At 55.4% G+C, this 57671-nt stretch carries 51 protein-coding genes (1 of these 51 running past the window's edge); 14 read left to right on the forward strand and 37 right to left on the reverse strand.

What is annotated here, in order from left to right; genetic code table 11:
• From gltB to pilM, 8 genes are all read right to left on the reverse strand, one after another.
• Nucleotides 1-2093 carry the 5' portion of a glutamate synthase large subunit gene (gltB, locus tag QT230_RS04935; RefSeq protein ID WP_308320474.1) on the reverse strand. Its footprint begins 2350 nt before the window's first position, so only the first 2093 of its 4443 coding nucleotides appear in the window; it begins with the start codon at nucleotides 2091-2093; its stop codon lies beyond the left edge, outside the window.
• 526 nt (nucleotides 2094-2619) lie between these two features.
• Complete coding sequence (gene aroB, locus QT230_RS04940) at nucleotides 2620-3738, reverse strand: 3-dehydroquinate synthase (RefSeq protein WP_308320475.1); 1119 nt, start codon at nucleotides 3736-3738, stop codon at nucleotides 2620-2622.
• Nucleotides 3735-4313 carry a shikimate kinase AroK gene (gene aroK, locus QT230_RS04945; protein ID WP_308320476.1) on the reverse strand — a complete coding sequence of 193 codons (579 nt, stop codon included), beginning with the start codon at nucleotides 4311-4313 and terminating at the stop codon, nucleotides 3735-3737. Before aroK ends, aroB begins: the two co-directional genes overlap by 4 nt.
• A complete protein-coding gene (gene pilQ / locus QT230_RS04950; protein ID WP_308320477.1) occupies nucleotides 4313-6352 on the reverse strand; it encodes a type IV pilus secretin PilQ in 2040 nt (679 codons plus the stop codon). Before pilQ ends, aroK begins: the two co-directional genes overlap by 1 nt.
• A gap of 13 nt (nucleotides 6353-6365) precedes the next feature.
• Nucleotides 6366-6881, reverse strand: a complete 516-nt coding sequence (locus QT230_RS04955; RefSeq protein ID WP_308320478.1) for a pilus assembly protein PilP — start codon at nucleotides 6879-6881, stop codon at nucleotides 6366-6368.
• Nucleotides 6882-6925: 44 nt separating this feature from the next.
• Nucleotides 6926-7585 carry a type 4a pilus biogenesis protein PilO gene (locus tag QT230_RS04960; protein ID WP_308320479.1) on the reverse strand — a complete coding sequence of 220 codons (660 nt, stop codon included), beginning with the start codon at nucleotides 7583-7585 and terminating at the stop codon, nucleotides 6926-6928.
• A complete protein-coding gene (locus QT230_RS04965) occupies nucleotides 7582-8148 on the reverse strand; it encodes a PilN domain-containing protein (protein WP_308320480.1) in 567 nt (188 codons plus the stop codon). Before QT230_RS04965 ends, QT230_RS04960 begins: the two co-directional genes overlap by 4 nt.
• Complete coding sequence (pilM, locus tag QT230_RS04970; RefSeq protein ID WP_308320481.1) at nucleotides 8145-9206, reverse strand: type IV pilus assembly protein PilM; 1062 nt, start codon at nucleotides 9204-9206, stop codon at nucleotides 8145-8147. Before pilM ends, QT230_RS04965 begins: the two co-directional genes overlap by 4 nt.
• Nucleotides 9207-9395: 189 nt before the next feature.
• Between pilM and QT230_RS04975 the strand changes: the two genes are divergently transcribed.
• A complete protein-coding gene (locus tag QT230_RS04975; protein WP_308320482.1) occupies nucleotides 9396-11921 on the forward strand; it encodes a PBP1A family penicillin-binding protein in 2526 nt (841 codons plus the stop codon).
• 116 nt (nucleotides 11922-12037) lie between these two features.
• Here QT230_RS04975 and QT230_RS04980 read toward each other — a convergent pair whose 3' ends face one another.
• Genes QT230_RS04980 through QT230_RS04990 form a run of 3 tightly spaced genes read right to left on the reverse strand, consistent with a single transcriptional unit; the run spans nucleotide 12038 to nucleotide 15602 of the window.
• Nucleotides 12038-14056 (reverse strand): TRAP transporter permease, encoded by a 2019-nt coding sequence (locus QT230_RS04980; RefSeq protein WP_308320483.1) that lies wholly within the window; start codon nucleotides 14054-14056, stop codon nucleotides 12038-12040.
• A 32-nt stretch (nucleotides 14057-14088) separates the two neighbouring features.
• Nucleotides 14089-14601, reverse strand: a complete 513-nt coding sequence (locus QT230_RS04985) for a DUF1850 domain-containing protein (protein WP_308320484.1) — start codon at nucleotides 14599-14601, stop codon at nucleotides 14089-14091.
• A gap of 41 nt (nucleotides 14602-14642) precedes the next feature.
• Nucleotides 14643-15602, reverse strand: a complete 960-nt coding sequence (locus tag QT230_RS04990; RefSeq protein WP_308320485.1) for a TAXI family TRAP transporter solute-binding subunit — start codon at nucleotides 15600-15602, stop codon at nucleotides 14643-14645.
• A gap of 407 nt (nucleotides 15603-16009) precedes the next feature.
• On the opposite strand from QT230_RS04990, the gene csiR reads away from it, so the two are divergent.
• The 4 genes from csiR to gabT all read left to right on the forward strand — a co-directional run bounded on the left by csiR (nucleotide 16010) and on the right by gabT (nucleotide 20613).
• Nucleotides 16010-16729, forward strand: a complete 720-nt coding sequence (csiR, locus tag QT230_RS04995) for a DNA-binding transcriptional regulator CsiR (protein ID WP_308320486.1) — start codon at nucleotides 16010-16012, stop codon at nucleotides 16727-16729.
• Between the two features lie 103 nt (nucleotides 16730-16832).
• A complete protein-coding gene (locus QT230_RS05000; RefSeq protein WP_308320487.1) occupies nucleotides 16833-18011 on the forward strand; it encodes an acyl-CoA dehydrogenase in 1179 nt (392 codons plus the stop codon).
• A gap of 42 nt (nucleotides 18012-18053) precedes the next feature.
• Nucleotides 18054-19268 (forward strand): CaiB/BaiF CoA-transferase family protein, encoded by a 1215-nt coding sequence (locus QT230_RS05005; protein WP_308320488.1) that lies wholly within the window; start codon nucleotides 18054-18056, stop codon nucleotides 19266-19268.
• A 67-nt stretch (nucleotides 19269-19335) separates the two neighbouring features.
• On the forward strand, nucleotides 19336-20613 hold the full coding sequence (gene gabT, locus QT230_RS05010) for a 4-aminobutyrate--2-oxoglutarate transaminase (protein ID WP_308320489.1): 1278 nt from the start codon (nucleotides 19336-19338) through the stop codon (nucleotides 20611-20613).
• 62 nt (nucleotides 20614-20675) lie between these two features.
• Here the strand turns inward: gabT and QT230_RS05015 are convergent, their stop codons facing one another.
• The 8 genes from QT230_RS05015 to QT230_RS05050 form a co-directional block, all read right to left on the reverse strand.
• Nucleotides 20676-21980: a TRAP transporter large permease subunit gene (locus tag QT230_RS05015; RefSeq protein ID WP_308320490.1), complete on the reverse strand. Its 1305-nt coding sequence runs from the start codon at nucleotides 21978-21980 to the stop codon at nucleotides 20676-20678.
• 24 nt (nucleotides 21981-22004) lie between these two features.
• On the reverse strand, nucleotides 22005-22517 hold the full coding sequence (locus tag QT230_RS05020; RefSeq protein WP_308320491.1) for a TRAP transporter small permease subunit: 513 nt from the start codon (nucleotides 22515-22517) through the stop codon (nucleotides 22005-22007).
• A complete protein-coding gene (locus QT230_RS05025) occupies nucleotides 22514-23533 on the reverse strand; it encodes a TRAP transporter substrate-binding protein (RefSeq protein ID WP_308320492.1) in 1020 nt (339 codons plus the stop codon). Before QT230_RS05025 ends, QT230_RS05020 begins: the two co-directional genes overlap by 4 nt.
• Nucleotides 23534-23774: 241 nt before the next feature.
• Nucleotides 23775-24026, reverse strand: coding sequence for a YkoF family thiamine/hydroxymethylpyrimidine-binding protein (locus QT230_RS05030; RefSeq protein WP_308320493.1), 252 nt, complete (start codon nucleotides 24024-24026; stop codon nucleotides 23775-23777).
• Between the two features lie 9 nt (nucleotides 24027-24035).
• Nucleotides 24036-24863: an alpha/beta hydrolase gene (locus QT230_RS05035; protein ID WP_308320494.1), complete on the reverse strand. Its 828-nt coding sequence runs from the start codon at nucleotides 24861-24863 to the stop codon at nucleotides 24036-24038.
• 109 nt (nucleotides 24864-24972) lie between these two features.
• Nucleotides 24973-26019, reverse strand: a complete 1047-nt coding sequence (gene dinB / locus QT230_RS05040; RefSeq protein WP_308320495.1) for a DNA polymerase IV — start codon at nucleotides 26017-26019, stop codon at nucleotides 24973-24975.
• 44 nt (nucleotides 26020-26063) lie between these two features.
• Nucleotides 26064-27527 carry a protein adenylyltransferase SelO family protein gene (locus QT230_RS05045; protein ID WP_308320496.1) on the reverse strand — a complete coding sequence of 488 codons (1464 nt, stop codon included), beginning with the start codon at nucleotides 27525-27527 and terminating at the stop codon, nucleotides 26064-26066.
• Nucleotides 27528-27591: 64 nt separating this feature from the next.
• Entirely contained in the window at nucleotides 27592-28458 is an 867-nt protein-coding gene (locus tag QT230_RS05050) for an NAD-dependent protein deacetylase (RefSeq protein ID WP_308320497.1), read from the reverse strand.
• Nucleotides 28459-28564: 106 nt separating this feature from the next.
• Between QT230_RS05050 and QT230_RS05055 the strand changes: the two genes are divergently transcribed.
• Together QT230_RS05055 and QT230_RS05060 are read left to right on the forward strand one after the other, a co-directional pair.
• A complete protein-coding gene (locus QT230_RS05055) occupies nucleotides 28565-29737 on the forward strand; it encodes a UbiH/UbiF/VisC/COQ6 family ubiquinone biosynthesis hydroxylase (RefSeq protein WP_308320498.1) in 1173 nt (390 codons plus the stop codon).
• Between the two features lie 76 nt (nucleotides 29738-29813).
• Nucleotides 29814-31010 (forward strand): homoserine O-acetyltransferase, encoded by a 1197-nt coding sequence (locus tag QT230_RS05060; protein ID WP_308320499.1) that lies wholly within the window; start codon nucleotides 29814-29816, stop codon nucleotides 31008-31010.
• A 69-nt stretch (nucleotides 31011-31079) separates the two neighbouring features.
• On the opposite strand, the gene QT230_RS05065 is transcribed toward QT230_RS05060, so the two are convergent.
• Nucleotides 31080-31394, reverse strand: coding sequence for a HigA family addiction module antitoxin (locus QT230_RS05065; protein ID WP_308320500.1), 315 nt, complete (start codon nucleotides 31392-31394; stop codon nucleotides 31080-31082).
• A 128-nt stretch (nucleotides 31395-31522) separates the two neighbouring features.
• Nucleotides 31523-32176 carry a DsbA family oxidoreductase gene (locus tag QT230_RS05075; RefSeq protein WP_308320501.1) on the reverse strand — a complete coding sequence of 218 codons (654 nt, stop codon included), beginning with the start codon at nucleotides 32174-32176 and terminating at the stop codon, nucleotides 31523-31525.
• 99 nt (nucleotides 32177-32275) lie between these two features.
• On the opposite strand from QT230_RS05075, the gene vapB reads away from it, so the two are divergent.
• The 3 genes from vapB to QT230_RS05090 are packed head-to-tail and all read left to right on the forward strand — an operon-like array spanning nucleotide 32276 to nucleotide 33357.
• The gene (vapB, locus tag QT230_RS05080; RefSeq protein WP_308320502.1) at nucleotides 32276-32506 is read left to right on the forward strand and encodes a type II toxin-antitoxin system VapB family antitoxin; all 231 of its coding nucleotides are present in this window, start codon (nucleotides 32276-32278) and stop codon (nucleotides 32504-32506) included.
• Nucleotides 32506-32904, forward strand: a complete 399-nt coding sequence (vapC, locus tag QT230_RS05085; RefSeq protein ID WP_308320503.1) for a tRNA(fMet)-specific endonuclease VapC — start codon at nucleotides 32506-32508, stop codon at nucleotides 32902-32904. The genes vapB and vapC overlap by 1 nt, the downstream gene beginning before the upstream one ends.
• A 33-nt stretch (nucleotides 32905-32937) precedes the next feature.
• Nucleotides 32938-33357, forward strand: coding sequence for a hypothetical protein (locus QT230_RS05090; RefSeq protein ID WP_308320504.1), 420 nt, complete (start codon nucleotides 32938-32940; stop codon nucleotides 33355-33357).
• A gap of 41 nt (nucleotides 33358-33398) precedes the next feature.
• On the opposite strand, the gene QT230_RS05095 is transcribed toward QT230_RS05090, so the two are convergent.
• The 16 genes from QT230_RS05095 to QT230_RS05170 all read right to left on the reverse strand — a co-directional run bounded on the left by QT230_RS05095 (nucleotide 33399) and on the right by QT230_RS05170 (nucleotide 52312).
• Nucleotides 33399-34361 (reverse strand): ribonuclease Z, encoded by a 963-nt coding sequence (locus QT230_RS05095; RefSeq protein WP_308320505.1) that lies wholly within the window; start codon nucleotides 34359-34361, stop codon nucleotides 33399-33401.
• 249 nt (nucleotides 34362-34610) lie between these two features.
• Nucleotides 34611-35231: a LysE family translocator gene (locus tag QT230_RS05100; protein ID WP_308320506.1), complete on the reverse strand. Its 621-nt coding sequence runs from the start codon at nucleotides 35229-35231 to the stop codon at nucleotides 34611-34613.
• Nucleotides 35232-35333: 102 nt separating this feature from the next.
• On the reverse strand, nucleotides 35334-36227 hold the full coding sequence (locus QT230_RS05105) for a hypothetical protein (protein ID WP_308320507.1): 894 nt from the start codon (nucleotides 36225-36227) through the stop codon (nucleotides 35334-35336).
• A gap of 122 nt (nucleotides 36228-36349) precedes the next feature.
• Nucleotides 36350-37045 carry a hypothetical protein gene (locus QT230_RS05110; RefSeq protein WP_308320508.1) on the reverse strand — a complete coding sequence of 232 codons (696 nt, stop codon included), beginning with the start codon at nucleotides 37043-37045 and terminating at the stop codon, nucleotides 36350-36352.
• Nucleotides 37046-37148: 103 nt separating this feature from the next.
• Nucleotides 37149-37343: a hypothetical protein gene (locus QT230_RS05115; RefSeq protein ID WP_308320509.1), complete on the reverse strand. Its 195-nt coding sequence runs from the start codon at nucleotides 37341-37343 to the stop codon at nucleotides 37149-37151.
• Nucleotides 37344-37457: 114 nt separating this feature from the next.
• A complete protein-coding gene (locus QT230_RS05120) occupies nucleotides 37458-37766 on the reverse strand; it encodes a hypothetical protein (protein WP_308320510.1) in 309 nt (102 codons plus the stop codon).
• 110 nt (nucleotides 37767-37876) lie between these two features.
• Nucleotides 37877-38461, reverse strand: coding sequence for a hypothetical protein (locus QT230_RS05125; RefSeq protein ID WP_308320511.1), 585 nt, complete (start codon nucleotides 38459-38461; stop codon nucleotides 37877-37879).
• Nucleotides 38462-38623: 162 nt separating this feature from the next.
• A complete protein-coding gene (locus tag QT230_RS05130; protein ID WP_374694443.1) occupies nucleotides 38624-41329 on the reverse strand; it encodes a TrlF family AAA-like ATPase in 2706 nt (901 codons plus the stop codon).
• A gap of 370 nt (nucleotides 41330-41699) precedes the next feature.
• Nucleotides 41700-42851: an IS91 family transposase gene (locus tag QT230_RS05135; RefSeq protein ID WP_308320513.1), complete on the reverse strand. Its 1152-nt coding sequence runs from the start codon at nucleotides 42849-42851 to the stop codon at nucleotides 41700-41702.
• A complete protein-coding gene (locus QT230_RS05140; protein ID WP_308320514.1) occupies nucleotides 42844-43701 on the reverse strand; it encodes a site-specific integrase in 858 nt (285 codons plus the stop codon). Before QT230_RS05140 ends, QT230_RS05135 begins: the two co-directional genes overlap by 8 nt.
• Nucleotides 43702-44087: 386 nt before the next feature.
• Complete coding sequence (locus QT230_RS05145) at nucleotides 44088-44957, reverse strand: hypothetical protein (protein ID WP_308320515.1); 870 nt, start codon at nucleotides 44955-44957, stop codon at nucleotides 44088-44090.
• A complete protein-coding gene (locus QT230_RS05150) occupies nucleotides 44954-46207 on the reverse strand; it encodes a hypothetical protein (RefSeq protein WP_308320516.1) in 1254 nt (417 codons plus the stop codon). The genes QT230_RS05145 and QT230_RS05150 overlap by 4 nt, the downstream gene beginning before the upstream one ends.
• Nucleotides 46204-46839: a hypothetical protein gene (locus QT230_RS05155; RefSeq protein WP_308320517.1), complete on the reverse strand. Its 636-nt coding sequence runs from the start codon at nucleotides 46837-46839 to the stop codon at nucleotides 46204-46206. Before QT230_RS05155 ends, QT230_RS05150 begins: the two co-directional genes overlap by 4 nt.
• Nucleotides 46836-50501, reverse strand: a complete 3666-nt coding sequence (locus QT230_RS05160) for an ATP-binding protein (RefSeq protein WP_308320518.1) — start codon at nucleotides 50499-50501, stop codon at nucleotides 46836-46838. Before QT230_RS05160 ends, QT230_RS05155 begins: the two co-directional genes overlap by 4 nt.
• Nucleotides 50502-50601: 100 nt before the next feature.
• Nucleotides 50602-51624, reverse strand: a complete 1023-nt coding sequence (locus tag QT230_RS05165) for a histone deacetylase family protein (RefSeq protein WP_308320519.1) — start codon at nucleotides 51622-51624, stop codon at nucleotides 50602-50604.
• On the reverse strand, nucleotides 51602-52312 hold the full coding sequence (locus QT230_RS05170) for a GntR family transcriptional regulator (protein ID WP_308320520.1): 711 nt from the start codon (nucleotides 52310-52312) through the stop codon (nucleotides 51602-51604). The genes QT230_RS05165 and QT230_RS05170 overlap by 23 nt, the downstream gene beginning before the upstream one ends.
• Before the next feature lie 210 nt (nucleotides 52313-52522).
• Here QT230_RS05170 and QT230_RS05175 point away from each other — a divergent pair, with 210 nt between their 5' ends.
• From QT230_RS05175 to QT230_RS05190, 4 genes are all read left to right on the forward strand, one after another.
• Nucleotides 52523-54079: an ABC transporter substrate-binding protein gene (locus QT230_RS05175; RefSeq protein ID WP_308320521.1), complete on the forward strand. Its 1557-nt coding sequence runs from the start codon at nucleotides 52523-52525 to the stop codon at nucleotides 54077-54079.
• 107 nt (nucleotides 54080-54186) lie between these two features.
• Complete coding sequence (locus QT230_RS05180) at nucleotides 54187-55167, forward strand: ABC transporter permease (RefSeq protein ID WP_308320522.1); 981 nt, start codon at nucleotides 54187-54189, stop codon at nucleotides 55165-55167.
• Nucleotides 55164-55997, forward strand: coding sequence for an ABC transporter permease (locus QT230_RS05185; protein ID WP_007111564.1), 834 nt, complete (start codon nucleotides 55164-55166; stop codon nucleotides 55995-55997). Before QT230_RS05180 ends, QT230_RS05185 begins: the two co-directional genes overlap by 4 nt.
• A 27-nt stretch (nucleotides 55998-56024) precedes the next feature.
• The gene (locus QT230_RS05190; protein WP_308320523.1) at nucleotides 56025-57656 is read left to right on the forward strand and encodes an ABC transporter ATP-binding protein; all 1632 of its coding nucleotides are present in this window, start codon (nucleotides 56025-56027) and stop codon (nucleotides 57654-57656) included.
• Nucleotides 57657-57671: the final 15 nt, after the last annotated feature.

The following is a 57671-nucleotide window of genomic DNA, read 5'->3' on the forward strand; positions in this document are numbered from 1 at the left end:
TCACGGCCATCCGCCGGGTTACCGGTCAGTTCGCCGGTGCGGTGCATATCCGCCATCACTTGGTAAGCAAGCCACGGATACACCGCCGTAGCACCCACCCCAAACAGTACCGCCATTTGGTGGGCGTCCCTGGCGTAGCCGGTTTCCACCACGATATTGGCATTGGGACGTAGCGCCAAACGGCCTAAGTGAGAGTGCACGGCACCCACCGCCAAGGCGGCTTGAATGGGAATCAGCCCTTTAGCCAGCTCGGCATCGGTCAACACCAGAATGACTTTACCGGCGCGCACTTGGGCTTCGGCCTCTTCACACAGCGCTTTGAGCGCCTGGTGCAGACTCTGTTGCTCAGGGTCGTAGCCCAGCGACAGCGTATAACTGGCGAAGGCCGGGTCGTCCTGGCTCACCAGCGCGGTAAATTTGCGCGGTGACAATACCGGCGTGGTTAAAATCAAACGGTGAGCGTGCTCAGGCGTGGCTTTAAAAACATTCAGCTCCGCGCCGCAGCAGGTTTCCAGCGACATCACGATTGCTTCGCGCAGCGGATCAATTGCCGGGTTGGTAACCTGGGCGAATTTCTGACGGAAATAGTCGGTCAGCAGACGCGGACGGCTCGACAACACCGCCATGGGCGTATCGTCGCCCATTGAACCAACGGCTTCCTGGCCGCTCTCTGCCAGCGGGCGCAGCACCTGGTCGCGCTCTTCAAAGCTAATCTGGAACATCTTCTGTTGCACGTTCAGCGCATTGCTGTCCATGTTTTGAAAACGCGCCAGCTCGGTGAGCGCCGACTCCAAATAGTTGGCTTCCTGCTTTAACCAACGCTTGTAGGGGTAGGCAGATTTCAGCCGTTCATCGATATCGCTGGTGTGCAGTACTTCGCCGGTCTGGGTATCCACGGCGAGCATTTGTCCAGGGCCAACGCGGCCTTTGGCGACCACGTCTTCCGGCTTATAGCCGTAGGTGCCGATTTCCGACGCCAGGGTGATATAGCCATTCTTGGTAATTACCCAGCGCGCCGGGCGCAGGCCGTTACGGTCAAGCATACATACCGCTTGGCGGCCGTCGGTCATGACCACGCCTGCGGGACCGTCCCATGGCTCCATATGCATGGAGTTGTATTCGTAGAAGGCGCGCAGCTCGGCGTCCATGGTTTCGACGTTCTGCCAAGCGGGCGGCACCATCATACGCACCGCACGGTGCAGCTCCATGCCACCGGTAAGCAGCACTTCCAGCATATTATCCATGCTGGAGGAGTCGGAGCCGGTGGTATTGACGATCTCGTCCAGCTCGGCGATATCCGGCAGGCGCTCGTTCACAAAGTTGGCCTTGCGCGAATTTGCCCAGCCGCGGTTGGCCTCAATGGTGTTGATCTCGCCGTTATGCGCCAACAGGCGGAACGGCTGCGCCAGTGGCCAACGGGGCGCGGTATTGGTCGAGAAGCGCTGATGGAAAACACAAATGGCGGTTTCCAGGCGCGGATCATTCAAGTCCTGATAAAACGCCGGTAGATCTTCCGGCATCACCAAGCCTTTATAGGAGACCACTTCTGACGACAGCGAGGCAACGTAGAAATCCTCTTCGCCACGCAGCGCCTGCTCCGCACGGCGGCGGGCCATAAATAGGTCAACATCGAAGTGCTCACCCTGGCCAGGCTGCACAAACAACTGACGAATGCGCGGCAGACAGTCGAGTGCCATCGGGCCACAAACGCTGGAATCAGTCGGCACATCGCGCCAGCCCAGTACATTGAGGCCACGCGCTTCTAGCGCTTGAGTAAGCGTATCGCGGGCATGCGCCTCACGGGCGTCGTCGTTGGGCAGGAACACAACGCCAACGGCAAAGCGCTCACCTAGATCAGCATCAAACGCCTCTTTGGCCAGCTCCTGCATAAACGGCGTGGGCATTTTAAGGAGCAAACCACAGCCGTCACCGGTTTTTCCGTCGGCAGCGATGCCGCCCCGGTGGGTCATGCAGGTCAAAGATTCAATGGCAGTTTTCAGCAAGTCGTGGCTAGCCTGGCCTTCCATATGGGCAATCAGGCCAAAACCACAGTTATCGCGAAACTCGCCAGGCTGGTGAAGACCTCTATTCATGGGCGTGCCTCTACTAGTCAGCGTATTTTTTTAGCAGCGTTCTTATGGTATAAAGGACGGTTTTGCTTTTTTTATAGTGCTAATAACCTGCCCAGAATGGGGTGCTTCCCACGTTCGCTGCCGCAACAAAATGGCCGGTCAGCATAGCGATTGGTGGCCACTTTGCGCAATCTCTTGGCACCTGCAACGCTAGAGAAACTCTTTTCAAATCCTGTATTTGCATTCTCATTCAAGAAAAAAACGCATATACTTCAAACACTTGTAATTATATAAAACGCTATTTTAACGCTTTATATTTTCCATTAAACTTTAGTCTAAATAGGGCTTACTCACCCATGCCGATAGCGCATAAGGCATACGGATTATATAAAACAGCGTTCGACAAAGGGGCTCACGATAGTCGTGGAACAAATAAAAAACCGCCCTATGGAAACCTCTCTACAAGGAGCAATCCATTGGGCGGGTAGGATATAGCTGACTAGGTTTTGAAATGGCCAGTTTTTGAAATAACTAGCTGGTGAAAGGATTACTTTGCCACTTGGCGGCGCGGGTAATCATCCAGCAGCGTGCGAAGGATATCAACGGGCGTGGCATCGCTGACGCAGGCATCACCCAGGGCGTTCAACAGCACCAGACGCAGACGGGCATCGATATTTTTCTTATCCAGCCGCATACGGCTTAAAAAGTCATCGCTGGACATATTCGCCGGTGCGGCCAGTGGTAGCTCGGCGCTCTCTATCACCGCCAGGCTCCGTGCAAGTGCCGCATCGTCGATCCAACCCAAGCGCTGGGAGAGCGTCGCTGCCATCGCCATCCCTGCACCCACTGCTTCACCGTGTAGCCAGTTACCGTAGCCTTGGTGCGCCTCTATGGCGTGACCGAACGTATGGCCCAGATTAAGCAGCGCCCGGACGCCCTGCTCGGTTTCATCTTCAGCGACAATATCAGCTTTGATTTGGCAACTGCGCGCAATCGCTTCGGCGACTACCTCAGGCTCAACGTTGAGTAGCCCGGCCATATTGGCTTCTAACCAGCTTAAAAACGCTTCATCACGGATAAGGCCGTACTTAATCACCTCGGCAAGCCCGGCAGACAGCTCACGGCGGGGCAGGCTCTTGAGCGTATCGATATCCACCAGCACGGCTTTGGGTTGCCAGAAAGCGCCGATCATATTTTTACCCAGCGGATGGTTAACGCCGGTTTTTCCCCCTACCGACGAATCCACCTGGGAAAGCAGCGTGGTAGGCACCTGGATAAACGCCACGCCGCGCTGATAAGAAGCAGCGGCATAGCCGACCATATCGCCAATTACCCCACCGCCCAAAGCGATCAGGGTGCAGCGGCGGTTAAAACCAGCCTCGAGCAGCGCGTCCCAGATACGGCTGACCTGCTCAATGGTTTTATACTGTTCGCCGTCGGGTAGCACGACGGTGCGCACATCCAAGTCACTTGGCAGGCTGGCGCAGAGCTTTTCCAAGTACAGCGGCGCGATGGTCTCGTTGGTCACCACCATCACTTGCTGACCGGCCAAGTAAGGTGTTAATGCATCAGCACGACCTATCAGCCCGGTACCGATATGGATCGGGTAGCTGCGCTCATCTAAGGCTACTTCAAGCGTACGTTGCGCGCTCAGTGTCGAGGTCATGGCGATACCTTATGGTTAAGCGGTCCAGCCGACGGCGAGGAGGGTTCGAGCGGGTCTACCAGCCGATGCACCCGGCGCAGGATTTCATTGACCACTGCTCGAGGGCTACGGCGGTCAGTGCGCACGGCAATATCCGAGGTGGCGCGATAGAGCGGGTCGCGCTGGGCGAACATATCGTTGAGTACCTGCTCGCGGTTGGCGCACTGTAACAGTGGCCGATTACGATCTTTCGCCGTACGCCTGAGCTGCTGGTCAACGGTGGTCAGCAGATACACCACCGTGCCGCGCTCGCGCAGGGCTCGGCGATTCTCTTCACGCAGCACCGCGCCACCGCCGGTAGCGACCACGACGGAAGAAAGCCGGGTCAACTCATCAATCATATGAATTTCCCGTAGCCGAAACCCCTGTTCGCCCTCGACATCGAAAATCCACGGGATATCAGCCCCGCAGCGGTCTTGGATGGCGTGGTCACTGTCGTAAAACGGACGCGCAAGCTCGGCCGCCAATAGGCGACCAATGGTGCTTTTGCCAGCCCCCATGGGACCTATGAGAAATAAATTGGGTAAATCCTGCATCAGCGAACCGTTAAGCCATCGTCTAGGAGTCGTGGAGTAATAAAGACTAACAACTCTACCTTTTCATTGCTCTCTTCGGTATAGCGAAACAGTCTACCGAGCAAAGGAATATCACCCAAAAGTGGTGTTTTGGCGATTTGGCGCAGCTCTTCGGTGGTCAAAATTCCGCCTAACACCACCGTTTGGCCGTTATCTACCAGCACTTGGGTTTCAATTGTATTGGTATCAATCGGCGGTTCACCGCCAAACTCCGATTCACGAAAACTGTCATTTTTAATCACCAGATCCATAATAATACGGTTATCTGGAGTGATCTGCGGGGTGACCTCCAACGAAAGTACGGCCTCTTTGAACTCGGTATCCGGATTGTCGTTGCCATCGACACTCTGGAAGGCGCGTTCTTCACCCTGGCTAATTTTGGCGGTACGTTGATTGGCAGTAATAATCCTAGGCTGAGAAATGGTCTGGCTTTTCCCTTCGCTCTCCAGTGCGCGCAACTCCAGATCCAGCAGGATATCGCCGGATAAATAGCCAAAGCTAAAACCGGTGCCAGGCCCCGTGGCAGCGCCTAGATCCACCGCCAGGCCCCCTTGCGCCCGGTTAATGCCATCGGGGTTGATATCGCGCCGACTGAAGGTACCGTCTTCCCCCTCTTGAAAGCCACGGGTGCTCGACATACCCCAGTTAACCCCCAGTTCGCGGGATGCGGTGTCCCGAGCGATGACAATGCGCGCCTCGATTTGTACCTGGCGGACGGCGACATCCAGGCGATTTATGGTGCGTACGATATCGCGCACCTGGTCGGCGGTATCCTGCAGCAGCAGCGTGTTGGTGCGGTTATCGACGCTGACTCGGCCCCGCTCGGTCAGTAGCCCAAAGCCATCCGCCTCGCCACCGCGCAGTAGCTGGGCTAAATCTTCGGCCCGGGAATACTTGATCTCAATAAACTCGGTGACTAGCGGCGAGAGCGTTTCAAGCTGATTGCGCGCCTCTAGCTCCTGGCGCTCTAAATCGGCCAGTTCACTGGCAGGGGCTACGACAATCACATTACCCTGCTCACGACTCGACAACCCCTGGCTTTGCAGAATTAGCGCCAACGCCTGATCCCAGGGGACTTCGTTTAAATTGAGCGTCACCCGCCCCGTTACGCTGTCGCTCGCCACCAGATTCAGCCCGGTAAATTCGGCCAGCGTGGCCAGCACCGTGCGAACTTCGATATCCTGAAAATTAAGGCTCAACCGCTCGCCGTTAAACCGCTCCCCCATCGCCTGGGAAGGCTGGGATTCCTGGCTAGCAGGCTGGACTTCTACCGTCAGCGTGCGGCCACTTTGCGAGGAGATCATCGCATAAGCGCCCTGGGTGGCAATGGCCAGTTGAGTGTCACGCTGGTTGGCACGAGGCGTAATCCGAGTAATCGGCGTAGCAAAATCGGTTACATCGTAGATTTGATTGAGCGCGTCGGGAATAGATACATCGTGTAGCTTAACCATGACTTGCTCGGCTCCATCCTCACTCACTTCCGCCGCTACCCCCTCTCGATCAAAGGTGACCACTAACCGACCGGCGCCCTCTGCGCCACGGCGAAAATCGATATTTTCAATCTGAGGCCCTTCGTCAGCTTCCAGCGCGGCAGGCGCGTTACCCGAAGTTGCAGCAAACGTGATTCTTAGTCTGTCATCCAAAACCTGTGAGGAAAATTCGCGCGCATCGTGAAGGTTTACCACTAACCGCGTTCGACCATTGCCCTCTAAAGCGGTGATTTGCTCGACACCACTGGCATCAATATTGATACGCCGACGGGCTAACCCGTTTTGGGTATCGGGTAAATCCAGCGTGACTCGCGGAGGGGCATCTAGCCGGTAGCTGCGTAACTCGGGCACGCCGCCAGTGAAGCGAAGGTCGACGTTTACCTCGCCATTGTCGGCTTGCTGCATCTCGATATCCGTCAGCACCGACGCTGCCGCCAACGAAGGCACCCATGCAGTCAACAGTGCTGCCATGAACATCAATAGAGTGTTTCGCCAAGCTGTCACTACCATGAGCATTATCCGCTTACTCGTTGCTTTCGTTGATGACGAGCGACACTCGCCGCTCCTGCCACCCTTCGCTTTGGGTGTACACACGCTCGCTAACACGAATTTCTTGGCCGTTTATGTGCTCAACACGCCCATAGGCGGTGCCCATATAGTTGCCCTCTTTAACGCTGGTCACGTTGCCATCTGGCGTGGCAATCATTGCGACCTGACGCTCTCCCATGCGCATCGTACCGACCAAGCGCAGCTCTTGCAGCGGAAAACGTTCGAGCGACTCTGGTGTGCGCTGCTGATCAGGCGCCAAGGCGCTGCCACCACGATTAGCAATGCCTTGTGCAGTCGGTTCAGGAGGCAAAAAGGGGCTACGACCATCGCTGTATAAATAGGCTAAGTTGTGGCTTTCTGGCAGTTCAAAGGCAATAACCGGCGGCTGCCCGACGGGCGACTGGCGAATATCCGCCAACGTGCGCTCAAGCTGATCTAATTCAGTCTCGGCACACCCGGACAGAACAATCGCCAAAACTATGATGGGCATCGCCGATAAGACCCTCAATGCGAGTAGCTTTGCGAACCAGTGTTTCATAATGCTTCCGCCCCATCCCCAGGAAACTGATCGCCTTGCTCAACATAGCGATAGGTGCGCGCGAATAGCGACAGGCGCAGCGTGTCCCCGCGCTCTTCATTAGGCTCCAGCGTAAAATCGTGCTGGGTCACCATGCGTGGCAGCGAGGCGATATCGGCAATAAAGCTGGCCAGTTGGTGGTAACCGCCGCGCACCTGAATATCCAACGGCTGCTCGACATAATGGGCCTGAGTGATCGTTGGACTTAGCCGAATCGTTTCAATGGTCAGGTGATTATCGATGGCGGCGCCACTAATACTGTCGAGCAGCGATGGTATTTCCGCACCGGTTGGGAGCATGGAACGCAACCGCGCCATTTGCCCTTCCAATGTAGCCAACTGCTCGCGCATTTCGGGCAGGAAAGCGGCTTCGGAAGCCCTACTGCGGTATTCGCTCAATAGCCTGACTTCCTGGCGTTGCGCAGCCAGAAAGGCGTCACGCTGATCGCTTATCACGAGCCAGACCATCACACACAGCGCTGCCAGGAGCGCTAAACAGCAACTCAACACTTTTAACAGCCACGGCCAGCTACCGGCTTCTTTAACGTCTAGATCCCGCCAATCGACATCGCGTAAGCGCTGCCACTCGATAGCCCACTTCTCACGCTGAAGGCTCATGGCAGCGCCTCTTCCACGCCTTGCGGCACCGCTGCTGCGGTCTGCTCCACGTTAAAACGGAACACACGCCCTGCCCCATTATTCTCACTCTCCACCGCTGAGAGCGAGGGCACGCCCAAGCCTGGCAGGGCAGCAATACGGCGCAACTGCTCGGCAACCTGACGTTCGCTGCTTGCCACCGCGGTAACACTAACGCTGTCATTGATTTTCGCTAAGCGTTGATAGATCACGCCGTTCGCCACGCTTTGCGCCACATCATTAAACAACTGAACGGTTTGTGTACGCTCGGCCTGTAAGGCCTGAAATACCGCTATTTGCTCGCCTAAACGACCGATATCGCTGGCATAACGCGATACGCTAGCGATATCGGCATCAAGGCGCTCGATGTGGTCACTGATAGTGGCATTACGCTGCTGCTGAGCCGCTAACTTGAGTTGATATAGCTGAGAGATCAGCAACCCAAGCACCACGCCCAGCAACAGCATGGCTACCACCACGGCGAAGAATTGACGGGTTTGACGCTCACGCTGTGCTTCCCTCCAGGGCAGCAGATTTATGTTCATTGGCTAACTCTCATCGCCAAGCCGCCCGCAGTTAGCATTGCCGGTGCATCGTTGGCTAGCGCCTGGAGATTTAAGCGTTTGTTCACCAGCATGCGCTGAAAGGGGTTAGCAATGGTCACCGACATGCCGCTGTCGTCAGCAATACGTTCGGCAAGCCCAGGGATCACGCTCGACCCGCCGGCCAGCACGATGTGTTTTATCTCCTCCTGGCGCCCGGCTGTATAATAAAGCTGTAGCGAGCGTCCCACCTGCTGCACCGCCGTTTCCAAAAACGGATTGAGAAGGCTTTTATGGTAATCGTCCGGCAGCCCGCCGTGCTTTTTGGCGAAGCCCGCTTCCTCCATGCTTAGATCGTAGCGGTCGCGAATGGCGTCGGTGAGCTGGCGGCCTCCAAACACCGTGTCGCGGCTATAAACAATATGTCCACCGCGGACGACGTGAAAGGCATTCATATTGTCGCCGATATCCACTAGCCCTACGCAAGCGGTCGGGTCATTATCGATCTTTAGCTGACGATGCAGCTGGGCCAGTGAGCGCTCCATGGCAAAGGTCTCAACATCGACGGCCGTGGGCTCTAAGCCAGCTCTTTCCAACGTATCAGTCAGTTGCGTTACATCCTGCTGCCGACAGGCGACCAGCGTCACTTGCTGCTGCTCGTCATCGAACGGCGCAGGGCCCAGGCACTCAAAATCGAACGCGACTTCATTGAACGGAAAAGGAATATGGCGGTCGGACTCGACCACAATGCGCTCTTCAATTTCGTTTTCGCTTAGCCCGATAGGAAAGCTCAGCGTTTTGGTGATCGCGGAACTCGCAGGCACGGCCACCGACGCTTTGCGGGTCGAGGGCTTAGCATGTTTTACGGCACGGCTAAGCACGCTGGCAACGTCATCAATATCGCGAATACGCCGTTCAACCACTGCGCCGTCACGTAGCGGCCGAACAGCATAGCTTTCTACTTGGTAATTATCGTGGCACTGTTTTAGCTCAAGCAGCTTGACGGTCGCCGATGTAATATCGACGCCGATCAACCCCTTACCAGGTTTTAGAAAGCGCATACTGGATTAGACTCCACTTATTTATCACATGGTTTGAGGCTACATGATTTTTAGTTAAGTCACACCCGAACGCACTTACGGCATATCAACACTGGTGGCCGCCGCCTTGGCTTCCTATAATGGCAGCCAATTACATGATACGGCCGTTTAGATGCCGCTCTTTTACTCTTTTCTGGGTGCTCTCTGTACATGACGTTTCTTCGAACCCTTATCGTCTCGCTTTTCTTCCTCATCGTCTCGCTGGTCGGTGCTATCGCTCTAGCTGTAGTGGGGGCCGCTATTTACTTTGCTCCCGGGCTTCCTGACGTTCGCCAACTGCAGGATTTCGAACTCAGTGCCCCACTGCGTATTTTCACCCAAGACGGTAAATTGATTGGCGAGTTTGGTGAAGAGCGCCGCATGGCGATCAACTTTGATGAAATTCCGCAGGATATGATCAACGCCTTGACCGCCGCCGAGGATACCCACTATTTCGACCATTCCGGCGTCGACCCCCGTGGTTTGGCGCGGGCGGTGGTTCAACTGACGATGAGTGGCGATATTCAATCCGGCGGCTCGACGATCACCATGCAGGTCGCGCGTAACTATATGCTGACGCTGGATCAGACGTTTACACGTAAAATTCGTGAAATCCTGCTGGCGCTGCAAATGGAGCAGATACTCGATAAAGAGGAAATCTTCGAGCTTTACGTGAACAAGATTTTCCTGGGCAATCGTGCCTACGGTATCGCTGCCGCCGCCGAGACCTATTATGACAAACCGCTCGCCGAGCTTAGCTTGGCGCAAACAGCCATGATTGCCGGTCTGCCCAAGGCCCCCTCTGCCTTTAATCCGCTAGCTAACTCCGAGCGCTCGCTCATTCGTCGCAACTGGATTCTATTCCGTATGCGCGAGCTGGGGCATATCGACGAAGCCACCTACCAAGCGGCTGTCCAGGAGCCCGTTACCGCCCGTCGTCACTATACCCAAGCGGAAGTCGATGCCGCCTATGTCTCCGAGATGGCGCGTCAGTATGCGGTGGAGCGCTTTGGCGATGAGGCTTACACCGGCGGCTATCGGGTTTACACCACCATTGATAGCGAACTGCAGCCCTTTGCCCGCCAAGCGCTGGCCAATGGGCTAACTGCCTACGACCTGCGCCATGGCTGGCGCGGGCCAGAGCAGAGTGATATTGCCGCCAGCCTTCTCGAAGCCCAGGAGCAAACCGCCACCCAAGGCCTCGAAGAGGAACTTTCTGAGTCTCCCGAGATTCGCCAGACCGCGCGTCAAGCCGCTCGACGCAGCCAGACAGAAGTCGAAGGCATCGATGGCGACGTTAGCAACTGGGTTCAGGTGCTTGAGCGCACGCCCAACTATGGTCTGCTCCAGCCCGCCATCGTGGTAGCGAGCAGTGGCCGTGAAATGCAGGTACTGACCCGCAACGACGGCCTAAAGACCATTGACTGGGACGGCTTGAGCTGGGCACGTCCTTACCTGAGCCCGCGCAGCCGCGGTTCCGAGCCCAGTTCGGCTGAAGAGATTGCCGTACGCGGTGATATGGTGCGCGTAATCGAAAATGAAGATGGCTCGCTACGCCTCTCTCAACAGCCAGACGCAGAAGGCTCGCTGGTCGCTCAAGATCCGCAAACGGGCGCTATCCTGGCTCTCCAGGGCGGCTTCGACTTTAACGCCAGTAAATTTAACCGTGCGGTGCAGGCGCGGCGCCAGTCAGGCTCAATCTTCAAACCGTTTATTTACTTAGCAGCCCTTGAAGATGGTGAGATGAACGCCGCCAGCGTCGTTAACGATTCGCCCGTGGTACTCGACGACGGCAGCAACTCGCTGTGGCGGCCGGTCAACTCCAGCCGTGATTTCCAGGGCCCGATGCGCTTACGTCCGGCCCTCGCCCGTTCGCGCAACCTGGTCACTATCCGCGTGCTGCAGACCATGGGCCTGGATTACACCATTAACTTTTTGGAAGGCTTCGGCTTCTCGCCCGCCCAACTCCCCCGTGGCCTATCGTTAGCGCTAGGCAGCGCAAGTTTAACGCCGCTGGAGATGACCAACGCCTATTCGGTACTCGCCAATGGCGGATTCCAGGTGTCGCCTTGGTTCATTGAGCGCGTCACCCGTGACGATGACAACGAACTGATTGATGAAGCCACGCCGCAGGTGGCCTGCCCGAGCTGTGCCGAAGACCAGGAGACGGTGGAAATCGATGGCCGCGAATACCCGATCGCCAAGCGGGTTGCCGACCCGGCCGCTGTTTATATCCTGCGTGATATGCTGCGTGACGTTATTACCTCGGGTACTGGCCGCGGTGCACTGAGCCTGGAGCGCGACGACATCGTCGGCAAAACGGGTACCACTAACAGCCAGCGTGACGCTTGGTTTGCGGGCTTTAACACAGAACTCGTCACCACCGTGTGGGTCGGTAAGGACAGCAACGAAACCATCTCTGAGTATGGCTCTCAGGCCGCACTACCCATCTGGGTAGCGTTTATGGGCGATGCCCTGGAAGGTACGCCGAACGCCGTGCCTGAACGTCCAGCGACGGTGGTTACCGCGCGCGTAGATCCGGACACAGGCCGACGCTTAGCGGATGGCCAGTCTGGCGGGATTACCGAGTTATTCCATCAGGATCACTTGCCGGATTACCAGCAGCGCCGTATTAGCCGCGAGCTGGAAGAAGCCAGCGGCTCCCAGGGTTCAGGCACCGCTGAGTCGATCTTCTAACTCGACCTTCTAAACCAGCCAATCCTTAGCCCACCAAGCAAAAGGCCCGGAGAACTAATCTCCGGGCCTTTTTGTTACTGACTGTCTTCCCTCTCTAGCCGTCGGTTGCCCAACGCCTATCCGCTAACGGGGGTCGCAGGCGCTTCGCGCTTGCTGGCCAGCCAGTTAGCACCAATGGCGACAACCATGACCGCCACGCCGGCAATTTCGGTCATCAGGTTGGGATAGAACACCCCAAAAATGGCGGCGGTAATCGCGATGCGCGGTAGCCACGACATTTTGGTAAACAGATAGCCCTCCAGCGCCGCGGCAAAAGCACCTAACGCCAGAATGGCAATCACCGCATTCCAGATCACCACCGGCACCGGACCGCCAATGATGATTTCGGGGTTGAAGACCATAAACAGCGGAATCAAGTAGAGTCCTTTAGCAAACTTCCACGCCTGGAAGCTGGTTTCCATCGGTTTACTGCCCGCAATTGCCGCTCCGGCAAAGCCTGCCAAGGCGATGGGCGGCGTCACGTTGGAGTCCTGGGAGTACCAGAACACCACCAGGTGCGCGACCAGCAGCGGCACACCAAACTCAGCGGTCAATGCAGGCCCGACGAGTACAATGAGCACGATATAGCTGGCGGTAACCGGTAGCCCCATGCCCAGCACCAGACTCGCCAACAGCACCATCACCAACGCCAACACCAAGTTGCCGCCGGAGAAAGCCAGCATCATCGAGGAGAATTTCAGCCCCAAGCCGGTCAGCCCGACTACGCCAACAATGATCCCGGCAACCGCACAGGCCATGGAGACTGCCACCGCATTGCGAGCCCCCAACTCCAAGCCCTCGATTAACTTGGCAAAGCCTGCACGCACCACGTCTTTAACGGCCGTCGCGGTCACCGGCTGCCCCTGCCTGGGCGCCACAAAGAAGAACCACAACACATAGCGCAATACCGCCACTGCCAAAATGGTCACTACTGCGTAGTAGCCAACCCGCATCGGCGACATGCTCATCGCCAGCAGCCAGACCAGCACGGCCAGCGGCAGCAGGAAGTGCCAGCCATCCTTCATGACCTGGCGCATCTGCGGCAGTTCGTCTTTGGGCAGCCCCTGCATGCCTTGCTTAAGGGCAATGATATGCACGAACAGATAGACCGTGGCGAAATACATAATCGCCGGCAAGATACTGACTTTGACAATATCCAGATACGGCGTATTGGTATATTCAGCGATCAAGAATGCCCCAGCACCCATTAACGGGGGCATGATCTGCCCACCGGTCGAGGCCGCGGCTTCGATGCCGCCTGCCTGCTTGGCTTTGTAGCCAAGTTTTTTCATCAACGGAATGGTAAAGGCACCGGTGGTGACCACATTGGCAATCGCGCTGCCGGAAATCGAGCCCATGCCCGCCGAGGCTAATACCGCCGCCTTGGCGGGTCCGCCGCGCTGACGGCCGGTCGCCGCATAGGCCATATCGATAAAGAATTTACCCGCCCCGGTGCACTCCAAAAAGGCGCCAAACAGCACAAAAATAAAGATATAGGTGGCCGCGACGCCTAGCGGCAGGCCAAAGATGCCCTCTTGCCCCAGGTAGAGCTGACCGGCGACTCGGTCAATGGTGTAGCCGCGGTGCTCTAGAATGCCCGGCATCCACTCGCCTAGCCACGGTAGCTCACCGCGTGGCCCGGCAAACGCATAGACAATCGCCAGCAGGCCGATCACGGTCATCCCAAAACCCACCGCGCGGCGGCTGGCTTCCAGTACGGTCACGGTGGCAATACAGGCAACCAGAATATCGGTGTCATTCCAGAACCCAGCACGGCTAAAAATCTCATCCAGATTGAGCACTAAGTAACCACCGGTGAGGATGGCGCCGGCAAAAAACAGCAGATCAAGCCCCCAGCCCAATACACCACGCTTACGAGTGGGACCGAAGGCTGGAAACATTAAAAACGCCAGTATCATGATCAACGCGAGGTGAATACTGCGCTGATAAAAAAGGCCTAAGGGCTGAATACCGGCGGAATAGAGTTGGAACAGGGAAAGACCCACCGCCACAATGGTGATCGACCACAGCACCATGCGGGGTTGAATCGCATTACCGCCCGGCACCACGCTCGACGGTTGCTTGGATTCGCTCATGAAGTCCTCGGAAGCGTTAACTAATGTCGTTTTTATTCACGCGGGGATGCGTGAGGATCTATCAGTTGAATGGTCACCCGCTGTCCAGCGGCGTGCTCACTCAGGCTTACGGATGCATGTTCACCATCTGGCCACACCACGCGATGATTGACAGCAGGTGAACCCACCCTCAACACATACCGGTTATTGGCAACAGGCTCGTTAATGGCATTGATCCAGTAACCGCCCTCACCGTCTGAGACCTGTTCACCACGGCCAAAGATATGCCCAAGCCCGGCGGCAAAGTCGGGTTGATGGCTACGCTCCAGTTGCATGACACTCGCCGCATTACGATAGCAGTCCAACACCGTGAAGTGCTCAACGGAGTGCTGCCACTTAATACACCAGCGACCGCCAGCAGGCACCGCTTCATCCACCAGGGTATCGCCCTGTTCGGTCACCACGGCTAAGCGCATAAACGCAGACGCCGAAGCAGGGGAAGCCCCCACTTCGGCGAACGGACAGCATGCAATGAGTAGCGCCACCAGTCGTTGCTGCCACTGCATGGCAATATCGCTCTATGTCCTGTAGTAGTTACAGACAGTGGTTACGGACGTAAACGATCCGGGATATCAGCACCGACTTCTTCGAAATAGCGCAGTGCACCGGGGTGTAACGGCACCGGGGTAGAGTCCATGGTGAACTTCACGGTGGTGTCATTCGCCGCAGGGTGAACCGCAATCAACTCGTCGGTGTTTTCGAACAGCAGTTGGGTCAACTGGTAAGCCAGCTCTTCGTCCATCTCAGAGTTAACGACGAGAACGTTGGGAATACCGATGGTCTGTACGGCTTCATCCATACCGTCATACATACCCGCAGCAAGCTCGTAGGGTGCGAAGACTTCCTCTTCTGCCTGGGCATTGGCCACTTCTTCATCAGATAGGCTAATCAGGCGAATATCGCGGGTGGCGGCCAGGTTGAGAATTGAGCTGGTCGGCGGCCCTACGCTCCAGAAACCGGCATCGATGTCACCATCGCGAATCGCATCAGCGGTTTCGTTGAAGTTAAGGCGCTGGGGAGTGAAGTCATCATAGCTAACCCCATTGGCTTCAAGCAGAGCACGGGCATTCAGCTCGGTGCCGCTACCCGGTGCACCGACGGAAACGCGCTTGCCCGCTAGATCAGCAATCGACTCAATATCCGACTCGGCCAGCGTTACCAGCTGTACCGCGTTGGGGTAAACCGAGGCGAGCGCGCGGATGTTTTCAACCTGACGACCTTCAAAGTCATCTGTGCCGTTGTAGGCTTGATAGACCGTATCGGCCAGTGCCAGGGCAAGATCTGCGTCGCCGCGCATGATCAGCCCCATGTTTTCAACCGAGGCACCGGTGACTTCGGCGGTCGCCTGGGCACCTTCGATATGGTTGTTGATCATCTCGGCAAAACCACCACCGATTGGATAGTAAACGCCGCCGGTACCACCGGTGGCGATAGAGAGTTGCTGGGCGCTTGCTGGGAGCGCGACCGCGAGCATCGATGCGGCAGCAGCGTATTTTAGCGTTTTCATGAGCGTTTCCTCCGTCCTGCTTGGACTTTATAGGTATGGTTGACGATAAAGGAGGTGTTGAAGCCCCGGGGTCTGCTTGCCATCAAAAGACAACCAGAAACGGTGAAGGAGAAGTTAGCACGGCTTATGCGTTAGATGCTAATGGGGGTTTTCAGCGCAGCAGCGCCGTCGCCCGTTCAATAATAAGCGGGCGCCAATAGACAAAACCGCTGCGGTAACTTAGCAGGAGTTCCACGCATTAAAACAAGCATTAAAACAAGCATTAAAACAAGCATTAAAACAAGCATTAAAACAATGAAATCCCGCACAAATGTCTTACTCTATGCCAAATTGTTAATATTTACTGATAATGGCCGTTAATTTCTCCCCCACTTTTATTATTGATTCAGGATAGGAGCCACACTGCTATGGAGCCCGGTTTTAAGCAGGAAAATAGTAGCGAAAAAGACGCACCGCGCCAGAACCTGGCCATCAGCGCTTACCGCCAGCTCAAGCATGACATTATTCGTGGCCGCTACGCCCCTGAACAGAAGCTGTTAATGAGTCACCTGAAAGAGCATTACGGCGCCAGCACCGGGCCGCTGCGGGAGGCGCTCTCACAGCTGGTCGCTGACCGCCTGGTCATCGCCATTAGCCAGCGCGGTTACCGGGTAGCGCCAATGTCGCTGGCCGAGCTCAACGACATCTACGACGCCCGGGCTCAGCTTGAAGGGTTGATTCTGCGCCTTGCCATAGAGCGCGGCGACGATGACTGGGAAGCCACGGTACTGGCCACCGCCCATCGGTTAGCCAAAGTGACCGACATCAATACCCCCGACGACCTGCTCGACCTTTGGGATCAGCGCCACAAAGCGTTCCATACCGCCATTGCCAGCGGCTGTAACTCCCCTCACCTGCTGCAAATGCGTAACACTCTGTTTGACCAAGTAGAGCGCTACCGCCACCTATGGCTCCAGGAAACCGTGATGTCGTCTCAGGCACTGGAGCTCAAGCGTCAGGAGCACGCCGCGTTAGTCGAGGTCATTCTGGCTCGCGACACAGCCCAGGCCGACAGCTTAATGCGTGACCATTTAATGACCCCAGTACCGATTATCACGCGTGTCCTCGAGGCGCGGGGCATCAATTAAATTCTGCGTTTTAAAAAAATGTAGATATTTTAAAAAAACGGCGATACATTGGTTGCAGGCTACTTTGCATCTATTCCTGCCCACAAACTTAGGAATCCACGCCATGACACATTTCAACTGGGACGACCCGCTACTTCTGGAACAACAGCTCACCGATGAAGAGCGCCAGATTCGCGATGCGGCCTACGACTACTGCCAGGAAAACCTTCAGCCCCGCGTGCTGACCGCCTTCCGTGAAGAGCGTTTCGACCGCGAGATCATGACCGAAATGGGCGAGCTTGGCCTGCTGGGTGCCACCGTTTCCCCCGAGTACGGCGGTGCAGGCGTTAACCATGTCGCTTACGGTTTGATTGCCCGTGAAGTCGAGCGTGTGGATTCCGGCTATCGTTCCGCCATGAGCGTTCAGTCGTCGCTGGTGATGTACCCCATCGAGACCTACGGTTCTGAAGAGCAGAAGCAGAAATTCCTGCCCAAGCTTGCCAGCGGTGAAATGGTCGGCTGTTTTGGTTTGACCGAGCCCGACCACGGCTCTGACCCCGGCAACATGATTACCCGTGCGGAAAAAGTCGACGGCGGCTACCGCCTGACCGGCGCCAAAATGTGGATCACCAACAGTCCGATTGCCGATATCGCCGTGGTTTGGGCGAAGTCAGCGGCTCACGATAACCAGATTAAAGGTTTTATTGTCGAGCGCGGCGTGGACGGTTTCACTACGCCCAAAATCGAAGGCAAGGTCTCGCTACGCGCATCGATTACCGGTGAAATCGTGCTGGACAACGCCTTCGTTCCCGAAGAGAACCTGCTGCCCAACGTCAGCGGTCTGAAAGGCCCGTTTGGCTGCCTGAACAAAGCGCGCTACGGCATCGCCTGGGGGGTGATGGGCACCGCGGAGTTCTGCTGGCACGCCGCGCGTCAATATACCCTCGACCGCAAGCAGTTTGGCCGCCCGCTGGCTGCCAACCAGCTGATCCAGAAAAAGCTCGCCGATATGCAGACCGAAATCACGCTGGGCTTACAGGCCGCATTGCAGGTGGGCCGCCTGATGGATAGCGGCAACTGGGCACCGGAAATGGTCTCGCTGATCAAGCGCAACAACTGCGGTAAAGCGCTGGATATCGCCCGCCAGTCCCGCGACATGCACGGTGGTAACGGTGTTTCCGACGAGTACGGCGTTATTCGCCACATGGTCAACCTGGAGTCGGTGAATACCTACGAAGGAACCCATGATGTACACGCCTTGATTCTGGGTCGTGCTCAAACAGGCATTCAGTCGTTCTTTTAATCACCGCATTTTGACTACTTGTCACTTATTAACGGAGCCTCTATGAGCGAGCTAACCAAACCACTGGCCGGTATTAAAGTACTCGATATTTCCCGGGTGCTGGCTGGGCCATGGTGTGGTCAGATGCTCGCGGATATGGGTGCGGATGTGATTAAGGTCGAGCGCCCCGGCAGCGGCGATGACACGCGCCACTGGGGCCCTCCTTGGCTGGCGGGCAGCGAAGAGTCAGCGTATTACCTGTGCGCTAATCGGGGTAAACGCTCGGTGACCGTCGATATGGCCAAACCCGAAGGCCAAGCGGTGATTAAGCAGTTGGTCGCTCAATCTGATGTGCTGATCGAAAACTTTAAGGTCGGCGGCCTGAAGCGCTACGGTTTGGATTACGTCAGCTTAAAAACACTGAACCCCAAGCTGATTTACTGCTCGATCACCGGCTTTGGCCAGGAGAGCCCCTACGCCCACCGAGCCGGTTACGACTTTATGATCCAGGCCATGGGCGGGATCATGAGCCTGACCGGCAAGCCCGATGACGAACCTGGCGGTGGCCCGGTAAAAAGCGGCGTGGCGTTCACAGACATTTTCACTGGTTTGTATGCGGCCAATGCCGTACTGGCGGCGCTTTACCAGCGCCGTGATAGCGGCGTGGGCTGCCATATTGATATGGCGCTAATGGATGTACAGGTCGGTGTGCTCGCCAACCAGGCGCTCAATTACCTCACCTCCGGCAATGTGCCCCAGCGGCTGGGTAACGCCCACCCCAACATCGTGCCCTACCAAGCGTTTGCTACCCAGGATGGCCATATGATTATGGCTGTCGGCAACGACGAGCAGTTCAAGCGTTTTTGTAACGTGCTTTCACTTCCCGCTTTGGCCGAAGACCCACGCTTTTCCACCAACGGCGCTAGAGTTAATAACCGCGCGCTTCTCGTACCGCAGTTGGAAGCGGCGTTGGCCCAGCGCAGCACGGATGAGTGGCTAGCCGCCTTTGAAGCCGTTGGCGTGCCCTGTGGGCCAATCAATACGCTGGATCGGGTATTCGACGACCCTCATGTGAAAGCCCGCGGTCTCAAGCAAACCCTACCCCATGATCAAGCGGGCCAAGTAGATTTAGTCGCTAATCCGATTCGTTTTAACGGCGCCCAGATGAGTGCCACCACAGCGCCGCCCCACTTAGGCCAGCACACTGAACGCGTGTTGGAAGAACTCGGCATTACGCCTGAACAACTAGTGGCATTGCGCACCTCTGGTGTTATTTAATCACTAGGTAAGCACCTCAATTAAGCACTATGCTGAAAGCCCATCCTTTCTCGACAGGAGTTGAGCCATGAGCAGTAATGCCGAACTGAACGAGCTAAAACATAAGTACGTCGCTGCTGGCGCCGCTAGCCCTGCAACGGCGTTCGCCGACCACGCTGAAAACGCTGAAATCTGGGACGCGGACGGCAACCGCTTTATCGACTTCGCGGGCGGCATTGGCGTTCTCAACGTAGGTCACCGCCACCCCAAAGTGGTCGCCGCGGTCAAAGCCCAGCTCGATAAGCTGATGCACACCTGCCAAACGGTCATGCCTTACGAAGGCTATGTGAAAGTCGCCGAAAAGCTCAGCCAGATCGTGCCGGTGCGTGGTCATGCCAAAGTCATGCTGGCCAACTCTGGTGCGGAAGCACTAGAAAACGCGGTCAAGATCGCCCGCGCGGCCACCGGCCGTTCCAACGTTATCTGCTTTGATGGCGGCTACCACGGTCGTACCTTTTTCACCATGGCCATGAACGGCAAAGTAGCACCCTACCAGAGCGATTTCGGCCCCATGCCAGGCACCGTCTTCCGCGCGCCCTACCCGGTGCCGTATCACGGCGTTAGTGAAGACGAAGCCATTCGTGGCCTGAAGATGACGCTAAAAACTGATGCTAACCCCAAAGATACCGCGGCCATTGTGTTGGAACCGGTCCTGGGTGAAGGCGGTTTCTACCCGGCTTCTACTAGCTTTCTGACCAAGATCCGCGAGATCTGCGATGAGCACGGCATTTTGATGATCATCGACGAAGTGCAGTCGGGATTTGGCCGTACCGGCAAAATGTTTGCCATTGAGCATAGCGGCGTTGAACCGGACATCATGACCATGGCCAAGAGCATGGCCGATGGCATGCCGATCTCCGCCATCGTGGGTACCGACAAGGTAATGGACGCTTCAGGCCCTAACTCCTTGGGCGGCACCTACACCGGCAGCCCCACCGCCTGTGCGGCGGCGTTAGCGGTCATGGAAGTCTTCGAAGAAGAGAACATCCTGGAGAAGAGCCAGGCCCTTGGCGACAAGCTGGCCAAGCGCTTCAATGTGTGGGCCGACAAGTTTGACTGCATCGACCACGTGCGCAACATGGGCGCCATGGCGGCGTTTGAGCTGGTATCGAACAAAGCTGACCACACGCCCAATCCTGAATTGGCCGCTGCGCTATGCAAGAAAGCCCGCGAAGAGGGCTTGATCCTGCTTTCTTGCGGCATGTACGGCAACACCATCCGCTTCTTGATGCCCGTCACCATTCAAGACGACGTGCTCAATGAAGGGCTGGATATTATTGAATCGTGCTTGGATTCATTGGTGTAAACGGCTAGCCGACTTGCAGAAACGCCGCTCAGATGAGCGGCGTTTTTGCTGATTTCCTATCCTCATCCAGCCATAAATCTCGGCAACCAGAGTGCGATTTGCGGCCAGATACTCACCAGCAGGGCGGCAATACACATGAGCAGGAAAAACGGTAGCGAAGCCCAGGCAACGCGGCTGATGCTTTCTCCTGTCAGGCTCTGAAGCACAAAAAGGTTAAAGCCAACGGGCGGCGTAATCTGCCCAAGCTCAATCATTATAATCAGGAAAATTCCGAACCAGATCGGATCAAACCCGGCCAGCAAAACAATAGGCAGCGTAATCGGCAGGCTCATCACGGTGATTGAGATACCATCCAGAAACAGCCCCAGCACGATATAGAAAACAGCCAGCGCCAGCAGCAGCACCATGGGGCCGAAGTTCTGCTCGGCAATCCACCCTGCCAACTCACGCGGCAGGTGCAGATACCCCATCGCCGTAGATAGAAGCGTTGCCGTGATCAGAAGGCTACATACCATGATCGTTGTTATCAGCGTCCCACGAAAGGCTCCAACAAACAGCTTGATGTTTAACTGCCTTTCAAAGCCCAACAGCAGCAGAGTGGCCGCCACTCCTACCGCTGCCGCTTCTGACGGCGTTGCAATACCGCTGTAAATTGACCCTATCACGATGGAGATCAGTGCCAATATGGGTAGCAGCAGTACAAAGGACTGTCCGATCGTCTGATCAGACATCACACTCTTCGGCGCCAATGATGGCGACATCCAGGACCTGAATCCGATATAGCAACTGTATAGAAAGGCAATTAACAGCCCAGGCAACACGCCTGCCATAAACAGCTGACTAATGGATACTTCAGCCTGAACGCCATAAACGATCATGACGATTGACGGAGGGATTAGCAGGCCCAGGCTTCCGGCGCCCGCCAGAGAGCCAATTGAAAGATTCCTGTCGTAACCTCTCTCTTTAAGCTCCTGAGTGGTTATTTTACCAATAGTCGCTGTTGTAGCCGCACTTGAGCCGCTCACTGCTGCAAATAACGTGCACCCCAAAACATTGGTGTGCAGAATTCCGCCGGGCAAGTGACTGGTAATCGGCACCAGTCCCTTGAACAGTCGCTCCGAGATATTCGAGCGAAATATCAGCTCGCCCATCAGGATAAACAACGGAATGGCCGATAACTCCCAGCTGTTGCTGGCCCGGTATAAAATTCGTGAGAAAATCAGGCCAATGCGGTCTGCGCTGAAATCACCAAACAGCCAGAGAGAGCCGATGGACACTGCCAGCATGGCTGCAAAAATCCACGTTCCCATTGTCAGAAAAAAAAGCAGCAGAACCGCAACGCCTATAGCCGTCCAAAAAATATCCATGTATCACTTCCCATCGGTTAAACCTTATTCAGCTACAGGCAGATACTGAGAACGTAACAGCACTATTTTCAAGGCTCTGACAAGAAGCGAAAAAGAGATCAGCCACATGCCAATCAGTATGGCGCCTTCAGGTATCCAGATAGGCGTTTCAGCCAGGGTTTCACTGACCACACCGCGGCTAAAGCTGCGCTGAACGTTCTGCAGCCAGAAAGTGGAGATCCACAAGAAACAGCCAGCGGTTAATAGGCTGCTGAAAAGCTCAAACGGCCAGCGCATATTTACAGGGATACGCTCAAGTAGTAGGGAAACTCTGATTAACCCGCCTTTTTCAAGCACATAGGGGAGGCCCAAAAAAGACATGGTGGCGACTGCATAACCAATATACTCATCCAGGATATAGGTAGAGTGGCCAAAAAACCTCAGCACTATCTCCAGCAGAATATGGCCCAGCATATAAACAATCAGCACGACAGCAATCACCGCACCAACTCTATTAAGCAGCATGGAGGCACGCTCCATGCCCTTTAAAAAGCTCATTGCTCGCCTCTGAACTCAGTCATGATCGACTGGCCAGTATCGCCAGTGTTGTCGAGCCAGTTCTCAACCACACTGGCAGAGGCTTCAGAAAGTGCCTTCAGCACATCAGCTGAGACGGGGTCGCTGATGGCTACGTCATGCTCGCCAAGCGTCTGGTAATTTTCTTCGGTACGCGTTTCAACAGCGGCCCAGTTATGCTGGTCGGTAAGGTCGGCAGCTTCAAGAAGTGCTTCTTGCTGTTCGGCGCTCAATGAATCAAATACAGCCTTGTTCATATGAACCATATTAAGCGGAATCGCATATTGAACCGCCGAAAAATGATCTTGATGCTCCCAGAAGCTCCCGTTGGCGCCGGCTTCTGCTGAGGTCAATACAGCGCTGATCCCGCCGGTAGCCAGCTGCGGCACCACATCGCCCCACGACAGGCTCACGGGAGATGCCCCCACGTTGCGGAAAGTCTCCGTTCCATTGCGATCAAAGGTACGGATTTTCAAATTCTCGAGATCGCTTTGATTAGATATTGCTGTCTTTGACCAGATGCCGCTAGGTGGCCAGGGCGATGCATATAGCAATACCTGATCGTTATCTTCAAACACCTCTTCATAATGCGGTTTAGCTATTTCATAGAGGCGCCGTGCATCTTCAACGTCTTCAACAATAAACGGTAGCGAAGAGAGCAGAAAAATGGAGTCGATCCCGCTCATGGTGCCCGAGAGTGTATCGGCTATATCAACCGCACCATCAGCAACAGCATAAAAGTGGTCGCCTGAATTAAAACCTAATGCTCCGCCCGTGTGCAGCGTAATACCTATATCACCATCCGTTAGCTCACTTACTTTATCAATAAAGTAAGCATCTCCCTGAGCATGTATTGAATTAGCGTTATACTCATTAGAAAAATCCAGATTAACTGACTGAGCATAGGAATAGCTGCTAACCAGCAACATACCTAACACAATAGGCGTTTTGCAGGTCGGTCTAAAACCGCTTCTTTTCACATTAGTATTAGAAATCATTCACTGTTCCCCGCAGCTTATTATTGAAACCATTTTTTAAACTACAGTTATTGAACGGCCAACTATTTCCAATAACGACGGGAATGCGTTCAAATGCGACGCTTGCTGAAACTGTTCTGGCAGGGAGAGTCTTAATTCTTACGCAAGGCGGCCTTACAGGCACTCTGCATTAGCCGGTGGGAAAGCCTGAAGAAACAAGCCAAACGCCGCTCAATTTTAGCGGCGTTTTTATTGCGCGGATTCAATCCCGGGGACGGCGGTCGCCTTCGAGGAAGTTGGCGACGAACACCGCCTTGCCATGGGTCTCAAACGACCACTTCATCACCTCGCTCAACCCAGTCATAACGGCGTCAAACTCGCCAAATACCTGGGTGCTCATGCGGTTAGGATGTACTTCCAATCCCGTCGCCTCAAGGCGTTTCACCACCTCTTTAACCACCGGCTTAAAGTCATCGGCCAGTGGGTAATAGCTAAGCTGTACGGAAAGATACATAACGCCTCCTTACGCTGTATGTGATGGCCTGCTAGCTGCAGACAATCGCTGCCAGGCAGCCAAAATAGCGGCACGGGTCTCATCCGGATGCTCCATGGGGAACATATGCGTGCCCGGGACTTCGCTTACCCTTAGGCCCTTGCGCTTCAAGCGCTTGATGCGCGAAGCGGTCAGCAGATCAGATTCTGTACCCGCCACTAGTTCAAGCGGCACGCCCAAACGCTTTGGCAGGCGCGAAAGGTGATCGGGCAGATGGCGGAAAATCTCCACCTCGATCTGCGTATCAAAGGTCAGCTCCGCACTACCGTCATCTAACAAGCGCGTCCCTGCTTCAATGTAGTCGTTGAGTGCTGCTGGGGTAAAGCGACGAAACAGCCCCCGTCGCCCCAGCGAAGTCGCCATTGCCTCCCGGCTAGGCCACACCGTGCGACGCCCCAAGGTTTTACCCGCAGGGGTAACCCGATCAACAAAGCCAAATCGCTTGGCGGCTTTCATCGCCCAGGCATCCGTTCCCAGCATCAGCGGGGGGTCGAGCATGATCACCCCGCAGAAACGCTCCGGCTGTTTATCGGCAGCCATGGCCATCAAGGTGCCACCCAGCGAATGCCCTACCCCCAGCAGCGGTGTATCGCTCTCGGGCAGGTAGCTCAACAGCTCATCCACCAGGTTGCCCCAGTTACGATTAACCGGGTAATCAGGATGGTGACCCAGGCGATCCAAAGGATGCAGGTCAAAGGTTTCAGCCAGTGGGTTCAGCAGGCTGCGATAGCTTAGCCCTGGAAAACCATTGGCGTGGGCAAACACTAAGCGGGGGCGTGAAGCGGCATCGGCAGACATAGCGAGACTCGTGGGTGAGCAAACAGTAAAAGATCAATTCAAACTATCATACGTCTGTTTTAACGCGCGATTGAATGAGCGTCAATCCGCATAAGGGTTAACAGGCTAATTAAAACAGCGACAGCTGGTGCTCCTGGCTGCTCTCCGCCAGCCGGTAACCCACCCCCAGCAGGCGCACGGGCCGTTCGCCTCTGCTCCAGCCAACGTTAAGGAGGGTTTCAAACTGTTCGAGATTGGGGGCGGGATCGGCGTGTTCCACGGTGGTTTGCGTGAAGTCGTTAAATTTCACTTTGACGATTAACCCACGCACCGCCAGCGGTGGGTCAAGCCGGGCGTAGCGGCGCTCTAAATCTTCGATTAGCGCGGGTAGCTCTTGGCGGCAGGCGTCGAGGTTGGGTAAATCCTGGGCATAGGTCTGCTCGGTGCTGATCGATTTGCGCTCGCGGTGGGTTTTTACCGGGCGCTCGTCGCGCCCCCAGCTTAGCTCATGCAACCGACGGCCAAAGCGGCCAAAGTGTTCGACCAAGTCCGTCAACGTGCGGGAGCGCAGATCGGCGCAGGTGTGGATATCCAGCCCCGCCAGTTTTTCAGCCGTGCGCGGGCCCACGCCATGGATTTTCTTTACCGGCAGCTGCTGCACAAAGCTATCGACTTTATCCGGCGTAATCACGCACAGGCCGTCGGGCTTGTTCCAGTCGCTGGCGATTTTGGCCAGAAACTTATTGGGTGCCACGCCCGCTGAAACGGTAATTCCCACTTCGCGACTAACCCGCTCACGAATAGCCTCTGCCATTAGCGTGGCACTGCCATGGTGCAGTGTAACGTCCGAGACATCCAGAAACGCTTCATCCAATGACAGCGGTTCGATAAGCTCGGTGACCTCGCGATAAATCGCAAACACCTGGCGGGCGACCGTCTTGTATTTAGCCATATCGCCGCGAATAACGGTGAGATGCGGGCAGCGCTTGAGCGCTTGGCCCATGGGCATCGCCGAGTGGATGCCGAACTCGCGGGCGGGATAGTTACAGGTGGCGACCACTCCGCGCTGTTCGACACTGCCACCAATGGCAATGGGTATATCCCGCAGCGCGGGGTTATCGCGCATCTCCACCGCAGCGTAAAAACAGTCACAGTCGCAGTGAATAATTTTGCGCACCGGCTACCCACCCAACTGTAAAAAAACACAGTTTAGCATAGGCGCTATGTTCCGCAGAAGGTTCTCAATACCTGTTGGTTTTCTGTGGCAGGCGCCGCCAAACGCCGCGCTTCAACGGACTCATCAAACGGTTTAGTCACCACCGCTAGCAGGGTATGGAACGGCGCAAAATCCCCGTCGTACGCGGCATCAATGACTTCCTGAACCCGATGGTTGCGGGGAATAATCACCGGGTTGGCGTGGCGCATGGCAGTAAAGCGCTCGCCGTCTTGACTGGCCACCTGCGCTTGCTGCCACTGATCCAGCCACGCCACCAGCTCATTGGGCTGCGTGGTCAGCGCCAGCAGTGCCTCGTGGCGCTCATCATTCGGCGAGGCAGCGTCTTGGGTGAGCGCATCAAAGGTCGCGGTCATGTCCATCCGGCCTTGATGCATCTGGCTTTCCAACGCCTCCATAAGCGGCATTGCCTGGTCGCTGTCTGCTGCAAGGCCGAGTTTATCGGCGTACAGGCGGCGCTGTTCGGCGCTGAACAATGGCTCAAAGCGGCGAATGGCATCAGTGGCCTGCTCTACCAACGCGTCACCCTCTTCCTTCATTAACGGCAGCAACGTTTCGGCAAAGCGCGCCAGGTTCCACTGGGCAATGGCGGGCTGGTTGGCAAACGCATAGCGGCGGCCTTGGTCGATGGAGCTATACACCTTCTGGGGATCAAACTGCTCCATAAAGGCACAGGGGCCGTAATCGATGGTTTCGCCCGCGATGCTGCAGTTATCGGTATTCATCACGCCGTGGATAAAGCCCACGCTCATCCAGCGGGCGATCAGCAACGCCTGACGGGCCACTACCGCTTCCAGCAGTGCTAAATAAGGATCTTCAGCATTGGCGGCCTCCGGGTAGTGGCGCTCAATCACATGATCCGCCAGCGCTTTTAGCAGTGCCTCATCTCGGCGCGCAGCGGCAAACTGAAAGGTACCCACGCGAATATGGCTGCTGGCCACGCGGGTAAATACCGCGCCGGGCTCGGCCATTTGGCGCACCACCCGTTCGCCGCTAGTCACCGCTGCCAACGCGCGGGTAGTGGGAATGCCCATCGCCGCCATAAACTCGCTGACCAGGTATTCACGCAGGACCGGGCCGAGTGGCGAGCGGCCATCGCCACCACGGGAGAACGGCGTGCGGCCGCTGCCCTTTAGCTGCACATCGCGGCGCACGCCGTGTTGATCAACCACTTCACCTAGCAGCAGCGCCCGGCCGTCGCCCAACTGGGGTACGAAATTGCCAAACTGGTGGCCTGCGTAACCCAATGCGCCCGGCTTGGCCCCTGGCACCGGCTGATTACCGCTAAACCAACCGGCCAGCGTTGTTGCGTCAGGCACCTCTTTGGCGCCCAACTCTTCAGCAAGCGGCGTATTAAAGGCGATCAGTTCAGGGCTGGCTACGGGCGTTGCCTGGCTGGCGACCCAAAGAGGTGCAGGTAAGGTGGCGTAGCGATGTTCAAATTGCAGCACAGTGGGCTCCGCTATTAATGGCAATGACGATCTAGTGGCAATGACTAGCTAATACCCTAGCACTTTAGTCAAGTAAACGCCGCTGCAAACAGCGCACGGCCTCTTCAAGCACCGGCGTTAGCGGTGCCCGCCACTGATGGGACAACAGCGCATCGGCCCGGGTAACACCGAGTGACAGCGACGCCAGCGGGATTCCCCGATCATGGGCGGCGCGGCAGAAACGGTAGCCGGAAAACACCATTAACGAGGTCCCCACTGCCAGCACCGCATCAGACTCGGCCAGCGCCACCTGGGCGGCCAGCCGCCGTTCGGCGGGTACCACATCACCGTAAAACACCACGTCGGGCTTTAGAATGCCGTTGCAGCGAGGGCAGTCGAAAATGCGGAAGCTGCTGAAGTCAGTCTCTAAATCGGCGTCGCCGTCCGGGGCGTGACCGGCCTGCAAACCAGCAAAGATGGGATTCATCCGCGCCATCTCGGCATGCATGGCGTGGCGCATCATTTGATAGTCGCACGCCATGCACTTGACCATATCGGCACGGCCATGCAGGTCGATCACCCGACGGGAACCGGCGCGCTGATGTAAGCGGTCTACGTTTTGGGTTACAAGCTGCAGGATATAGCCCTGTGACTCTAGCGCCGCTAACGCTCGGTGGGCACCACTGACTTGAGCTTCACGCATAGCGCTGAAACCAATCAGCGCACGTGCCCAGTAGCGCTGGCGAACGTGATGAGAGCTCATAAAATCGCCATGTTGCACCGGCGGTGGCCGCTTCCATTGACCATCCGCATCGCGGTAGTCAGGGATGCCGCTGTCGGTACTCACCCCGGCACCGGTAATCACCCACAGTTTGCGGTGCTGCTGAATAAAGGCAGCCAGCTCCTCGCCCGCCTGGGCAACGCTTTCTGCTATTTCCACGGCCTGCGTCAATAGTTCACCTCTAGGCAATATTGCTCAAACTCAACGATACTGTAGTGCAATAGAGGGCCATGCAACGCGCCCTTCAACGGTTATTGTGCACCCAGGAGATACGTTTATGCAGCACGATCATGACATTATTATTGTCGGTGGCGGCATGGTGGGCGCTGCCCTGGCGGCTCGTGTGGGTCATGCTGGCTTCTCTGTCGGGCTGGTAGAGAAAGGCGGCGAGCCAAGCGAACCCTGCGGCGACTATGATCTGCGGATCTCGTCACTAAACGCGCGTTCACTTGCTTTTGTGAAGGCCAGCGGCACAGCGCTCCCTGAAGAGCGCAGTTGCCCGTTCCGGCATATCGATGTCGCCAACCAGGACGGCACCGGCCACGCGCTGTTCTCCGCCGCCGATAGCGGCATGGATGACTTCGGCATCTTTATCGAAAACCGTACTCTACAGTACGCCCTCTGGCAGCGCTTGGCGCAATTACCCAGCGTCACCTGTTACACCCACTGCGCGCCGCTGAGCACCATCGCGGCCACCTCTGCACGCCAGCTTGAACTGGATAACGGTCAGACACTGAGCGCGCCGCTGGTGGTTGGGGCTGATGGTGCCCGCTCGGCCCTGCGCGAGCTAGCCCAGATTCCAGTGGAGAGCTACGATTACCACCAGCGCGCCATGATCATTAACGTGGAAACAGAGCTGCCCCAGCAGGATGTCAGCTGGCAGGTTTTCACCCCCACCGGCCCAATTGCCATGCTGCCGCTACCCGGCCACCGCGCATCGCTGGTGTGGTATGACCACGAAGACGCTACCCGCGCCCGCGAGGCAATGGATAACGCGACGCTAAAAACCGCTATTGAGGGTGCCTTCCCCCGCCGCCTGGGGAATATCACCCGGGTGGTCGCGCGCGCCAGCTTCCCCATCAAGCGCCAGCACGCCAAGCGCTATATCGGCAAGCGTTTAGCGCTAATAGGCGACGCAGTCCACGTAGTACACCCGCTGGCAGGCCAAGGGTTAAATATCGGCCTGCACGACGCCGACACCCTTGCTGAGATTATCATTCAAGGCCGCGACCCCGGCGACTACCTCAACCTACTGCGCTTTGAGTGCCAGCGCCGCGCGGCTAACCAGGCGATGATTGCCGCCACCGACAGTTTTCATCACCTGTTTACCGGCGCCAAACCGCTGCGCCAGTTAGGCGATTTGAGCCTGCAGCTCGCCGAACGTTTCCCGCTCGCCAAGCGCATGATGATGCAGCAAGCCAATGGGTTGAATCCGTTTAAAATGCGCTAGAAACGACTACGCTGAAGGGGCAACTGCTCGATGCAGACAATAACAAACACAGCACCCCTTCATTCAAGGAAACCCTATGACGCTTACGCAACGGATCTCTGTACTCACGGCTTCAGCGTTCGCCGGTATCGCGCTACTTGCTTCCTCATCGCTAATGGCCTGGGACGGCGTGGTCGAGAAACAGACCTTCGAGATGGAAAACTTCACTACTCAAGGTGGAGAAACCATTCCCGAGGTGGTCGTGGGCTGGGAAGCCTACGGTGAATTGAATGACGCCCGCGATAACGCCATTCTGATTACCCATTTTTTCTCCGGCACCAGCAACGCCGCAGGACGCTATGAGGCCGATGGCGAGCCAACCGGCTACTGGGACACCATCATTGGCCCTGGCAAACCGCTGGATACCGATGAGTACTACATCATCTCCTCCGATACGCTGGTCAACCTCAACGCCCATGACCCGAATGTCACCACCACCGGGCCTGCCTCGATCAACCCGGACACCGGCGAACCCTGGGGCATGGACTTCCCTGTGGTGACGATTCGTGACTTCGTCGAGGTGCAGCGCGAGTTGTTGGAAAGCCAAGGCATTGAATCGCTGCATGCGGTCATGGGCGCCTCGATGGGCGCACTACAGGCCTTTGAATGGGCCAGCGCCTACCCAGACCGGGTCGAGCGGCTGATTCCCGTGATCGGCGGCGGGGTTGCCGACCCCTGGCTGCTGGCAACGCTGAGCGCCTGGGCCGCGCCGATTCGCCTGGATGCCAACTGGAACGAAGGCGACTACTACGACGGCGAGCCGCCCACAGATGGTTTGAAAGAAGCGCTTAAGTTAGTCACGCTCAACGCCAACCACTGGCAGTGGGCCAACGAAACCTTCAACCGCGACTGGGCCGACGAAGACCGCGACCCGGCCCAGGACATCAACGCCCGCTACGCGATTGAAAAAACGCTGGATGATATCGCCGCCGGACGTGCCGAAACGTCCGATGCGAACCATTTTCTATATCTAGTGCGCGCCAACCAAACCTTTATGACCGGCCACGGCGACTCGTTAGAGGAAGGACTTGCCGCCATCGAGGCACCCACGCTAATGCTCTACAGCGAAGACGACCTCGTCTTCGCCCCTGAAGGCGTGCGCCATACCGCCGAGCTGATTGAAGCAGACGGCACTGAAGTGACACTTGAAACCCTGGAAGGCAATCGCGGCCATTTGGATGGCGTTTTATCCATTGACCAAGCCAGCGACACCTTGCGGGCGTTTTTGCAGTAAGGGAGTGAGCGCTGGTTTTCTGTGTGCCAGCGTTCTGACTCAATGTATGAGCGGATTAACTACCGACCCTCATGCAGCACTCAGAGGTTTAATCCGATTAACTTCCTCCTTGATCGTCTGAGCTGCCGCCCATAGATCAACAGCGCGTTGTGCATTCAGCCAAAAATCCGGCGAATTATCAAACAAGCGGGCAAGCCGAAGCGCCATTTCAGGGCTGACAGCGCGCCGCTCACGCAACAGCTCATTGACCGACTGACGAGAAACGCCCAACGCCTCAGCCAGTCCTGCCACCGTCAGACCATAGTCCGGTACAAAATCCTCTCTCAGCATTTCACCAGGATGGGTCGGTTTGCGCTGCATACCCGCTGTGTTAAGAATAGCCATCGTCATCACCTCATTCAGTGGTAGTCACAAACTTCAACGTCATACGCATCGCCATCTTCAAAACGAAAACAGATACGCCACTGATCATTTATTGAAATCGAGTGCTGACCTTGCCTGTTTACAGGACGTTAGCGGTTGGCGTTTTCCTCGGCCACCTGACGAAGCGCATCGACAAGCACTTCGGCGGGCTGGGCACCAGAAATCAGGTAGCGACCGTCGAGGATAAATGCTGGCACAGCGTTTACCCCTGCCTCCATGAATTTCTGTTCTGCCGCTCGAACGTCGTCCGCGTACTGATCAGACCGAGCGATGGCCTCGGCAGTGTCACCGTCTAGCCCAACCTCAATGGCCTTCTCGCGAAGCACCTCTGGGTCGGCAGGGTTTTTCGCTTCACCGAAGTAGGCATCAAACAGGGCCAACTGCAGGGCTGTTTCTTGGTTTTGCGTTCCGGCCCACGCCAGCACGCGGTGGGCAGCGAACGTATTGTTCGCCCGGCGCTCCTGGGCGCCACGAAAATTTAATCCAAGCTCTTCGGCTACCGCCATAATTTCGCGCTGGGACTGCGCCATGCTGGCAGCATCCTTGCCGTACTTGCGGCACAAGTGCTCCAGGATCGGCTCGCCCTCGGGCGGCATATCCGGGTTCAGCTCAAAGGGCTGCCAGACAAGCTCAACGTCGATCTCGCCATCCAGTATCTCTAACGCTTGCTCCAGGCGACGATAGCCAATCGCGCACCACGGGCAGGCGACATCGGACACTAGGTCAATTCTTACCTTTTGCATTTTGTATATCCCATTGACATATCCCAAAATTCGATCAAACTAAAGAAAGTATGTTACGTGTATATAGTGAGTAACGGCAGTACTGATAAGGAGACAGCCATGGAAAAAGCAGCTGTGTTTAAAAGTAACCGTAGCCAAGCGGTGCGTATGCCGAAATCCCTCGCGCTGCCGGAGAACGTTACACGCGTTGATGTTATTGCCTTGGGTCGCGCGCGCTTAATTACCCCCGTAGGTGAAGCGTGGGATAGCTGGTTTGATGGCCAAAGTGTCACTGCTGACTTTATGAGTGAACGCGACCAGCCAAACGAACAGGAACGCGAGGCGTTTTGATGCTTAAGTACATGCTTGACACCAATATCTGCATTTTCACCATCAAACATAAACCTCCCCATGTTCGCGAGACCTTTAATCAGCATAGCGACCAGCTCTGTATCAGCACCGTGACACTCATGGAGTTGGTGTATGGTGCTGAGAAGTCCGCTTATCCCGAGAAAAACTTGAGTGTGGTAGAAGGGTTTGCAGCCCGACTGGAAGTTCTCGATTACGACTCCAGCGCCGCCTATCACAGTGGCCAGCTACGTAGCGAGCTGGCCAAAGCAGGTACACCCATCGGCCCATATGATCAGATGATAGCTGGGCATGCTCGCTCAAAAGGGCTAATTCTGGTAACCAACAACCTAAGTGAGTTCAGTCGCGTACCTGGGCTTAGAGTAGAAGATTGGATTTAGGACACCATTCATTCACCGGAGATGCCACTACTCATGACCAAAACAGCGTTAGCTTTAATCGCCATGATGCTGATAAGCGGGTGTAGCGATAGCAATACCGCCACATCAAATTCGTCCGCTCCAGATACTGCAAGCGAGCAAAACCAGCCCCATCATCAGGTGACCGATCAATGGGTCGGCAGATGGATCGGCGTAGAAGGGTTATTCCTGGACATCAGCAAGGACGAGTCTGCAGGCCCCGGCCACTATTTGCTTGAGATGCAGTACGGCCTGGACGCCGATCAAAGTGGGACATTCGAAGGCCAAGCCACAGCCGAAGGCATTAGCTTCAACCGCGAGGACGGCCAACACCTGCTGCGCGCGGGCGACGGCGAGGCCACCGGCATGAAATGGCTATTAGAAAAGGAAGATTGCTTAATAGTCGCAACAGGTGAAGGCTACTGCCGCGACTAATCTGCCCGTTGATCTCTTAAGAAGTGGCGCGGTGAAACCGGTTATTCGCCCGCCACTTCAGAAAAATGGCCCGATTTATCCAGTGTGTATTCGCTAAAATCCCGCGCCAGGTAAAGCGAGCCCGAGTAGACGCGCAGGGCCTCTTGGCGGATGTCCTCAATGGAAGGCGAGGCAAGGGGGTGGAACTGATAGCGGGGGCTAAAGTGCGTCAGCACCAGGTTGGGCAGCTGCACCGATTCGGCAAAAGCGGCGACAAGCTTGGCGTAGCTATGCCCGACATCACCGGCCTTCTGGGCCATCTCTTCGGTGTAGGTAGCTTCATGCACCAGCACTTGCGTCCCTGCGCAGGCATCCATTAATAAATCAGGCTGGTCATTGTCCCCCGCAATCACTATTTTCCTGGGCTTGTTTTTGAAGATTAAGTAGTCATGGCTTTTTAACTGCTCACCCGCAAACTCAACATCAACCCCTTGCTTCAACTGCCCCCACAACGGCCCTCTCGGAATGCCCTTTTGGGTCAGTTTTTCAATGTTTAAATCAGCGTCGACCTTCCGCTCCGTAAATCCATAAGCATAGGACGGCGCCCGGTGGGAAAGCCTGTAAGTGGTAACCGCGATGCTTTCAAACTCAACGCTAGGCAGGCCTTCCGAGGCAATAAATTCCAGGGCAAAGGGCAAACATAGCTGCGTGGCCTCGCAGGTGGCCTCCAACCAAGCCTTGATGCCTGCGGGCGCCACAATGGTAAGCGGCGCTTTCCGGCCACCCATTCCCGCACTCGCCAGTATGCCCGGCAGCCCATAGCAGTGGTCGCCATGCACGTGGGTAATCAAGATGGCTTTCAGCGAATGGAACGATAGCTTGGTGTGCAAAACCTGATGCTGGGTGCCCTCTCCACAATCGATCAGGTACCAGCCCTTCCCTTTGCTCTCACGCAACGCGATGCCGGAGACGTTTCTGCTTTTAGTGGGTACTCCGGCAGATGTACCAAGGAACAGTAAATTCATTGCTTTTTCGTGATCTCACTTTAAGACCAAGGCGGTGAACTGCCAGTCAGCTAAATTTACGGATTAGTGCTTTTACGTTCATGTTTATGTGTACTTTTATACAGTGGAGAGCTACCTAGATCCGCCAAGCTTGTCTGACGCTACTTGGGGTTAAATCATTAGCGCTCCTAGCTCATAACGCCCGCAATAAACGGCGCGAGGAACGAGCGTCCGGCGACCGAAGGGAGCGAATTTAATTGCCTTGTTAGTTCATTCACGGCGAGCCAATAAAAGCCCAATACCAGCACTGCCAAGGAGCCCCGAGCAAATCCGGTTGAACACACGACGCATGGAAGGTCGAGAGAACCAATGCCGCAATGCTTTCCCAAAGAATGCATACCCAGCTATCGCTACCCATTCAAGCATCAAGAACAGAACACCTAGAACCAGGAACTGAAATCCTACAGAACCAGTGGGGTCAACAAACTGAGGGAGAAAAGCTGTAAAAATCAAGATAGCCTTTGGGTTTCCGGCTGCCAGAAGAAACTCTTGCCGCCCCAATTGGAACAAGCTTCTTCCTCCGAGTGCTTCGTTACCACCGTCAGAAGGATCGGCAGTCCACAGTTGAAATGCGATCCAAAGCAGATAAAGCCCTCCAACAATCTTTATGATGAAGAATAGCTTTTCTGATGTATACAACACGGTTGCAAGCCCTGTTGCTGTAAGAGTAATCATCCCTACGAATGCAATAAGGCGACCGACCCCAGCATAACAGGCAGTTCTGACGCCATACCGCTTCGCATTGGCCATTGACAGCAGATTATTTGGCCCTGGTGCCATGTTCAAAGCAAAGCATGCTGGTATGAATAACAAAATAGTCATTAGTGACACAACTGATTCTCCTTCTTGAACTAACGCCCGCCATAAACGGCACGAGGAACGAGTGTCCGGCGACCGCAGGGAGCGAATTTAATGGCTTTGTTATGTGCTTTTTTAACCAAGCTCAATGTTAAATTCACGAAGAATCTCTACTCTCGCTTTTGACAGGGCCTGATCATTAATTCTGTAATACTCGTCTGGGTTGGCCACCATCGTTGAGAGGCTCATATTAATAATTTGATTATCGCTTGATATAAACTTTGGTGTTTTAGGTATACAGCTTCTAAGCGCCACTATCTCACCAAGTGCAAGTTTATGTGATGGAAACTCAATATCTCTTTCATCTTCTTGCCTTACCCAATTCCGTAACCGCTCCAGTACCTCCCCGTTTAGGTAGTTTTTTGTGAGGTAACCATCGCAAATACATAGAACAAGAGTCAAAGAACCTATCTTTAGCAAAATACTGCTTGGATCAACTAAAGTCACAAGGTCTGTATTAGCATTATTTGTTTTAAAAACATAAAGACTTGATGGCAATTGAAACCCATGACCATGTTTATATGAAGCTCGAACGTACTCGAAATTTTTCCCCATTACAACGGATGAGCAAATTTCTCGCCAGCCCTCATCTTGAGTCGAAATCAAATCATAATAGAACAGGCCATAATAAATTTTTGACATCCAAGTTGTAATCATTGCCGTTTTTGACTCGTCCGGCCCGTACATCATGGGAATACCAGCCTCTTCTGACTTTATCGCTTCATAGAGAGACTCAGGGTCATCGAGGAGTTTAAGAACTCTACTTTCATAATTGCTACCAAACTCACTATTACAGCTTGAGTGTGCCGGCACCTTGACCCTACTATACTGAGTTTCCTTTTGCCCAGTAATCGTCTGCTCTTTAATTCCAAGCCTGCCAAGAAGGCTATTTGGAATAATATGCTCTAGCGTTTTCCTACCTTCAATTACCTCATCGCAAAAGAAGCATACCTTTCTTAAATCGCTCATATTTCATCTATCCCTAGAGCTTCATTAGCACATAACGCCCGCAGCAACCGCGGCTTTGTAGTAGAGCCGCAGGCGGAACGAAAAAGCCGTCGGATTGCCTGCGATTGTTAGGCTCGTTATCGCTATATACTTTGCGCAAGAGAGACAATCGCATATAAAGCTATCACGTAAGTTATTAACTGTTCTACAATTGTAACGGCCCGCAGCCCGAATCCGGCTCGCAAGAGATGCTTGCGATAGAAATCAATGGCTCTAAAAACATCTATAGCATCATGCTGCGAACTCTTTGTAATAGATGACCTGAAATCAAAGTATAGATCAACGAAAGAATCAATATTATTCCTCTTCATTACATCCTTGATTGCTTCAAACGGCTCAAGGAGTTCTTTTAAATCCCGATCAACATGAGCGATTCTTGCCATTCTTACTGAAAGGTCTATTCTTCGGGAGACTTCGTAAAATATACCGCTTAAAACGATAGTGGCCATAATGAAGATCAGAAACCGCATCGGAGTGCCGTCAGCAACCTCCAATCCAAAAAGAGTAAGTTTCGTATAATCGATGCCTACCCAAGAGGCGGACGAAACAAGGACTGATGTAGATAAGAATATTCGTTTTGAAGTTAAAGTTTTTTTAGTTTGCCAGTCATCAAAAACCTTAAACAGGTCTTCAATATCCAAGCCTGATTGATCCAGCTGTTCTATCGATTCTTCTATTATGGCCTCATCATCATGGGGCAAATCAATTTCCCTGGGGGCCTCACCAAGCCCCTTCATTCTTGGCGTCGAAATATTTCCCATCACATCAGGAATGTCCATAGAATCAAATCTCTCCCTTAACGCCTAACGCCCCGCGCATGCACGCGGACTTGTGAGCGTTGCAGGGGCCACAGGCCCCGAATGACGCTGTTTGTGAACTGGTTTATTTACGCACATATTGATCAGGGATAGTTTCCCAAGTTGAACATTTTCGACGGACTGCGCGTTTAAATGCACGAAATAGCTCGTACTCATCCAAATCAGAATCAGGGTTGACCTCATCTACTGCATCTCTCAAAGCCCGCCTCATTTCACTACTTAAATGGTCAATAACCTCTTCTATATCTACTTGCGCCATGATGAATTCCTTTTTTGAATCAGATAAACATACTCGTAGACCAGTTAACGCCCGCCATAAACGGCGCGAGGAACGAGCGTCCGGCAACCGAAGGAAGCGAATTTAATGGCTTTGTTAGCCTTCTTTTTTCTTGCCAACTACGACAGCTCCGCGGGTAATGCTGAAACCTACGTCGCCAACGTAGTTCCCATTGGACTGATTGCAAACTTCGGACGTGCCCATGGAGATCGGAACAACATTGACAACATCATATCCCTCAGAATCAAGCTGCTCATATGCATTTTGTAGATGTTGAGCATATTCGTCAAAGTCGACGTTTCGATGCGAAACTTTCTTAACCTTTTCTTTGAAGATAAAGCCTTTTTCGACATCAAATTTGCCAAGGGATGCCCAGAACCAAGTAGTTTTAAATTTTCCCGACATTTAGTTATCCTTTTTGAATTTTCCTAAGATTGATTATAGTAGATGGCTAACGCCGCGCTCTGCGGCAAATTTGTAGCGCAGCGGAAAATTTGTCCGACAACAGCGATTGGTTATGTTTTTTGCTTCAAATACTGCTTGACCATATGACGCCGAACCCTAAACGGTATTTTTACATCTATTTCCTTTCCAGCAGTAGTCTTTAGTGAAATCTTCACGTCCGACATTCGGAACAACGCAACAGCTGGATTTTTAGCGAAAAGGAAGCTTTCTTTTTCTTCTATTGTTTCAAAAAAACTCTTAGCGTGAAATATATGTCCTGTTCTGCCTTCATGGAGCTCAAGGGGAAACGATGAGCACAAGTCGCCTAGGTTAGACTCTAGGTGGGGGAAAGAAAACCATCTCTTGTACTTAAAGACCAAGTGCCACCGTCTTAACTTCCACTCGTAATTTGTTATAGTGACTGGCCGTCGACCGACATTTGTGAATTCTAATATATAAACTGGGGTATCCAATACCATGGGGTCATCCCCAGGAACTAGGCCATAGTCAAAAGTTGCTTTAACTCGAATCAGGCTGTCGCGCCATGACAGCCATAATGCTAACGAAGAAACAAAAATTGTACCTATAGCAGCTATCCATGAGGCAAAACTATTTACACACTCCCATGTATTACATGCTTCCAGCTCAGAGAACACCGAACCTCCTTAAAACATAACGCTCGCATTTGCGGCTGGCTTGGAGCGCAGCGTAAAGCCAGTCCGACAACATGCGTTTGTTATATGATGTCTTGACCAACATGCCCATCTACCGTTTCCAAGACTGTAGTATTTTTTATCTAACCTCAAGACCACAAAACTCTAAAGCGAATATATCTTCTGCCGCTGTAAAAATGCTCTCTCCCCTCCTTCCAAGATTGAACAGCAATCTTTCTGAATGGACTCCCGGTCGATGGACCCTCGATTTACAATCGATGTTTTATCACTTGTGCTTCGAAGCGGGACAATCAATTCTGCATCGCCCAAAACTGCAATGTTTGCGTTATGCGTAACAATAATAACCTGTCGTGTTTCTTTGATTTTTTTTAGATTAGCGACAATTGTCTTATATACAAATTCACTATCTAGGTGATCTTCTGGCTGATCTATGAGAAGCGGGATGTTGTTTTTAGATTGAATAAGAATTGCCAGAAGAATTGATTGTTGTTGGCCTAGTGATAGTTTTGATATCGACTTAGATATGTTTGTTTTCTGCCCGTTAACCACTACCAATTTAGTTACCAGAATGTGCGGTCGATCTTCATAGGTAAGCGCTTGAAAATCCTCATATGAATTATTCTCTCCAACCTGATTAAAAATGCGCTCTATCTCTTCGTCAGAGAAGACACGTCGACCATCCTCATCCAAAATGTTCTCAAAGTTCGTTTTTCGTCGGCGCCTGACGTCCGAAGCGAAGGCTATAGGTGACATTGCGGATGCTATAATCTCTGATCTTTTAACCTGGGATGTCCTCCATCCCATCGTTTGTTTTAGTAGCTCCTCGAACATGGGAGAGTAGTTTCCCTCGGAAAATGTTGCCGAAACATAAAGCCCATCAACTGAATTTTTTAAATTATTATTCACTTGGAGGCTAAAAGCATACCGTTCTTTATAAATATCTTTCTTAAGCTCGATCCGTTGCTTCAGGAGCTGTGTTCTTTCTCGATCCGCCTCTTTCAACTTAACCTGATCTGCTTGAAGCTTTCTAAGACGTTTATCATAATACTCTAAATCTTTAGCAATCTGATTAATTTTCCCAATATCGAATGGTATACCAGCTTTTTCTAGCTCAGCCTTTTTATTATCAATTTCTTTTTGAATTTCCGACTCTTTAGACTTCCATGAATCAAGCTGGGTTTTTAAGAGGGTTATTTTTTCTTCTAAGGCCTCATTTAGCTCATCAGACTTACCTGAAACAATTTCTGAAAACTCATTGATTAGCTTCTTTACCTCAGCAATCTGGTCTTTTCCTACGATGATTTCATCATCAGAAAATTCGTTAAAGTAATCGAACAGTGTCGTATCTTTAAGGACTTCGCGATAGGTCTTGACTAGATTATTAAGTTGTTCTGCAAGATCTTTCCTTAGGCCTTTCTCTTTAACCAGTGCAACTTGGTGCTTAACAAGATCGCCGACTTTATCTTGCTCTAACCTTAATTTTTTCTCTTTTAGAGACCGAAGCTGCCTCTCGGTATTTTTTATTGCTGCGACCTCGGTTCGTAGCTTTCCTAACTCGCTCTGATTGTCGAGCAGAAGTTGGCGTACATTATCGTCTTCCTTTTTTAAGTGCTCTATCTCCAGAAAACCGTCTAAAAAATTCAGTAAATTTTGCGGATCATTATCACTATTCTTTATGGTATCAGCTGTTTCGCTTTGCCCGTAACATTCTACAGGAACTCTTTGGAGCCCATCATCTCCGTCTGTATTGTTAAATGCATCGTCATTCTTGGATCGGCGGAATTCAACAGCCTTTCCTGTTTCATCTTCGTAAATCAAACTAATATCATCAGGCCAAACATCACTATCGATAACTTCGTTCGACGATTTGTTTCCTGAGGCTGCCCGTATAATCTCCATTAATGTTGACTTGCCAGTGCCCCTTCCACCTATTATACAGCTTAGATTATCGCTGAAATCGACGACTTGACCGTCTAGGAGACCTCCACTTATCTGTACTTTAATAAATTTTGCAACTTTCTCAGGGATTACGTCTTCAATTCGAACACGTGATTCATAGGACATCAAGGCAATACGAAGAGCGTGAAAACTCAGCTCATCAACTTTGAAGCGTGTCAGCTTCCTATTGCCTTCCGCATTTGTTCCAAGCTTACTTATTGAGTGCGCATCTGAGGACATTACTTTAGGTAGTATCACGTCATCATGAAGCTCAAGACGTTTTCTCCGTTCTTTCACCAGAGCTAATCGGTTGCCATCAGAATCGTTATCCGTATATAGGTCATAACTATCCTTTTTGCTTATCTCTAGAGCAAGCAAAGAGGGATGACAAAATATATCATCCATTTGAGCATTAAATCTTACTACCGTCTTTTCAAAACCAGAATCCAGTTCAATATGAGCAAGTATTCCAAACCCATTGAACTGCGACGCTAAATTCAAGCACTCGACTATCCCTTGAGAGCAGCGCTGTTTATCATCAGAAATAGTAAGCTTCCCGTGAAATAACCTTAACTCTTGAAAGCTCCTAAAATATACTAGAAGATGCCCTTGCGTCGTGCTGACTTCAATTCCGGGTACTACGAATATATCCTTCCCTTCGGCGTAATCAATTGCAGTTTTGCTGTTTAGAATCTCGTTGTGATCAGTAATGCTAATTATTTTTAGATTGGAGGCTATTGCAGTATCTACAATGTTTTGTGGTGTCATGTTATCGTCATTCACATCGAACGACCCGGTGTCTGAGCTGTAAGAGTGTATGTGAAGATCAGCTCGAACAAACCTTGCACCATTATTACAGTTGTTATCCACAATTAGCTCCGGAGTAAATGGCAAAAACGATGCTGCCAGCATTAGTTCTTGGCCGTTGTAGTATTTAAATAAAACGCGCAAGCCAGCCCGTTGGCGGCATATAACAGTTAAGCATTTATTCGCCGTGCGGAGCATGGCGAATAAATGCCTGTTGGACTAAGGCGCGTCCATCCGGCGGCTATTTAATAGGGGATTGTATTGACTGGCATGCGGCCTGAGGCACTAAGCCGTGCATTGGCATGTCTGTGGAAACGCGCTCTAATGGTGAAATTCGCCATCATTTCAGTGCCCCCGAACCTAAGTTAACCCAATGTAGCGCGCCTGATGGCTAAAATCCATCACCGGGACGAGCTTAGCCGTGACCCGCTAGCGGGCCGGTTAGCCAAGTCGGTTGTTGTCGTATGGCGTTACATCATGCTCGATAGCGTTGCTCCTTGTGATTAGGCGGTTGATCGTAGGTGAGGCGCTGGGGTGTGAGCGTCCCGATCATCCGCAATGTGGGTTGCTTGCAGTGTGGACAGGTGTAGGCCCGTTCCGGATCGCTGGCAGCCATATCGGCATCCGGCGCTTGCTCAACAACCGCTAACGCTCGACGGATCTGCACCAGACGTTGCCGACGGCAGCGATTGGCCAGAAAACCGTAGTGACGCACCCGCATCAGTCCTTTGGGCAGGACATGGAGCAGGAAGCGGCGCACGAACTCCTCACCATCAAGGATGAGTGACTTGTGTCGGTCATGGTCGCGATAGTCCTTGTAGCGTAGGGTCACCTGGTGATCATCTACGGCGAGGATACGCGCGTTACTGATGGCGATCTGGCGCGTGTAGCGCGTCAGGTAGCGAACCACTGCGTGGGTGTGTTCAAGGCAGTCCTTGCTGTAAACCACCCATTCAGTGGCCATCAGCGTGTTAAGTTGAGCATCGACATCACCGGGCCGGGTGACTCGGTGGAGATCGCCTGCATTGGCGGCCTTGCGCAAAGCGCTCACCATGTGACCGCGAAAGTGGCGTGACAAGGCCCGCACGGGGAACAAATAGTTACTACGCGCTTCACGCCAGTTGCCATCGTCACCCAAGGCACCGCCTGGAACCAAACAGTGCAGATGCACATGCTGGCTCAGGTTCTGGCCCCAGGTGTGAAGCACGGCGATCATCCCCATCTCGCCGTCAAGGCGCTTGGGATCTCGTCCAAACGTGCGCAGCGTTTGCCAGGCACTCTGGAACAGCAACCGGTGAATCACCTCCGGGTGAAGCTGAACCCAGCCATTAAGGCTGTGCGGCAGCGTGAACACGACGTGGTAATAGCGCACTGGCAGGATATTGGCTTGCTGACGCTCGGCCCATTGTTCCATGGCGCGGCTTTGGCACTGCGGACAGTGACGATCACGACAGCCGAAGTAGCGTGGCTGCACGTGAGCGCAGTCGGAGCACTGCAAGATCATCCCGCCCATCGCCTCCGTTCGGCAGGCCAGCAGATGGGTACACACTCGTTGTCGGTGGCGATCAAGACCGGTTGGATCGAGGAAGCGGGTCAGCACCTGTTGCAAGGTAGCGGCCTTAGTCATGGCTCACCTCCAGTGCGGCCACCAGATCAATATGGCACTGATCTCCCCCTTGCTGGCTCGGTAGCCAGTGCAGGTAGCGCATCGTCGACTGGAGGTTGCGGTGGCCCAGCAGTCGCTGGAGCTGATGGACGGGCAGGCCCTGCTCCAGGACATGGGTGGCATAGGCATGGCGCAGGCTGTGGATGCCGCCGACCCGTTCAATCCCAGCCAGGCGTTTGGCCTGAGTAAAGGCCTTCTGCGGCGCACTGGGGTGCAGCGCCTGGTCGGGAAACAGAGCACTCGGGAACAGCCATGTGACTGGCCGGTAGGCTCGCCAGTAATCGCGCAGGCGATCAAGCAGGGTCATCGGGAGTAACACCATACGATCCTTGCCGCCCTTGCCCTGCGTCACACGAAGTTGGTAGCGCTGGCTGTCGATGTCACTGACTCGCAGGTGGCAGACCTCAGTCACACGCAATCCGCAGCCGTAGCACAGTTCGAGCATCATGCGATGCTTCGGGTTTTGGCAGGCGGCCAGGATCCGCCGAACCTCGTCGCGGGTCAGCAGTTCTGGAATCCGCTGCGGTTTTTTGGGGACGGTGAGCGGCACATCAAACGACGGCCACTGCAACACGTGCAAGTACAGGAACCGCACGCCGTGCAGGTAGACACGGCAGCTGGCGGCGGACAAACCGCGCTCCTGAACCAAGTGATTAAAGAAGTGTTGCAGGTCGTCGGTACTCAGCGTGTCTGGCGAACGGTGGAAATAACGAGCCAGATCAGTGACTACCATCAGGTAGGTGTTGTGAGTACGTTGCGCAAAGCCACGCTGACGCATGGCCGCGATCATCTTCTGTCGCAAGGCAGTCATCGTCGTCACTCCTGTTGATTGACCCACGTGGGTCAATCAACAGTGTGGCCCGATGAGGCGAAAGACGTGGTTCGTCGACAGCTACCGCGAAGCGGTTTAGTTCAACAGTGATTATACGGAAGGCTGCATAACCTCAATAAACGTGCCCGCTCATTCATTGAGGTTATGTAGCCAGCTCATTTGACTCTATCCCACTGATTCACCTGGAGGCAAAGAAAAAATAGGCAATATATCCAAAAGTCGCTTGCTGGCTCATTTTGCTCTGCCTAATCATACAGCTTAGAAAAGCACTACTACGCTGTGGGAATCAAGTCTACGGCGCTGATGAATCCTACGGAGACAAAGCGTGAAAAGCGGGCTTAAGCGGCAGCCTTTTGAACCGGCTTTTAGCTAAGTCCCACACACACCACCTCCCCTCCAAACCATTGCTGCTTAAGCCCCCGCTGCTTTTCCAGCAACACCGTTAGGTATTCACGCAACGGATGAGCAGATGGCAACGCAGCAAGGTGTTTACGCAGCCTACGCTGATAAGGAAACTGTTCAGCAGGCACATGCAACGGCGTGGCGTGTTGGGTGAGCCATTCAATATCGGGTAGGAGCAAGTGAGTGGCACCGCTATCCAGCGCTAGCGTAACGCCTTTCACATCAAAATCACCCGCATAGATATGCGGCCGATGGTTTTTGCGCCAGGCCTCGGCGAGTAAGGCAAAGCTGCCACCGTAGTGGCTGTCGCCGCGGTAGACGACCAGCGGGTTCGTGTAGCCGCTTAGCGCAGGAATATCCGGCGAGAACTCATAAAAGCTGTCCAGGTTTTCGACCTGAATTAAAGCACCAAACGCGCTCAGTTTTAGCGCCTGTACATCCACATCGCGAATGCTGCGTTGCTCGCTGGCGAGCCCGGTTATTGGCTGCGGCAGAAAGCTAACGAGTACTCGCCGTGCACGGGGGCTTTCGCGGGTTGCTTTGTCTTCTTCTACGCCCTCCTTCGCCTGGGCGGTGCTGGTCAGGCCGCTGAGGGAGCGGCCTAGCGGGGCTATTCGGGCGCTCTCTAGTACGTCATCAATCTGCGCCAGCAGGGCGGCGTCAAAGCGTAACGTTTTGCCGTTGATGCGCGAGGCCAGGTCAATATCGTGCTGGTGGCACCAGGCTACTACGTCGTCTACCCATTGGCGGCGGGGCTTTTCCACTGCGGGCTGGCGGAGAAGTTCGCGGGCGACGCCGTTGAGCCCAGTGCGGGCGCGACCGGGTAGGTTCATACGGCCAGCTGCAGTTCAACGTCGTGGATCAGGCGCAGGTGATTAAAGCGGCTGGCCTGGCTCTCCTGCTGTTTGAGCCTAAACGCTCGCTGGTCGCTGCGCGGCAGACCCTGATACTCGGCGATCACCTGGAACAGCCAGATCTCATCCGGCCACTCCAGCGGGCTTTCGTGCAGGTACTCAAGGGCGCTGACCGGCGCCGCCTGGGGCTGGTCGATCACGCTTAAATAGAAGTATTCCACATCCTGCTTGAGCGCCTGCTGGCGAGCGGCGGCCAGGCTACTTTCTTGTGCTTGCGCAGGGGCTGCGGCTTCCACCGTTTGGGTGGTGTGGCGCGGCTGGGGTAGCTGGTGGAGCAGCTCGGCGAGCACTTGGCTGTCCAGATTGCGATCCAGCGCCGGGGCGGCGGCGGCGCTTAGCGGGGCGGCTTGATTGATCAGCGTGGGCACCTCGCTGCGGCGGGCGTAGTTGCCGGGCACAAAGCCGGGGTGTTCGCGCATAAAGGCGGCCATGCCGCTCATCAGGCGGCTGCGCGCCTGCTGCTTACGAAAGCGCGCCATTAGTTCGATCAAACGCCGCTGTACTTCGCGCAGGCCGGTGTAGTGGTTACTTAGTTGCTGCTGAAGCTGGCTGATCAATAGCTTACGCAGGCTGCCGTCGCTGCCTACCAGCTCGATCAGCTCGTCGAAGTCGATCAGCGCCAAGCCGTCCAGCAGTCTTGCGATCTGTTTCTGGGCGCGGTCGTTTTCGCGGATCTTGTCGTTGAGCTGGCTGACAAAACCGAAGTCGCTATTAAGCCGCTGCCACAGGCTATCAATGGCATCAGCGAAGCGCCCGTTCAGGTCATCGACCTCCTGGCGCAGGCGCATCAGCTGCTGCTCCAGCCGCCAGTGCTCGCCGCGGCTGCGCGCTTCCCGGTAGCTGTGTACCAGTGCGCGAATCAGCTCCAGGGTTTCCGCTACGTCGGCGTTGACGTGGCGCCGGGTCTCGTCGGCGAGCATTTCGGCGATCAGTTCGCGCACCTTGGGCGCCAGCTTCACACCGCTCTGCTCGTCCGGCCGCCAGAGAATGCGCGCCGCCAGCAGCTTACGCAGCGCGCTGTCGCTGAGCGATTCCAGCGGCACTTCATCGCGGGTGTAGGCCTGCATCAGCGCTTCAGAATGCTTGCCCAGCAGCGCCAACCGTTCGCTGCCGGTTTTGAGCAGGCGGCTCTCCAGCTCACTCACGCTCGCACTCACGCTCTTATTCACAGAAGGGCCTCCTGTGAACCGGAGCCTTCCTCGCTATCTGCTTCGATAGGCAGGTTCTCTTCATCGCGGATAAAGCGTACCAAGTCCACCAGGTAGTCGATCTTGCCGGTGACCACAAACACCTGCCGCTCTGAGTGCGGCTGGAGCAAATAGCCGTGCTCCTTTAAGCGCTTGAAGACCTGCTTTACCTGGGCATCCAACTGATCGCTTTGCGAGCCGAAAAAGCTGTCGGTGGCCAGGCGCTCCAGGCGCTCGCGTAGGCTTTGGTTGTCTTCGCACTTGGCGCTGAACTCCGCCGGTTTGAGCACGTCGCCGGGGGCGGCCAGGGTGTCGCGGCCTAATGCTTCTTGCACCAGCTGCAGCCACTCCAGCAACGGCAACAAGCTATTGAGCGTATCGCCCAGCTGGCGCGAGAGCTGATCCCGGGCGCTGTCGTTGAGCTGACGCCAGGCCAGAAAGTAGACGCTGCCGTCTTCGTTGCTGGCCAGGCGGCGATTGAGGGGGCGCAGATAGGCGTCAATCGACTCGCGGGTCTCTTCATCGCTGAGGTGGCGGTAGCCGCTTTCATCGCTGATTGGGCAGATAAACTCGCCCGCCAGCAGGCGCTCGAGCAGTGGGCCGTGTTCGATCATGCTGTCACCTCCTGCTGACGTTCCTGGAGCCGTTCGGCCAGGCGGCTTAGCCTTGGCTCAATGCGTTTTAGCACTCGCTTATTGGGGTTGGCGTCATCGCGGTCAATCAGGTAGCGGTTGGCGAACAGCAGCAGCACGTCGGATTCAGGGTTGGGGAAGGCGCCGACGATATGAATGCGGTTGCTGTCGCAGGCGTCGAACAGCTTTTCGACGTTGTGGTAGGCCAGGGTGCCAATCTCATCAATGGGCCAGTGGATGGCGATTTCCGCGTCGCCGCGCAGCAGGCGGGTAAACGCCAGCAGGAATTTGCACAGAATCAGGTAGGCCATGCCGTGGCTGGAGGACTCCAGCAGCTGGCGGTCGTTCTTGATCACCAGATCGGTGCCGCCTTCGTTGAGGTGCAGCTCCAGGCGCAGCAGGCTTTCGAAGCTGTACTGCTGGTCGCTGCGCAGCAAGTCGACCACGTCCGCCAGGGTGTTTAAGTAGTCGTCGCTGGGTAGCGTCTGGCCGGATTCCCGCCACTCTTTATAGCGTTGGGCGAACAGCTTCAGCGGCTCCCAGAAGCCCAGCTCATCAATGGTGGACTGGATACGCACTTCGGCCTTGCTGATGCCTTCCAGGCGCAGGTCGTCAGCGACTTCTTCCGAAAGCCGACGGCTTTGGGCGCTGATGCGGCGGTTCAGATCGCGGAACACGGTGAAGAATTTATCCAGGTCGTCGCTGAGGTTGCGGCCTTCCTGAATCAGCTGCTGCTGTTGGTCTTCGAGCAGTTTGAGCATGTCGCGCAGGAGCGGCAGCTGTAGCCGTGGGTTGTCGCTTTGCAGCTTGCTGCGCTCGCTCTCCAACGCTTCGGCGAAGCCGCTGCTGGCGTCCTTGATCAGTTGGCTCTCCACTTCCAGGCAGCCACGGCGCAGCTGTTCGATCTGCTGGTGGCGATTGCCCAAGGCCTGGCGGGTGCGCTCGATGCGTTCGTCCACATCGCCCAGGGGCGCGCTGGGGGCTTGGCCGTCGGGCTCGATGGCCAGCGTTTCCAGTTGGGTGAGCAGTGGCTTCAAGGCTTCCAGGCAGGCGTGTTCGCTCTCCCGCTGGGTTTTCAGCGTGCTGACCGTGCTTTGGTGGGCTTTGCGCGCCGCCTGGAAATCGTTTTTCAGATGCTCTTTATCGCGCTGCAGCTTTTGCTCCGTCTGCTCCAGTTCGGCCTCTTGGGCGACCAGCTGCGGTTTCTGCTGGCCCCACTCCACGCGCATAAAGCGGGTGTACTCGGTGAGCTCATCCTGGCGGGCGGCGGTAACGCGGATGCGTTCGTCCTGGCTCGCCAGGCGCTGCTTGGTATCTTTGAGCTTGGCCGGGTCGACGCCCTGCTCGGCTAGCTCCTGGCTAAAGGCTTCCTCCAGTTCCTCCCGCTGACGCTGGTGTTCGGCGTTGGCGTCGCTTAGCTGCTGTTTATACTGGCGCAGCTGGGCATCCAGGCTATCGACCTGGCTTTGGCCGTCGGCTTTTAGCTCTAACAACTGGCTTTGGTGGGTCTCGCTAAGCGCGGCGAGGGCCTGCTGTTTCTCTTCGCGCAGCTCTTTCTGTGCCTGCTCCTGGTTGGCTAACGCGGCCTGATGGGCGGCGCGGCGCTCTTGCTGGCGCTTGGTGTGGCGCTCCTGCTGCTGGCGGCGCGCTTCTATCGCAAACTCGACTTCCTGCTCGGCGCGTTTATGGGCCATACGGCCCTGATCCTGGGCTTCATCGGCCTGCTGTACGCGCTCGTTGTGCTGTTTAAGCGTTTTCTCGGCGGCCTGGCACTCTGTCAGTACGCGGCGTTTGACGCTATCCGCTTCTTCGATGGCGGCCAGCAGAGTGGCTTCGTCCTGGGCGTAATCCGGCAGGGCGATGGCGGAGAGATCCAGCGCCAGCCCAAACAGATCATCGCTGGCGCCTTCGGCCAACTGCGGGGCGAGATCGCGGCGCTCCAGCAGCTCCGGGGCAATCACTTTGCCTAGCTGCTGCTCCCAACCGGGGCGGTGGTAGCGCAGGAAGTGGCGCAGGCTGCCCTGTTCGGGGTCGCGCTGCTGATAGAGCGCGTAGCAGCGCTGCTCGGCGCGCTCAAGCTGCTGGCGAAGCTGCACCAACTGCTGCTCGGCGTCGTCGCGGGCGCGGCGGCAGCTTTCAAACTCCCTGCGCAGGCCGTCCAGAGTGGCGGCGGATGCGTTGCGCTCTTGCTGGGCTTGATCCAGGCGCGCCTGGGCAAGCTCTGCCTCGGAAGCTTCTTCGGCGGTTTGGGTGGAGAGCGAGAGCTGCGCTTTGAGTTCGGCGAGCTGCTCGACGCCTAGCTCCAGCTGGGCCTGATACTCGCCTTCAAGGCGTTGGCGCTCCTGCTGGTAGCGCTCGTTAAGCTGCTGCTCGGCTTCCCACTGCTGCTCCCGGCGCAGGGCTTTCTCTTCGACCAGGGCATCAATCAGCTCCTGAGCCTCACCGGTCTGGCGGGCCAGCGCTTCAGAAAGCTCGCGCAGGCGACCGTCGAGGCGCGCCTGACTCTCCTTGACGGCATCCTGCATCACATTCAGGTGGGCGCGCAGCTGGTCGCGCTGTTCCCGCCACTGGGGCAGCGCATTGATCTCCCGCTCCAGGGCGGGCATATCCGCCTCGGCATAGCGCTCGTATTGGCTTTGCAGGTCGTTCAAGCGGCGCTGGGTCTGCTGTAAATCGCTGACCACTTCGCTGTGGCGGTCGTTTAGCGCGTCCCGGGCCTCACCGTAGTCGCTCTCCCGCTGCTGGAACTCGCGCTGATGGCGGGCAAGCTCGGCATCCACATCGGCCATTTGCCGCTCAGCGCGCTGGCGGTCATCTTCAAGCTGGGGCTTGAGTTGCCAGAGTGTGGCATCCAGATCGGCCAGTTCGCGATCGATGCCGCCAAGCCGGGCCAGCGATGCCTGTAGCGGTTCCAGACGCATGGATTGACGCATTTGGGCAATCCACTCCCGCGCTTTGGTGTTGCGAATCCGCGTCACCGGCAGCTCGACGCCGTCCTCTTCAAAAATCGCCGCCAGCATGGTTTTGAGGGTGTCCATCTTGCCCTCTTTGGCGTGTACCGCCGAAACCAGCTTTTCGATATGGCGGATACGCCGCTCGGGTTTGACCAGGCTGAACTGCGCCGCGATCTGGCGCAGTTTAAGGCCGTCGCGGCTGTTGCCGTGGAGCTGGGTAAAGTCGTTTTGGATCACCGAGCGGAATTCAGAGGTAGCCCCCAGTTTGGGAGAAACAGGCGTGCCACTGCGTCGCAGGCCGCTGGCCCACTGGGTGTAGTCCAGCGCGGCCACGCCCGCCTCGCTTTCGACCAGGTAATCTTCCGGCTGGTAAGGCCCGCCCACAAAGCGGTACTCCACCCCGCCTTCGGCTTTGCGGGTCAGCACCGCCTGGCAGATGTTGCCCGCTTCGCGGCGATATTCGTACACCAGATAGCTGTTGCGGTTGGGCAGGTAAAACGCATCAAACTTCATGCGGGTCTTGGGCACGACCTTATTGGGTAGCTCGCCGTAAAACACCGGCACCAGTCGCTGAAGCGTGGTTTTACCGGAGGCGTTGGTGCCGCAAATATTGGTGTGGCCATCCACACTCAGTTCCACCACCCCTTCCAGGTGGCCGTGAATCATCACGATGCGTAGCAGGTGGGCCATGCCGTGTCCTTTCGATGACTGTCTCAATGGCTTTCCGGATCGTTTGCTGATCGCTGAAAGCAGCCATTTTGCCAGACACCTTGATGGCTTGTCTTACTGATTACGCCTTAGTGAGCAACCCCTCAAAAAAACTCACCTCATTGGCTTCCAACCCTTCCAGGTAGTACCCGCCTTCCTGTACCACCAGTGTAGGCACGTTCAGGTTCGCTATCCGGCGGCCCAACTCACCAAATCCCGCTGTTGAAACGGCGACCTTGGCCTGGGGATCGAGTTCGTAGATATCAAACCCCAGCGCCAGCACAATGGCATCCGGCTCGAACAGGCGAATGGCTTGGCAGGCTTGCTCCAGACGGTCAAAGAACACCGACTCTTCTGAGTTATGGGGCATCGGTAGGTTGATGTTGTAGCCAAGCCCTGCGCCCTGACCGCGTTCGTCTTCGAAGCCCGTCACCGCCGGGTAGAAGTTGGTGGTATCGCCGTGGATCGAGATATACAGCACATCGTCGCGCTGGTAGAAAATCTCCTGGATGCCCTGACCATGGTGCATATCAGGGTCGAGCACCACGATTCGAGGGTAGCGGGTTTTCAGATGCTGCGCGGCAATGGCGGCATTGTTAAGAAAACAGAACCCACCCGCAGAGTCGATGCCCGCATGGTGGCCCGGCGGGCGCGATAGCGCATAGGCAAACCGATCACCGGCCAGCAGGGCCTCAGCTCCGGCCACCGCGCTTTGCGCTGACCAGTAGGCTGACCGCCAGGTATGCTGCCCCACCGGGGCGCTGCCGTCGGCCATATAGCGCCCGGCTTCTGCCAAGATGCCGCGCAGGGCGTTGGGCGAGCGCACGAAGATATTGGAGATCACTTCTTCGCCCCAGTCCTCGTCAAGGGTATGCCAGCGCCGATGGGCACTCTCCAGAAAGCGTAGGTAGGGCAACGAATGCACCGCTCTTAGCGGCGCCACGCCATAATCGTGGGGTGTTTGAACGTCAAAGCCAAGTTGCTTGGCCGCTGCCAGCAGGTGCGTGGCGCGTTCGGGCACTTCCTGGGGCGTGCGCATTTTTCCACGTGAGAAGTAGGTTTGCGGCCGATGAAGTAACTGATCAGCGTGGAAGAATGTCTTCATCGCTATGCTCTCCAGTTTCGCCCACACCCTTGACCACAAATTTACGGGCAACGCCTATGTGGTAATCGATCGCCTCATGGCAGGCGTCAGGGCTGCCGCTATCCAGCGCCTCTAAAAGCTTGAAGTGGCTTGTGGCGATGGTATCGGGGGCTTCATGGGTTTTGGTGATGAGGGTGATGCACAGGCGCAGTTCGTGGGTCAGATCATCAAAGGCACGCAATAGTCGCTCATTGCCCGCGTAGTGCAGCATCAGCCGGTGAAACTGCAGATCCTCCTCGATACGCCGGGTGCCATCATTGCTTTCCGCTGCCTCACATAGCACATCCACCTGCTCTTCCAGCGCGCGCTTGGCCTCGGGCGTATAGCGTTCCACCAAGCGGTGAATGGCGTGGCGCTCAAGACACAACCGCAAATCAAAGACATCTTCGAGTTCAACGGCATTCAACGCGCGAACAAAGAAGCCCCGCCGGGGTTTTGAGATCAGCAAACCACGGCTTTCGAGCAGCCGAGCGGCCTCACGCACCGGCGCACGGCTAACGCCCAAATCGCGGGAGAGCTGCACTTCAGAAAGCCGCTCGCCGGGTAAAAAGTGTTGTTGAATAATCGCTTGGGTCAAATAGTCAGCAACCTGCTCGACCAAGTTTTGCTGCTGAATAAAGGCCCTGGGAGCCGACGCTGTGAAGGCCATAAGTTTACTCATTAGGTCTGACACGTCACTTTAGTATGACGAAAATATGCTGTTTGTCGACGAACGATTGCCGACTGTCGACAGTTTTACCAGCTACTGCTATGGTCAAAACAGGCTCCCAACAACCAACACAACTGGGCCTAACCACGCCTCGCTCGCCTAACGACTACGTAAACCCATTACGTGCTAATAAACCGAGGAGCAGGAAACATGAAGAAACCTTTAGCTTTGGCTATTTCCGCTGCAGCACTCGCTTTTACCTCCGCCGCTTTGGCCGATGACCCCAAGTCGGGAGGAACGGTTAATACCATTATCCAGCCCGAGCCCCCTGGCCTGGTGCTTGGCATGGTTCAAAACGCGCCTACCCGTACTGTGGCAGGCAATATCTACGAAGGCCTGATGCGTTACACCACCGATCTTGAACCCATGCCGCAGCTGGCAGAATCCTGGGACGTCAGTGAGGATGGCCGCACCTACACCTTTCACCTACGTGACGACGTGACCTGGCACGACGGCGAACCCTTTACCGCTGAAGACGTGGTGTTCTCGGCCGATGTGTTCCATCGCGAGCTGAACCCCAGCGCCCGGGCAGTCCTGCAGCATGTAGAAAGCATTGAAGCCACCGACGACCACACCGTGGTGTTTACACTCACTCAACCCTTCGGCCCGTTCCTGCTCTCTTTTGAAGCGGGCACCTTCACCATGGTGCCCGAGCACTTATACGCAGGCACTGATTTCCGCGATAACGAGCACAATGACCACCCGATTGGCACCGGCCCGTTTAAGTTTGCCAACTGGGAGCGCGGTACCGTTATCGAGCTGGTTAAAAACGACGATTACTACGAAGAGGGCCTACCCTACCTCGACGGCGTTAACTGGCACATCATTCCTGACGGCGCTTCCCGCGCAGTCTCGTTCGAAAATGAAACCATTGATGTGCTGCCCAGCGGCACCGTCGAGAACTTCGACATTCCCCGCTTGGCGGCGATGGATAACGTCTGCATGACCGAAGAAGGTCACGAGTACTTCAGCCCCTTCGCCATGCTGTGGATGAACAACCGCGAAGGCCCCACCGCCGATAAGCGCTTCCGCCAGGCGGTGATGTACGCCATGGATCGGGAGTTCGCCAAAGATGTGCTGTGGAATGGCCTGGGTAAGGTGCCGCTTTCCGCCTTTGGCTCTAATGCGCGCTTCCAGAATGAAGACCTGGAGCCCTACGACCACGATCCAGATCGCGCTCGGGAGCTGCTCGATGAAATGGGCTACGACGGTGAAGAGATCACCATTCTACCGCTGCCCTATGGCGAAACCTGGACGCGCTGGGCCGAAGCTGTGCAGCAAAACCTACGTGAAGTAGGCATTAACGTCAGCACTCAAGCCACCGATGTGGGCGGCTGGAACCAGCGCCTGGGTGACTGGGACTACGATCTCGCCTTTACCTACCTGTTCCAGTACGGCGACCCGGCTCTGGGTATTTCACGCACCTACCTTTCCGACAACATTGCCAAGGGCTCGCCCTGGAATAACGTCGAAGGCTACGAAAACGAGCGCGTTGACGAGCTGTTTAACGAGGCCGCCACTGCCTTCCCGGATGCAGAGCGCGAAGCGCTTTACCATGAAGTCCAGGAAATTCTCCACGAAGATGTCCCCGTTGGCTGGCTGATGGAACTGGGCTTCCCGACACTCTACCGCTGTGACGTGAAAAACCTGGTCACCTCCGGCGTGGGTGTTAACGACGGCTTTAAGGATGCCTGGCTAGACCGCTAAGTCTCAGAATACCCAGGTAGCGCGAGCTGCCTGGGTGGTTTAGCCATGTCATGAAGGTATCCGTCAGGAAAGTATCTGCCAGGAAAGTGCCCGTCAGGAAGGTGTCTATGGTCTACGCTCGCCTCATTCTCATGCGGCTGTTTAAAGCCGTGATTGTGCTGTTTTTAATCGTTATTTTTAATTTCCTGCTGATTCAATTGGCCCCCGGCGATCCGGCCGCCATTCTGGCGGGACAAGCGGGCGCTGCCGATCAGGAGTTTCTTAATCAGCTGCGCGAGCGCTTCGGCCTTGATCAGCCGATGTACGTGCAGCTGTGGCGCTATGTATCGGGCATTGCGATGCTCGATTTTGGCTATTCCTACCGGCTGGGCGTGCCTGTCTTTGATCTGATTATGGCGCGCCTACCCGCTACCCTGCTGCTCACCGGCACCGCCTTTGTGCTTTCGCTGGTACTGGGCATTGTGGCGGGCTCCATGGCCGCGGCGCGGGTCAAGAAGCCCTCCGGCTCGCTGATCATGGCGCTGGCACTGGTGTTCTACGCCACCCCGCTGTTCTGGGTGGCGCTAATGTCGGTGGTGGTGTTTTCGGTGTATCTAGGCTGGCTACCCGCCTACGGCCTTTACACCGTGGGCGCGGGTCACACGGGGTTTGCCCTGGTGCTCGATATTGCCAAGCACCTGGTGCTACCGGCGACCACCCTGGCGCTGTTCTTTATGGCGATTTATATCCGCATGACGCGTACTTCCATGCTCGACGCCGCCCAGCAGGATTACGTTAAAACCGCCCGCGCCAAAGGTTTGAAACCCAGCATTATTCAGCGCCGCCATGTACTGCGTAACGCGCTTCTACCCATTATTACGCTTGCTGGCCTACAGGCGGGGCAGATGGTCGGCGGGGCGATTCTGACCGAAACCGTGTTTGCCTGGCCCGGTATCGGCCGCTTGATGTTTGAAGCCCTTGAGCAGCGCGACTACAACCTGCTGCTAGGGATTTTCTTCTTCTCGGCAGCCCTGGTCATCGTCTTCAACATCATCACCGACTTGGTCTACAGCCTGGCTGATCCACGCATCAAGAAGGGGGCCGCATGAGCTTTTTCGCACGCTTCGCGCAAAACCGTGGCGCCCTGGTGGGGCTGATTATCCTGCTGGTAATTATCGCCATGGCGATACTCGCACCGCTGCTGTTCCCTGAATCCCCCTGGCGGATGGTGCAGCGGCCCTTTTTGCCGCCGCTTTCACAGGATGGCTTTCCCTTGGGCACTGACACCATGGGCCGCAACGTGGCATCAGGCTTAATGCACGGCGCCTGGGTGTCGCTGCTGATTGGGCTGGTATCCACCAGTGTGGCGCTGCTGATTGGCGTACCGCTGGGCGCCATTGCCGGTTACTACGGTGGGTGGATTGACGACCTCCTGATGCGCTTTACCGAGTTCTTTCAGACCATTCCCAACTTCGCGCTGGCAATCGTGCTGGTGGCGATTATGCAGCCCAGCATCAGCTCGATTGTGTTGGCGATTGCGATAGTGAGCTGGCCACCGGTAGCTCGCCTGGTGCGCGCCGAGTTTATGTCGCTGCGTAACCGCGAGTATGTGGAAGCCGCGCGCTTGGTGGGCCAGTCCAACACCACGATTATTCTGCGCCAGATTCTGCCCAATACCCTGTCACCGATTATCGTGCTGGCCTCTCTGATGGTCGCCACCGCCATTCTGCTGGAATCGGCGCTGTCGTTTCTGGGCTTGGGCGACCCCAACGTGATGTCCTGGGGCTATATGATTGGCGCGGCGCGCACGGTGATTCGCCAGGCGTGGTGGCTAAGCTTCTTCCCCGGAGTGGCGATTCTGCTCACCGTGCTGGCTCTAAATCTGGTCGGTGAAGGTTTAGACGATGCTTTGAACCCGAAACTTTCCCGCGAGCGCTAGGCGTTTGTTATGACTGGAGTGCTTGTTATGAATGAAGCATCAACAGAAACCGTCCTCAGCATTCGCAACCTGAATATTGCGCTGCCCAAAGGGGCGGATCGCGCTCTAGCGGTGGAGGAGGTTAGCTACGACGTGAAGCGCGGCGAGATCATGTGCGTGGTGGGTGAGTCGGGTTCGGGCAAGTCGATGGCTGCCAACGCCGTGATGGGGCTACTGCCCAAGGGCGTGCGCGCCACCCAGGGCGAGATACTGTTTGAAGGGCAGAACCTGCTCGCCATGACCGAGAAGCAGCACCGCACCCTGCGTGGGCTAAAAATCGGCATGATATTTCAGGAGCCAATGACCGCCCTCAACCCGCTGATGCGGGTAGGCGCACAGATCGCTGAGGTATTTGAGGCCCATGGCCAGTTCAATGCCAAAGAGCGCCAAGCCCGAGCCCTGGAGCTGTTGATTGAAGTGGGTATCCCGCAGCCGGAGAAGGCCATTCGCGCCTACCCTTTCGAGCTTTCCGGCGGCCAGCGTCAGCGGGTCATGATCGCCATGGCGCTGGCACTGGAACCTATCCTGCTGATAGCGGATGAGCCCACCACCGCGCTGGATGTGACCACCCAGGCGCAAATTCTTGAGCTGATCCGCGATCTACAGCAACGCCGCGGTATGTCAGTGATGTTTATCACCCACGACTTTGGCGTGGTGGCCGAAATCGCCAGCCGTGTCTGCGTGATGCGCCACGGCAAGATTGTCGAACTGGGTGACGCCAAATCGGTGCTTGAAAACCCTCAAGATGCCTATACCCAAGCGCTCATTGCCGCTATTCCCAGCAATGCGGTGCCGCCCCACCGTGAGACCAGCCAGGTGGCGCCGCTGCTGGAAATTAAGCAGCTCAATAAGGTGTTTCGCTCCAAGGGTGGATTGTTTAAGCCTGCCAGGGAAGTACGCGCTCTTGATGATGTGTCACTTACCCTCGCCCGTGGCGAAACGGTAGGGATTGTGGGAGAGTCCGGTTCGGGGAAATCTACCTTGGGCCGCTGCGTAGTGCGTTTGGAGCATCCGGACAGCGGCGAACTGCTGCTGGATGGCGTCAATCTTTCGCAATTAACGGGCGCTGCGCTGCGACGTGAGCGCCACCGTGTGCAGATGATCTTTCAAGACCCTTACGCCTCGCTCAACCCTCGCACCAAGGTGGGCATGGCGATAGCCCAGGGGCCGATAGCCAACGGCACGCCCAAAGCCGCGGCGCTTAAGCAGGCAGGTGAGCTGCTCGATATGGTCGGTTTAGGCGCCAGCGCCGTGGAGCGTTTCCCGCATGAATTTTCTGGCGGCCAGCGTCAGCGTATTGGTATTGCCAGAGCCTTGGCGCTTAATCCCGAGCTAATTGTCGCTGACGAAGCCGTATCCGCCTTGGATGTATCGATTCAGGCCCAGGTATTGGAACTGCTGGAGGAGCTTAAACAGCGGCTTTCGCTGTCGCTGCTGTTTATCACCCACGACCTACGCGTCGCCGCGCAGATTTGCGACCGTATTGTGGTGATGCAGCATGGGCGAATTGTCGAGCAAGGCAGCGCCGAACAGATTTTCCTCGCCCCAAAAGAGGCGTATACCCAGGATCTGCTCAAGGCGATTCCCGGCCGCGAAGCGCCCGTGGCGGCGACGGCATAATTGATCGAATGGACA

Origin of the sequence: Halomonas sp. SpR8 (assembly GCF_031010195.1) — a bacterium.
GTDB lineage: Bacteria > Pseudomonadota > Gammaproteobacteria > Pseudomonadales > Halomonadaceae > Vreelandella.

Excerpts from the sequence above, each read along its gene's own strand:
- aroB (WP_308320475.1), bottom strand. The coding sequence starts at position 3,738 with ATGACCTCGACACTGAGCGCGCAACGTACGCTTGAAGTAGCCTTAGAT.
- aroK (WP_308320476.1), bottom strand. The coding sequence starts at position 4,313 with ATGCAGGATTTACCCAATTTATTTCTCATAGGTCCCATGGGGGCTGGC.
- pilQ (WP_308320477.1), bottom strand. The coding sequence starts at position 6,352 with ATGGTAGTGACAGCTTGGCGAAACACTCTATTGATGTTCATGGCAGCA.
- QT230_RS04955 (WP_308320478.1), bottom strand. The coding sequence starts at position 6,881 with ATGCCCATCATAGTTTTGGCGATTGTTCTGTCCGGGTGTGCCGAGACT.
- QT230_RS04960 (WP_308320479.1), bottom strand. The coding sequence starts at position 7,585 with ATGAGCCTTCAGCGTGAGAAGTGGGCTATCGAGTGGCAGCGCTTACGC.
- QT230_RS04965 (WP_308320480.1), bottom strand. The coding sequence starts at position 8,148 with ATGAACATAAATCTGCTGCCCTGGAGGGAAGCACAGCGTGAGCGTCAA.
- pilM (WP_308320481.1), bottom strand. The coding sequence starts at position 9,206 with ATGCGCTTTCTAAAACCTGGTAAGGGGTTGATCGGCGTCGATATTACA.
- QT230_RS04975 (WP_308320482.1), top strand. The coding sequence starts at position 9,396 with ATGACGTTTCTTCGAACCCTTATCGTCTCGCTTTTCTTCCTCATCGTC.
- QT230_RS04980 (WP_308320483.1), bottom strand. The coding sequence starts at position 14,056 with ATGAGCGAATCCAAGCAACCGTCGAGCGTGGTGCCGGGCGGTAATGCG.
- QT230_RS04985 (WP_308320484.1), bottom strand. The coding sequence starts at position 14,601 with ATGCAGTGGCAGCAACGACTGGTGGCGCTACTCATTGCATGCTGTCCG.
- QT230_RS04990 (WP_308320485.1), bottom strand. The coding sequence starts at position 15,602 with ATGAAAACGCTAAAATACGCTGCTGCCGCATCGATGCTCGCGGTCGCG.
- csiR (WP_308320486.1), top strand. The coding sequence starts at position 16,010 with ATGGAGCCCGGTTTTAAGCAGGAAAATAGTAGCGAAAAAGACGCACCG.
- QT230_RS05000 (WP_308320487.1), top strand. The coding sequence starts at position 16,833 with ATGACACATTTCAACTGGGACGACCCGCTACTTCTGGAACAACAGCTC.
- QT230_RS05005 (WP_308320488.1), top strand. The coding sequence starts at position 18,054 with ATGAGCGAGCTAACCAAACCACTGGCCGGTATTAAAGTACTCGATATT.
- gabT (WP_308320489.1), top strand. The coding sequence starts at position 19,336 with ATGAGCAGTAATGCCGAACTGAACGAGCTAAAACATAAGTACGTCGCT.
- QT230_RS05015 (WP_308320490.1), bottom strand. The coding sequence starts at position 21,980 with ATGGATATTTTTTGGACGGCTATAGGCGTTGCGGTTCTGCTGCTTTTT.
- QT230_RS05020 (WP_308320491.1), bottom strand. The coding sequence starts at position 22,517 with ATGAGCTTTTTAAAGGGCATGGAGCGTGCCTCCATGCTGCTTAATAGA.
- QT230_RS05025 (WP_308320492.1), bottom strand. The coding sequence starts at position 23,533 with ATGATTTCTAATACTAATGTGAAAAGAAGCGGTTTTAGACCGACCTGC.
- QT230_RS05030 (WP_308320493.1), bottom strand. The coding sequence starts at position 24,026 with ATGTATCTTTCCGTACAGCTTAGCTATTACCCACTGGCCGATGACTTT.
- QT230_RS05035 (WP_308320494.1), bottom strand. The coding sequence starts at position 24,863 with ATGTCTGCCGATGCCGCTTCACGCCCCCGCTTAGTGTTTGCCCACGCC.
- QT230_RS05055 (WP_308320498.1), top strand. The coding sequence starts at position 28,565 with ATGCAGCACGATCATGACATTATTATTGTCGGTGGCGGCATGGTGGGC.
- QT230_RS05060 (WP_308320499.1), top strand. The coding sequence starts at position 29,814 with ATGACGCTTACGCAACGGATCTCTGTACTCACGGCTTCAGCGTTCGCC.
- QT230_RS05065 (WP_308320500.1), bottom strand. The coding sequence starts at position 31,394 with ATGGCTATTCTTAACACAGCGGGTATGCAGCGCAAACCGACCCATCCT.
- QT230_RS05075 (WP_308320501.1), bottom strand. The coding sequence starts at position 32,176 with ATGCAAAAGGTAAGAATTGACCTAGTGTCCGATGTCGCCTGCCCGTGG.
- vapB (WP_308320502.1), top strand. The coding sequence starts at position 32,276 with ATGGAAAAAGCAGCTGTGTTTAAAAGTAACCGTAGCCAAGCGGTGCGT.
- vapC (WP_308320503.1), top strand. The coding sequence starts at position 32,506 with ATGCTTAAGTACATGCTTGACACCAATATCTGCATTTTCACCATCAAA.
- QT230_RS05090 (WP_308320504.1), top strand. The coding sequence starts at position 32,938 with ATGACCAAAACAGCGTTAGCTTTAATCGCCATGATGCTGATAAGCGGG.
- QT230_RS05095 (WP_308320505.1), bottom strand. The coding sequence starts at position 34,361 with ATGAATTTACTGTTCCTTGGTACATCTGCCGGAGTACCCACTAAAAGC.
- QT230_RS05105 (WP_308320507.1), bottom strand. The coding sequence starts at position 36,227 with ATGAGCGATTTAAGAAAGGTATGCTTCTTTTGCGATGAGGTAATTGAA.
- QT230_RS05110 (WP_308320508.1), bottom strand. The coding sequence starts at position 37,045 with ATGGACATTCCTGATGTGATGGGAAATATTTCGACGCCAAGAATGAAG.
- QT230_RS05115 (WP_308320509.1), bottom strand. The coding sequence starts at position 37,343 with ATGGCGCAAGTAGATATAGAAGAGGTTATTGACCATTTAAGTAGTGAA.
- QT230_RS05120 (WP_308320510.1), bottom strand. The coding sequence starts at position 37,766 with ATGTCGGGAAAATTTAAAACTACTTGGTTCTGGGCATCCCTTGGCAAA.
- QT230_RS05130 (WP_374694443.1), bottom strand. The coding sequence starts at position 41,329 with ATGCTGGCAGCATCGTTTTTGCCATTTACTCCGGAGCTAATTGTGGAT.
- QT230_RS05135 (WP_308320513.1), bottom strand. The coding sequence starts at position 42,851 with ATGACTAAGGCCGCTACCTTGCAACAGGTGCTGACCCGCTTCCTCGAT.
- QT230_RS05140 (WP_308320514.1), bottom strand. The coding sequence starts at position 43,701 with ATGACTGCCTTGCGACAGAAGATGATCGCGGCCATGCGTCAGCGTGGC.
- QT230_RS05145 (WP_308320515.1), bottom strand. The coding sequence starts at position 44,957 with ATGAACCTACCCGGTCGCGCCCGCACTGGGCTCAACGGCGTCGCCCGC.
- QT230_RS05155 (WP_308320517.1), bottom strand. The coding sequence starts at position 46,839 with ATGATCGAACACGGCCCACTGCTCGAGCGCCTGCTGGCGGGCGAGTTT.
- QT230_RS05160 (WP_308320518.1), bottom strand. The coding sequence starts at position 50,501 with ATGGCCCACCTGCTACGCATCGTGATGATTCACGGCCACCTGGAAGGG.
- QT230_RS05165 (WP_308320519.1), bottom strand. The coding sequence starts at position 51,624 with ATGAAGACATTCTTCCACGCTGATCAGTTACTTCATCGGCCGCAAACC.
- QT230_RS05170 (WP_308320520.1), bottom strand. The coding sequence starts at position 52,312 with ATGGCCTTCACAGCGTCGGCTCCCAGGGCCTTTATTCAGCAGCAAAAC.
- QT230_RS05175 (WP_308320521.1), top strand. The coding sequence starts at position 52,523 with ATGAAGAAACCTTTAGCTTTGGCTATTTCCGCTGCAGCACTCGCTTTT.
- QT230_RS05180 (WP_308320522.1), top strand. The coding sequence starts at position 54,187 with ATGGTCTACGCTCGCCTCATTCTCATGCGGCTGTTTAAAGCCGTGATT.
- QT230_RS05185 (WP_007111564.1), top strand. The coding sequence starts at position 55,164 with ATGAGCTTTTTCGCACGCTTCGCGCAAAACCGTGGCGCCCTGGTGGGG.
- QT230_RS05190 (WP_308320523.1), top strand. The coding sequence starts at position 56,025 with ATGAATGAAGCATCAACAGAAACCGTCCTCAGCATTCGCAACCTGAAT.